The organism is Variovorax sp. FG153 (genome assembly GCF_057809595.1).
The window spans coordinates 55,208-112,040 of record NZ_JBMDKG010000001.1 but is presented as its reverse complement, the minus strand read 5'-3'; the positions used below and the strand labels follow the sequence as shown (position 1 = coordinate 112,040).

Here is a 56,833-nt window from a genome sequence, read left to right as displayed (position 1 = left end):
CGCGCCGGCGCGGCCGGCATCATCGGCGCCGAGGTCGCGGCGCGCAGTCCCGGCGACGGCTACACCCTCTTCATGACCGTCAACTCGATCATGGGGATCAACCCCAACGTCTACGCCAAGCTGCCCTACGACACCTTCCGCGACTTCGCGCCCGTGACGCAGGTCGCGCTCGTGCCCTACGTGCTGATCACCGGCCCGGGCCAGCCCGATGCCAGCCTGCGCGACCTGCTGGCGCGCGCCAAGGCGAAGCCGGGCTCGATCGACTACGGCTCGCTCGGCGTGGGCTCGGGCCCGCACGTGGTGATGGAGATGATGAACAACATGGCCGGCGTGCAGATGGTGCATGTGCCCTACAAGGGCAGCCCGCTGGCTGACGTGATGGCCGGCCAGATGCCGATCGCCTTCGAGCCCGCGACCACGGCGATCCCGCTGGTGCGCAGCGGCAAGCTCCGCGCGCTCGCGGTGACGAGCCCCAGGCGCAGCGCGCTGCTGCCCGAGGTGCCGGCCGTGGCCGAGCTGCTGCCCGGCTACGACGGCGACGGCTGGCAGGGCTTCTACGTGCCGGCCGCCACGCCCCAACCCATCGTCGCGCGCTACAACCAGGAGTTGGTGAAGATCCTGCGCAACCCCGAGGTGCAGCGCAAGCTCACCGAGCTGGGGCTGGTGCCGGTGGGCAATTCGGTCGAGCAGTTCGGCGCGATCTCGCGCAGCGAGTTCGAGAAGTGGGGGCGCATTGCGAAGGCGAACCGGATACGCATCGACGGTTAGCGTCCGCTGCGGCGCTCGCAATCCGAGTACGTCCGTGTTGTCAAGCCACCAACGAAGGAGTCTTTGGTCATGCCAGCGACTTCTTCTGGAAGTTCGTCAGTCGGTCGCAACACAGTGGCGCGAAGAACAGCGAACGCGGTCTTATGATCACTTCTCCATTAACGAGGAGGAGAGAGATCATGGGCCCAGTTTGGGAGGGGTTGTCGCGCCTGCGCGGCGCTGCGATCTGCACCGCAGTTGCGGTTGTCGTCACTGCATGTGGCGGTGGTGGGGGCGGAGGCGGTGGGGGCTTTCCGATAGGACCTGGGTCCGTGGCACCGCCGTCGCAACCGCCGGCGCCCGGTGGAACCGACACGCCAACCCCCACGTCGCCACTGAAGCTGGAGATCAAGATCAACGGGCAAGGGCCGAATGCCGTGACTCAGGGCCAGACCCTCGTCTTGACGGCCGGCGACGCGGTCGAAATCTCCGCGGACCAGGACGTGACATGGAGCGGCGTCAGCAATACGAGCCCCACCGTCGACACGACGGTGGGTACGGTGACTGTCGCCGATCTGCAGACTTCGCCGAGGAAGTGGTCGGGACAGATCGTCAGCGCCACCAACGACTCGGGCTCCTACACGATCACCGCGAAAGCGGCCGGTGCATCGGCGTCGAGCAAGATCGACCTCCAGCTGCGGATCACTCCGCAGGACCGCCGCAATGGCGACTACCAGGTGTTTGCGACCAACGGTGCGCAGCAGACGCTGAAGCTGGACTTCAACCGCAAGACCTACAAGATGACCGATGCGGCCGGGGTCGCGGAGTCAGGCGCGATCGGCGCGGACGCGACCTCGAGCGACACCTTCGTTTTCTCCAACGCTCGCACCGGCGGCTCGACCAACAACGCACGCTTCCGGGTGTCCTTGGTCTCCGACCACATCGTCGTGGGCGGGTATCCGTTCGCGATGCCGGGCGGAACGACCGCCGTGCGTCCTTTCGTCGCATCGCGCGCACCGATCAAGTCGGCCACGGATCTCGATGGCAGTTTCAACGGCTTCGGAACCAGCATGGCCGGAACGACCGCCGACTCTTCGATCAACAGCCTCAGGATTTCCAGCCAGGGCACCAAGCTCGAGGTCTGCACGGATGACGTGATCTACAGCGTGGACAGCTGCCCGCCCGCCTCCCTCAAGACCTACTCGGTGTCCAAGGGCGCGACCGACGGTGCGTGGCATGCCGTCAATAACGCCGATCCCGGAGACGCCCACAACTTCAGCGTGGTGAAGTTCGACAACGACAGGGCCTACCTGGAAGCCGAGAAGACGTCGGCCAACGCGTTCCGATTCCGCATCGGTCTCAACATCAGCAGCAGCCTGCCGACGTCCGTGATCACCTCCTACGGCGCGGCCACGGATGGTTCGTGGGGAAGCTCGGTGACGAAGCCGGTGAGCCGGGTGCTGATCGACTACACGCTCGCACGTCAGAGTTCGGCGGGCCCGGGCCTTCCCACCGGCGACGTGGTGCGTGGCTACGCCCGCAACGCCATCGGCCTCGACGGTGCAGCGTCGGAAACGACAGCCTTTGTCGGACAGTTCTACGCCCTCGCGCCAGTGCCGGTGCTTCCCTTCGCGCTGGGCCTCAACTACGCGCTGACCACGCCCACGAGCTACTTCATGGCGTACAGCCCGCAGCTCTTCGCCCGGGTCGGACCGCGCGTTCCGGGTGCCGCGGGTTATCTGGAAATCGGGTTGATCGAGCGCTGATCACTCGTACGAGGCAGGCCTTGCGGCAAGGCGATCGGCTCGCCGCAAGCGCCTCGTTACCCACAGGTACACCTCGCTGGCCAGCACCACGATCGTGACCAGATCGAGCGCCCCCAAGATCAGCTTCAACGGCAGCCCGCCGTAGTCCCCGAAGTGCAGCGACCTCGACACCTCGAGCGCGCGCAGACGCGAGACGAGCGTCGCCGGAACGAGGACGGGAGCCTCAAGCGCCGCACCACGCAAGGCGGCACGCCCCAGCAGCGCCGATAGGGCCGCAGGCTTCGCCCAGGCAAGCCGGATCCGCTTCGGCGATTGACGCCGCCAATCGCGCCATGTTTGTTACTCCCCCCACCGCGCGCACGGGGGTAACCTGAGGCCTCGTTGAACCCATCGAAGACGCACCATGACTTCCTGGCCCGATGCACTGCGCACCCACTACCGCTGGATCATCGTGGCCGCGGGCGGCGCCCTCGGCTGCGTGGCGATCGGCGGGCTGTTCTCGCTGCCGGTGTTCCTGCGGCCGATCGCGCAGGACACCGGCTGGTCGAGCACCGGCATCTCCACCGCGATGACGCTCGCCTTCGTGGCGCTGGCGCTCGGCAGCATCGCCTGGGGTTCCCTCAGCGACCGCGTGGGCCCGCGCCTCGTGGTGCTGGCGGGCACCGTGCTGCTCGCGCTCGGGCTCGCGCTGGCGAGCCTCGCGACGTCGCTGCTCGCCTTCCAGCTGCTGTTCGGCGTGGTCGTCGGCATCGGCGCGGCGGCGATCTTCGCGCCGATGATGGCCTGCGTGACCGGATGGTTCGACACGCATCGCAGCCTCGCGGTGTCGCTGGTGTCGGCCGGCATGGGCGTGGCGCCGATGACCATGTCGCCGCTGGCCGCATGGCTGGTCCAGACGCACGACTGGCGCGGCGCGCTGCAGCTCATCGCGGCGCTGGCGGCGGTCAGCATGATTCCGCTGGCCCTGCTGGTGCGTCGTCCGCCCGCCTTGCAGGCCACCCCCGCCGCGTCGCCAGAGGCAGCGCGCGAACCAACGCTGTCCGTCGCGCAGGCGCTGCGCTCGCCGCCCTTCCTGATCCTGGTGCTGACCAGCTTCCTGAGCTGCGCCACCCACTCGGGGCCGATCTTCCACACCGTGAGCTATGCGGTCACCTGCGGCATTCCGTTGATGGCGGCCGTGTCGATCTACAGCATGGAAGGGCTCGCGGGCCTGGGCGGGCGCCTCGTGTTCGGGCTGCTGGGCGATCGGTTCGGCGCCGCGCGCGTGCTGGTGCTGGCGCTGCTGGCCCAGGCGATCGTGGTGCTGGGCTACGTGTTCGCGCGGCAGCTGGGCAGCTTCTACACCGTGGCCGCGCTGTTCGGATTCACCTACGCGGGCGTGATGCCGCTGTTCGCGGTGATCGCGCGCGACAACTTCCCGCTGCGCATGATGGGAACGGTGATCGGGAGCACCACGATGGCCAGCAGCCTCGGCATGGCGCTGGGCCCCGTGCTGGGCGGGCTGATCTACGACACGTACTCGAGCTACGCGTGGCTCTTCATCGGCGCGTTCGCGCTGGGCATCGGGGCCTTCCTGGCCGCGTTCGCGTTCACTCGGCTGCCGCGGCAGCGCGCGATCGCCGCGGTTGCTTGAACGGCGTCAGGCCGGCCTCTCGAACCCCGATCGCGATCAGGCCGAGTGCGCCTCGGAGGCGAAAACATTGCGATCGCTTCATCGGCCATTGGATACATAGCATTAACAAATAGACCTCCGTCCCGGCGACTCAGGCGCAATTCGATTCCATTGCTCGACAATCGCAACACGGCATTACCGACGTTACTTGTTGACAGGTCCGGGTGCATGCCGTCCCTGAACTTCGACGTGAACGAGGGACTCGCTTGTTTCTCCGCGCCCGGCTTTCGAAGCCCCTTTGCACCGATCGCCCCAGTGGCAATGGCCCCCGCAAGAGCGGCGGAGTGACGCTCATCGAATTGATGACGGTTCTTGTCGTGCTGGGGATCCTGGCGTCGATGGCGGCGCCATCGTTTCTCGACATGTTGCAGCGCAATCGCGTGGCGACACGAATCAATGCATTTGTCGGCGATCTGCAATTCGCCCGCTCCGAAGCAATTCGACAAGGCATTCCAGTGACGGTCTGTGCGTCGTCCGACGGCAGGTCGTGCATCGGCCGCGCCACCTGGAACACGGGATGGATCATCTTCGCGGATCCGGACAGCAACGGGACACGGGACGAGGACGGAACCGCCGAGCAGGTACTGCGCGTGCAGGCTGCCTGGAAGGGCAGCGACAGCTTCACCGCGAGCACGGGCATTGGCGCCATCACGTATGGCAGGGATGGTCTGGCGATCGGATTGCCGGCCAGCGCGAGTGCGCTCCTCACGCTGCGCACCTCGCCGGTCAACGATTCCGCGACCCGCTGCGTGCAGATCAACTTCGCCGGGCACCAGAAGGTTCTCCGTGCGAACGAAGGCGGTTGCGCATGAGGGCCGTGGAAGCGGCCCGCGGCCGAGGCGCGCAGGCCGGCTTCACGCTGCTGGAGGTGCTGATCTCGATCCTCCTGGTGTCGATCGGAATCTTCGGATTCGCGAAGATGCAGGCACTGGCGCTGTCCGATACCCACGTCGCATCCTCGCGGTCGGTGGTGGCGCTGCAGGCGGCCAGCCTGGCCGGCACCTTGCAAGGCAACCGTGCCTACTGGGCGAGTGCCAGCGCCCCCGCGAGCGTGACGATCAAGGGAAGCTCGATCGCGAACGGCACCGGCACGGCCCCCGCCACGGCGACGAGTTGCGATGCGGACCGGGCACCGCCGGCGCCGCAGTGCACGGCAGCCCAGCTGGCCTTGTCCGATCTGCAGCAATGGGCCATCCACATGAACGACCTGTTGCCAAGCTACGAGGCCACGGTGGGTTGCAGCCCCGGCGGCGAGCCGGTGACCTGCACCATCACGGTGAAGTGGGTCGAGAAGTACGTGGCCTCGACGAAGGCTTCCGTCTCCGACAGCACCGCCACTGGCGGAACGCGTTCGTACACCCTCCACGTCAAGCCCTGATGAACCGTGCGTCCGCGACTCGCCGCACCTCTCCCGCTTCCCTGCCGACGCGGCAGACCGGCATCGGCCTCGTCGAGCTGATGGTCGCCATCGTGATCGCGTTGTTCCTGGTACTGGCCGTGGCGAGCATCTACCTGAACGTGCGGGCGACTTCCGCCGCCCAGGACAACCTGGCGCAACTGCAGGACAGCGAGCGGCTCGCACTGACCCTGGTCACGACCACCCTGCAGTCGGCCGGCTACTTCGTCGATCCCACCAAGGACACCGCCGCGACTGCCTTGCCGGCAACCACGGTCTCGCGCGAGGACGGCGGCAGCACCGCCTTCGAGGCCGGCCAGCCGGTGGTCGGTACCGGGGACGGAAAAGGACGGGGATCGAATGGCGACACCATCGCCGTGCAATACCAGACCGCCCGCAACGACGGCCTGATGAATTGCCTGGGCGGCACCAATACGACCCAGGAGACCGCCGTGTTCTCGAACTATTTCGCCGTCAATGCGAACAGCGAATTGACCTGCACCGTGGGCAACGGCAGCCCCCAGGTATTGAGCGGCAACATCGACAGGATGAGCGTGGCTTACGGAACGGACACCGACGGCGATGGTGCCCTGGATACCTATCTGCCCGCGTCGGCGGTCCAGGCCGCCGGCCTCTGGGGCGGCGTCCACACGGTCCGGGTGTCGGTCTGGTTCCTCGACACGATCAAGTCGTTGCCGGGCAAGCCCGTGCCGCTGGCCTTCCCGGTCGTGCAGACCATCGACCTGATGAACAGATCATGATCCGGCCACCCCGGTCCTCAACGACCCGCCCCCGAACCCGCGCCTCGCGCTCGCGGCGCCAGCACGCGGGCGTGGTGATGGTGACCTGCCTGTTCATCCTTCTCGTCATCACCCTGCTGGCTGTCGCGATGTACCGCAGCACGGGGCTCCACGAGAAGATCGCGGGCAACACCCTCGAGAAGGAGCGGTCGTTCCATGCGGCCGAAAGCGCCGTCCGGTACGGCGAATGGTGGCTCGCGCAGGATCTTCGGGGAGCCGGCGGTGCGTGCGAAGGCATCGTCGACGGCAACACCGCCAGCAACATGCGCGTCTGCACGGCCGCGCTCGCGACACCGGCCGCCGTCCCGTGGGCGAACCGGGTCAGCTATGCGCCGCCGAAGCTGGTCGTGAAACCCGGCGGCGGCCTGATCGCCGGCAGCGTGGGTGTCGCGGGCGACGTGAACTACGCCGGGGGTCCGGGCCTGTACATCCAGTACCTCGGCCTCGGGCCCGACCCCAGGCAATCGATCTACCGCGTGACCGGCGCCGCATATGGCGGCGTCGCCTCGACCATCAGCGTGGTGCAGAGCACCTATGCGATATCGGCCCGGACACTCGACCTGGGAGGGCTATGAAGACATTCCGGTTCACGTCCATCGAGCGCGCGGTCCGTCCGGCCATGCTGCTGGCGGGCGCCGCCTTCATCCACGCGGCACAGGCGCAACTCGTCATCAGCGACACGTTGAGCGGGACCTCTTCCTCGTACGACTGGATCAGCCTCAACGGTTCCTGTCTCACCGCGGGCAACCAGGATCCCGGCGGCGCCACGAAGATTCCCGGTTGCAAGAACCTCAAGGACAAGGGCGTCTACTACAAGAGCAACACGCTGGTCGGCGGCAAGGACGGCGCCATGCCGGACAGCACGGGCAACGGCGCGCTTCGCCTGACCAACGGCGACACGACCAGCGGCTCGAACGGCGACTACCAATCCGGCGCCGTCGTCTCCAACTTCACCTTTCCGGTCAGCCAGGGCCTGGACGTCACCTTCAAGACCGTGACGTACGGCGGCGACAACCTGAACAACCACGGTGCAGACGGCATCAGCTTCTTTCTGGCCGACGGCGCGCTTCCGCCCAGCATCGGCGGCCTGGGGGGCAGCCTGGGCTACAGCTGCTCCAACGGGAATCCGCAATACGACGGCGTGCGCGGCGGCTACATCGGGATCGGCATCGACGAGTACGGAAACTTCTCCAATTCGGGCGACAACACCAACACCGGGCCCGGCTTCGGCGCGGGGCGCATCACCGTTCGGGGCGCCGGCAGCACGAACTTCGCCGATCTCTCCACGAACGCCACGACCAAGGCCTCCTATCCCACCAGCCTCACCGCCAGCCAGCGGGAATCCGCCGTCAAGACGACCTGCCAGACTGGAACGATCCGGAACACGAGCACCAAGCTGACCTACAACTATCCGTACCTGACACACAAGGATGTCGGCGAGGTGATCGCCAACCAGCAAGCCACGAGCGTGCCCAAGCGCAGCAGCGCCAGGCCGATCACCTACTCCCTGCGAATCACGCAGGACGGCTTCCTCAGTTTCCTCTACAGCATCAACGGCGGCGTTTCGCAGACGGTTTTCGACAAGTACAAGATCACCGACAACAACGGTCCGCTTCCCGCCAGCTTCCGGTTCGGCTTCAGTGCGGGCACGGGACTGGGCAGCAATGTCCACGAGATCATGTGCTTCAAGGCGGCACAGATCGGGACGTCCGCCAGTTCGGTGGGATTGAATGCCCAGCAATCCGCCAAGGTGCAGGTCGGATCGCAGGTCTACCTGGCCTACTACAACCCGCAGAACTGGTGGGGCCAGCTCGCGGCCAGGAACCTGGTGCTCGATCCATCGACCGACATCGTGTCGATCAACCCCGTGGCCAACTGGGACGCCAGTTGCGTCCTCACGGGCGGTGCATGCGGTGCCACGAACAAGACCAGCGGCGATGCGCAGGCCTCGGCGAACCGCGGCCTGCTGAGCTGGAACGGCAGCACCGGTATCGCGCTGCAATGGGGCAACCTCTCCGCCACGCAGAAGTCCGCGCTGGATGCATCGGCGGCGAGCGCGACCAGTTCGACGCGACTGAACTATCTGCGCGGGGTGCGCAGCGACGAGGTCCAGACACCGACCACGGGCAAGTTCAGGAAACGCACCGGGGTGCTGGGCGACATCGTCAACGCGAGCCCGGCCTGGGTCGGACCGCCCAGTTCGCCCTACGAAGGCCGGTGGCAGGACAGGCTCTATCCGAGCGCGCAGCCGCCGGAAGGCACGAGCTACGCCGCGTTCTCGGCAGGAAATGCCGCGCGGACCAACGTGGTCTACGCCGGCGCCAACGACGGCTTCATGCACGCTTTCCGCGCCGGCGCCTACAAGGCGGATGGCTCCTTCGACAAGGATGCCGCCAACGACGGGCGCGAACTGCTCGCCTACATGCCGGCCCGGGTCGTCGAGACCATCTATTCGGCCGGCACGCCCGCGCTGGATTTCTCGTCGACACAGTACGCGCACAACGCCTATGTCGATGCCACACCGGGCACGGGCGACCTCTACTACCAGGGCGCATGGCATACGTGGCTGGTGGGCGGCCTGGGCGCGGGCGGCAACGCCGCCGGCGTGATCGGCGACAAGACGAGCATCGCCACCGGCACGCTCTTCGCGCTGGAGATCACCGATCCGGGCAACTTCGCCGAAGCCAACGCGGCCGGCATCGTGCTGGGCGAGTGGAACTCGGCCAACCTGAACTGCACCGGCGACTCGATCGCATCGATGTGCCGGGACAGCCTGGGCAGCATCTACGGAACGCCGATCATCCGTCGGTTGCACGACGGACACTGGGCCGTGATCTTCGGCAACGGCCTCAACAGCAAGTCCGGCAAGGCGGGCATCTACGTGATGACCGTCGACCAGAACACCGGCGGCAAGAGTTTCCGCTTCCTGCCCACCAGCGCGGGAGCGGCACTCGCAGGCACGGCCGTGACCATGCGAAACGGCATCGTGCAGCTGACCTCCGCCGACCTGGACGGCGATCACGTCACGGACTATGTCTATGCCGGCGACGCGCGAGGCAATCTCTGGCGCTTCGATCTGACGAGCAACGATCCGGCCCGCTGGGCGGCGGGAGATTCCGCGCTGTTCACCACCCCGTCGGGCCAACCCATCACCACGCGCCCCACGGTGATCGCCAGCTCGGACGGCAACGACCTCGATCGCATCGTCGTGAGTTTCGGCACGGGACAGATCCTTCCACAGACCTTGACCGCGGCGGCGGTTCCCGAACCCGCGGGCCAGTCGATCTACGGCGTCTGGGATTGGGACATGGGCACATGGAATGCCAAGTCCTCCCGGCGCTATGTCTCGCTCGCGCCGCCTCAACGATTCACCGACGCGGACCTGACGGCACAGACGATGTCCGATGTCGCCTACGCCAATGGCGACATCTTCGGCGCGCGCACCGTGACCCGGAACGCGGTGTGCTGGAAAGGCCGCCCGGCCTGCGGTTCCGGCACTGCCAGATTCGGATGGAAGCTCGCGCTCACGGGGGCGAAGGAACAGATCGTCTACAACCCCATCTTCGTCGACGGCCTGTTCGTCGTGAACACCACGATCCCGGCCACGACGCAGGTGCTGTCGTGCGAACAGCAACCCGCATCCGGCTACACCATGGCCATCTCGCCGGACACGGGCGGTGCACCGTCGAGCTCCTACTTCAAGAGCGCGACCACCGGTGCGAATGTCGCCGCCGACGCGGTGATCGCGGGCATCGGCCTGAGCGGCGTGGGTTCACCGGGGACCGTGACCGGCGAGAAGAAGAAGTTCCTGGTCACGCAGAACCGGGACGGCGATGGCTCGACGGTTCAGGTGGACCCCCAGGGCAATGTGAAGGGCAAGCGCCTGACCTGGATCAAGCTGCGCTGACCATGAAAGCCATGACTCGACAGGACCCATGCATGCCGCTCGTCCGCGGGCAACGCAGGCCGCGGGGCTTCACGCTGATCGAACTGATGATCATCGTCGCGATCGTCGCGATCCTGGCCGCCATCGCCTTTCCTTCCTACAGCGCCTATGTCCGGAAGGCGCGGCGCGTCGATGCCAAGAATGCCGTCCTCGACCTGGCCAGCCGCGAGGAGAAATTTTTCAGCATCAACAACAGATACACGGCCCAGGCCTCCGACCTGGGCTACGCCGCGCTGCCGTCGAGCGTGAATTCGGGTGGATCGAGCTACTACGACCTGAGCGTCAGCGTCGCGAGCGGCGCGACAGGCTTCGTCGCGCAGGCAACGCCCAAAGGCGCCCAGCGCGACGATACCGCCTGCTACAGCTTCAGGCTCGATCAACTCGGCGTTCAATCCAACGTGGGGAGCGATGGCACCACGGTGCTGGCCGATCCCGGTTGCTGGTAGGAGCAAAGGCCGCGCGGTCGCATCGGGCAAGGCCTGTGCAACGCCTCATCGACGGCCGCCTCCCAGGTCTCAGGGCGCACCCGCGCGCGATCTGTAGAGCCCGGCGTGCGCCATCGTGTATTCCGCCAGCGGCCCCAGCCTCGCCTGCGCCACGTCGAATTGCGCCGGCGGCTTGACGTAGGCGTGAACGATCCTTTGCGGCCCACCGGCATCGCCAACGCCTTCGACGACGATCGGGACACGCCGATAGCCATCCGCCTCGCCGACCCGCTCGAGCAGGTCCATGGCCGCCAGCGCCGCGTCGTCGACCTCGAACAGCTGGCCGACGATTCGCTCTCCTTCGCCGGGCAGGAAGACCAACCAGGGCGAGAAGCGCTCGCCCATCAGGTACAGCGGATAGCGTTCGAGCGTGACGAAGTCGCCGGGGATGCGGCGGCCGCGATTGGTGGCGAAATTGGGGTAGCCCTCTTTCAGGGTGCCGAAGACGAAGACGAGGTGTGGCGTGCGAGGTGCGAACCCGCCGCGCTTCATCTCCGCGATCGACTGCAGCAGATCTTTCTCGAACTGCTCCATCTCCGTGTCCCTGGTCCTTGGCATGGATGACCTCCTTCAGCCGAATGTAGGCCAAGCCGTCGCCGTCTTGTTCCCGTCGCCGGATGCGATCCGCCCAGCCAACGCCAGCAGATCCCGATCCCTCCCCCGCCCCCCGATCAACCCCAGCCCCACGGGCAGCCCGTCGACCGTCCCCAGCGGCAGGCTGACCTGCGGCAAGCCGCACAGCCCCGCGATGCAGGTATGGGCCAGCACGCGCATGCGGGTCTGCGCATCGGGCTGCGCCGAAGCGCCCAGCAGCGGCGCCACGTCGGGCGCGGTCGGCAGGCACAGCACGCCGTCGTGCGCGAGCAGGTCGTCGATCCTCGCGCGCAGCGCGTCGGCCTCGCGCCGCGCGGCATCGATCTCCCGGGCCGTGACCTGCGACGCGGCGCGCAGCCGCGCCGCGATCTCGGGCGCCATCGACGGCCGCGTGCGCTCGAACCATTCGCCATGCGTGCGCCAGACCTCGGCGCTCTGCAGCACGCGGTAGGCCTGTGCCGCAGCGGCCAGCGACAGGCCTTGCGCGGGCGCATCGAAGGCCAGGCCCAGCGATGCCAGACGGTCTAACGCAGGACGCAGCGCGGCGGCCACGCCCGGCGCGGCATCGTCGAAGGCATCGACCAACGGCACGATGCGCCGCAATGGTCGTATCTCGCCCGGCTGCAGCAGCACCGCGCCCACGCGCTCGAGCACCGCCGCGGTCACGGCGAACCAGCCCACCGTGTCGAAGGCCGGCGCCAGCGGCGTCACGCCGCGCGCATCGATCGCGCCATGCGTGGGCCGCAGGCCGTACAGGCCGCAGTAGCTGGCCGGGATGCGCACCGAGCCCGAGGTGTCGGTACCCAGCGCGAAGTCGACGCACCCGCCAGCGACGGCGGCGGCCGAGCCGCTGGACGAACCGCCGGGCACGCGGCCGGGTGCGCGCGGGTTCAGCGGCGTGCCGTAGTGCAGGTTCTCGCCGGCGAGCGAGAACGCGAGTTCGTCGCTGAGCGTTCGCCCCCGCAGCCGCGCGCCGGCCTCGAGCAGGCGCGCGACCGCGGGTGCGTCGGCCGTGGCCGGCGAATGCGTGCGCAGCCAGTCGGGATTGCCCGAGCGCGTGACATGGCCGGCGAGGTCGAGCACCTCCTTGGCGGCAAAGCTGAGGCCGCTCAACGGGCCATCACCGCTCGGATCGCGTGGATCGCGCACGAACGAAGGATCGAGTCCGAAGCGTTCCGGACTCTCGAAAGGAGCGCGGACCATCACTCGGCCGGATCGGAAGTGCCGCGATCGGGCGGCAAACCGTAGATCGCTTCCGCATGCACGATCGACTCGGCCATCGACGACACCGGCAACTGCTTGCGCATGGCCTCGCGCCGGATGATGGCGTAGGCCTCGTCCTCCGAGATGCCCTGGCGCGTGGCGAGAATCTTCATCGCGCGCTCGACGATGCGGCGCGTGCGCAGGGTCTCGTCGAGCTTGGCGATGCGGTTGAGCAGCCGCTCTTCGTAGCGGAACAGCATGCGCGCGACGTACAGCGTGGCGAGCACGCCGAAGGGACGGATCGGCTTGGGCAGCACGCCGTGCACGTTGGCGGCCGCGGCGGCCTCGAGCACGGCCGGGTTCTCGTAGGCCAGCAGCGCGATCAGCACCGCGTGCGAGGAACCGGCCAGCCAGGGATGCGCGGCGTCGCGCTCCGACTGGATGCTGAAGAACACGGCCTCGGTGCCCTCGGGCAGGTGGTTCGGCTCGGGCCACAGCGCGGTGACGCGGCAGCCGAAGCGGCGCAGCTGCTCGCACAGCACGCGGGCGTCCTCGTCGTCGGGATGGATGACGGCGACCCGGATGTCACGCAGGGAGCGCAGCTGGATCGGATCGGGCGTCATCAGAGGATCTTCCGTTCGTAGGCGACGAGGTAGGGATCGGGGCGGACGATGGACGCATCCTCCCACAGCAGGTCGAAACCGCCATCCTCGCGCGAGCGCCCGATACGGGCCTTGAGCGCGGTGTGGTTGGTGTCGGCGTCGATCTCGACCTCGCCCTGGGCCGAAGCATGGCGCGTGCCACCGAGGCTGCGCACGATGCGGTCAGGGTCGGGCGCGCCCTCGCGCGGCACCGCGCGCGCGAACAGGTGCACCTGCAGGTAGCCGGCCTCGGCATACATGTTGGGCCGGCGGCCGGCGCCGTAACGCTTCTCGTAGAGCGTGGTGAAGCGCGCGCTGGCCGGGCTCTCGATGCCCGCGAAATAGGGCGCGACCGTGAGATGCCCCGCGCGCGCGGCCGGGCTCAATGCCGCGATCTCGGCCTCGCTCGCGGTGAGGCTCGCGATCGGATGCTCGGCCGAGGTGGCGCCGATGGCATGGCAGGCGGCATAGAGCCGCGCGGTGTCGGCGCCCACCACGGTGCTGAGCACCACGTCGGGCCGCGCGGCGGCGATGCGCTCGGCCACCTCGGCGAAGGCGCTGTCGGGCGCGCCCATGGGCAGGTAGGTCTCGCCTGCCACGCTGCCCGCGCTCTCGAGCAGGAACTCCTTCGCGATGCGCGAGATCTCGCGCGCGAACACATACTCGGAACCGACCAGGAAGAAGCGCCGCCCGTGGTGCGCGAACAGGTACTTGATCAGCGGCACGATGGTCTGCGCGGGCGTGGGCCCGGTGTAGATCACGTTGGGCGAATACTCGAAGCCCTCGTACACCGAGGGATAGAACAGCACCGCGCCGTGGCGCTCGACCACCGGCAGCACGGCCTTGCGGCTGGCCGACGAGCAGCAGCCGAAGATCACCGGCACCTGATGGTGCAGCACCATGCGGCGCGCGATGTCGCGGTAGCTCGCGGGATCGGGGCCCGGGTCCTCGATGATCGGCACGATGGGCCGGCCCGCCACGCCGCCGCCCGAGTTGATCTCGTCGATGGCGACCAGCGTGCCGCTCAGCAGCGCCTGCTCGGTCACGGCCATGTTGCCGGTCTGGGCGAACAGCACGCCCACGCCGATCTCATCGGACATGCGCACCCTCCTCGCGGCCCGTCGCCGTCGCATGGCCGGGCCGCATGGCGTGCCAGGCGGTGTCGTCCTGGAACGCCGCGGCCAGCCCGAGCAGCGCGAACTCGCCGCCGGCATGGCCGATCAGCGTGAGGCCCACCGGCAGGCCCGTGTCGGCGAAGCCGCAAGGCAGGCTCACCGCCGGCAGGCCGGTGAAGTTGGCGAGGCAGGGCATGGCGGTCATGGCGTCCTGGACGGTGGTCGTGCGGCCGGCGAATTCGATGCGCGATTCTGCCAAGGGTGGCGCGGTCACGGGCAGCGTCGGCAGCACGAGCGCGTCGAGCCCCGCCAGGTCGCGCGCGAACGCGGCACAGAAGGCGCCGCGGAACTGCTGCGCCGCGAGATAGTCGACGGCCGACACGCTCTCGCCCGCATGCAGCAGCGCGCGCACGTCGGGTGCGTAGTGCTGTGCCCGGTCTCGCATCAGCGAGCGGTGGAAGGTGCTGGCCTCGGCGTACATGATGGCCTTCCAGGCCGCGAACACCGCCGCCATGCCGCGCACCGGCACGGGCACGAGATCGCTGCCGCGCTGGCCGAAGACCTCGAGCGCCGCCTCGAAGGCCCGGCCCACGTCGGGCGCGGTCTCGAAGCCCTCGCCCGCCAGCACGCCGATGCGCAGCCGGGCGCGGCCGCGTGCCTCGCGGAACTGCGCGGCATGGCGCGACGAATCGCCGGCCGAGCCTGGCAGCATCGCGTCGAGCCCCAGCCACAGGTCCTCGGCACTGCGCGCCATCGGCCCGGCGGCATCGAAGCTCCAGGCCAGCGGCAGCACGCCCTCGCCCTCGACGCGGCCGGTGCCCGGCTTGATGCCCGAGATGCCGCAGGCCGCGGCGGGAATGCGGATCGAGCCGCCGGTGTCGGTGCCGATGGCCAGCGGCAGCAGCCCGTCGGCCACGCAGGCGGCCGAGCCGCCGCTGGAGCCGCCGGTGATCGCACGCGGATCCCAGGGATTGCGCGTGGCGCCATGGTGCGATCCCTTGTTGGTCGCGCCGTAGGCCCACTCGTGCATGTTGGTCTTGGCCACCACGATGGCGCCGGCCCGGCGCAGCCGCGCGACCAGCGGTGCCTCGCCCTGCAGCGGCGCGTCGGCCAGCACGGCCGAGGCCGCGCTGCTGCCGAGGCCGGCGGTCAGCACGTTGTCCTTCACCGCGATCGGCACGCCATGCAGCGGCCCCACGGGCAGGCCGCGCGCCAGCGCACGGTCGGCCTCGCGCGCCTGGGCCAGCGCGCCTTCGCGGTCGACGGCCACGAAGGCGTTGGTACGCGCGGCGCGGCCTTCGATGTCGGCCAGCCGGCGTTCGGCCAGCTCGACCGCGCCGAGCTCGCCGCGGCGGATCAGCGCGGCCAATTGCGCCACGCCCGCGCCGTCGATGGTCTCAGCGATGGACATGACCGGTCTCCGTCGACGGTGGAACGAGCGCGAACCAGGCACGTCCGGGCATCTCGCGCAGGCCCGTGCGCAGGTCCTCGAGGATCGCCGCGACCTCGCCGCACAGCGCGGGGTCGAGCGCCACGAGACCCGCGGCGCGGCGATGCGCGGCCACGCTGTCGGCGTTCCAGGGTGCGGCGGCCTTGGTGGGAGCGGTTGCCATGGTCATGCCGCCAGCAGTTCGCGCAGCGCGTTGTCGATGAACGCGTTGTCGGGTTCGTGCAGGCCCTTGCCCGCCAGGTGGCCCCAGTCGGAAGGCAGCACGCGCAGCTCGGCGTTGGGCATGTGCGCGACCTCGAAGGCCGAATCCTCGGGCGGAAAGTAGAGATCGCTCGACGAGGGCATGACGATGGCGCGCGCCTTGATCGCCGACAGCGCCGCGACGAAGTCGCCCCGGTAGACCGGGTTGTCGGCGATGTCGCCGTGCTGCCCGGTCCACAGCGATGCAACCAGGTTGTTGGCATCCTTCGACAGCAGCCAGCCTTCCCAGAACTCGATCAGGAAGTCCTCGAGCGAGGCGAAGCCGAGCTGCTCGATGTCGAGCCGGTCGCGCAGGAACTTCTGCGAGAAGCCCCAGCCCGCGTACACCCGGCCGGCGGCGCGCAGGCCGCGCTCGGGCTGGCGTTCGTAGAAGCCCTCGCGCCATTCGGCGTCGGCCTGCAGCGCGGCCTTCACGCCCGCGAAGAAGACCTGGAAGTGGCGCGACGCGCGCGCCGCGCCCTGGAACGGCAGCAGCCGCTGCACCATGTCCGGGTACAGCGCGGCCCAGTGGAACGCATGCACCGCGCCCAGCGACCAGCCCGTGACCAGCCGCAGGGTGTCGATGCCCAGGTGCTCGGTCACCAGCCGGTGCTGCTGCACCACGTTGTCGTAGACGGTCACATTGGGGAAGCGGCCGCGGTCATTGGGCGCGGGCTGGTTGCTCGGCGAGCTCGAGACGCCGTTGCCGAAGGAGTTCGGCACGACGATGAAGTACTCCGACGGATCGAGCGCCTTGCCGGGCCCGATCAGCCATTCGTTGTCGGCGTGCGTGCTCGCGAACCAGGTCGGGTAGACGATGGCGTTGTCGCGCTTCGCATTGAGCTTGCCGTAGGTCTTGTAGGCCAGCTTCGCGTTGCGCAGCATGCGGCCCGATTGCAGGGCGATGTCGCCCGCCTCGAAAATCTCGTGGTCCATGGTGTTCGTTCCTCTCTTTGGATGTGTGCGTGGATGTGGGGGCTCAGACGCCGAGCAGTTCTTGCAACAGCGCGCGGTCGCCCTCGAGCTCGGCCTTGCGCGTCTCGCGCACGATGCGGCCCTGGTCCATGACGTAGGCGCGCTCGGCGATCGAGAGGCAGAAGTTCAGGTCCTGCTCGGCGACCAGCACCGACAGGCCGTCGCGGCGCAGCCGCAGCAGCACCTCGGCGATCTCGTCGACGATCGAGGGCTGCACGCCCTCGGTCGGCTCGTCGAGCAGCAGCAGCTTCGGCCGCGTGGCCAGCGCGCGCGCCATCGCGAGGATCTGCTGCTGGCCGCCGCTGAGCCGGCCCGCGAGGTCGTTGGCCTTGGGCACCAGCGCCGGGAAGTCGGCGAAGGCGCGCGCGATCGCTTCGGCGCGCGGATGGCCGCAGGCCACGGCCGCCAGTGCGATGTTCTCGCTGACCGACAGCCGCGGGAACACGAAGCGACCCTGCGGCACGTAGCCCAGGCCGCAGCGCGCGCGGTCGTCGGTACGCTCGGGCAGCGGCCGGCCGTCGAGCCGCGCGTTGCCGCCCATGGGCGTGGCCTGGCCGACCAGCAGGCGCATCAGCGTGGACTTGCCCACGCCGTTGCGGCCCAGCAGCGCGACGATCTCGCCGCGACCCACGCGCAGGCTGGCGCGCTCGACGATCGATGTCTTGCCGTAGCCGCCGCCGATCTCAATGGCTTCGAACATGCTGCTGTCTCCCGAGATAGATGTCCAGGATGCGTTCGTCCTGGCGCAGGGTGTCGAGGTCGCCCTGGGCGAAGACCTCGCCGCGGTGCAGGACGGTCACTTCGGCGTCGAGCGTGCGCACGAAGGCCATGTCGTGCTCGACCACCACCACGGCCGCCGTTTCGGCCAGCACGCGCACCAGCTGCGAGAGTTCGCGGCGCTCGTCGCCGGTCATGCCCGCGGCCGGCTCGTCGAGCAGCACCACCGAAGGCTGCAGGCACAGCACCATGCCGAGGTCCAGCCATTGCTGCTCGCCATGCGAGAGGTCGGCCGCGTCGCGCTCGGCCAGCGCCTCGAGGCCGAGCGCGCGCAGCGTGCGTTCGCTGAGCCGGTCGGCCACCGCGGCATCGCGGTCGCGGCTGTAGGCGGCGATCCAGAGGTTGGTGCGCACGCTCAGTTCGCCGAACACCTGTGCCACCTGCATCTTGATGCCCACGCCGGCCTGCACGCGGCGGTACGGCATCCAGCGCGTGACGGGTCGCCCGTCGAGCACGATCTCGCCCGCGTCGAGCAGGTGCGTGCCCGTGAGGCCGCGCAGCAGCGAGCTCTTGCCCGCGCCGTTCGGCCCGATCAGACAGCGCACGCGGCCCGGCGCGAAGCGCTGGGTGACGCGGTTGACGGGCACCACACCGCCGAAGCGCTTGACCCCGTCGCGGATCTCGAGCACCGGCGCCGGCACGGCCGCGCCCTCGCGCAGGCCGCGCACCAGGTCCACGTCCATCGCGGTCTTGGCCTGGCGCGCCTTGCCCTGCGCGCCGCCCGGCCCGCGCAGCGCCCGCAGCCGCCCGAGGCCGCCGAGCAGCCCGCCGCGCAGGAACAGCACGAGCAGGATCAGCGCCACGCCCATGATCAGCGTGGTCTGCCCGCCGACCACGCCGCCGCCCAGCCAGTACGACAGGCCGCCGACCGCCACCGCGCCCACGAAGGGGCCGGCCAGCGTGCCGAGCCCGCCGACCAGCACGTAGATCGGCACCAGCAGCGCCTGCTGCGCGCTGAACAGCGAGGGGTTGAGGTAGTTGGCCCAGGCACCGTAGAGCGCACCGGCCAGGCCCGCGATGCCGCCGGCCAGCGTGAACACCACGAGCTGGCAGCGCCGCACGTCGTAGCCCAGCAGCTCGGTCTTGGGGCCGTCGAGGCGCACGCAGTCGACCACGGTGCCGAAGGGCGAACGCAGCAGCGCGCGCACGCCCAGCAGCACCAGCGCCGAGACCGCCAGCACGCAGGCGAAGGTGCCCTGCGGCCCGAGCCCCTGCGCATCGGCCCCGAAGCCCAGCACGATGCCCGGGATGTTCGACAGGCCGTTGTCGCCGCCCACCACCGCGTCGCCGAAGCGCGCCGAGAACGAGATGCTGCCGGTCCACAGCAGCAGGGTGACGGTGTAGGTCAGGATGGTGGCCTGCAGCGCGCCGAGGCGGCCGTGGAACAGCAGCCAGCCGACCGCGCCGGCGGCCGCCGCGCCCACGATCGCGCCGACCGGCAGCGACCACACCAGCGTGTTGCCGGTGACGCTCGCGAGGTTGATCGCCGCCACGCTGCCCGCGTAGCCGCCGAGGCCGAAGAAGGCCGTCTGACCGAGGCTCAGCATGCCGCCGCGGCCCCACACCATGTCCAGGCTCAGGCCCAGCAGGCCGAAGATCAGCCAGGAGCTCGCGAGGTAGGCGAGGTACTCGTCGACGAAGAAGGCGCCGGCGCCCAGCACGACGGTGCCGGCGACGGTGACCAGCCACCAGGGTGCCGCACGGCGCGCGGCGGTGCGGGTTGCGGTCGCGGGCGCCGCCAGGGTTCTGCTCATGTTCATGCGTCGCCTCCGTTCAGAGCTTCAGGCGCCAGCGCTCGGAGATGCCCTGCGGCCAGGCGCGCAGGGCCACGAGCGTGATCACGAAGAACACCACGTCGCCCGCGACGGTGGACCAGACGCTGGCCACCGCGCTCGCGGCCGAGCCCAGGATGCCGCCCGCGGCGATGGTGCCCGCGAGCGTGACCGGGCCCGCGACCACCACCGCCAGGAAGGCCTTGATGCCGAAGGCGAAGCCCATGCTGGGCGTGGCCGGCACGGCCGGCACCAGGATCGCGCCGGCCAGGCCCGCGAGACCGCAGCCCAGGGCGAAGGTGAGGTTGTTGATGCGCACCGTGCGCACGCCCATCGCGGCCGCGGTGGCCGGGTCCTGGATCGCGGCGCGCGCCATCAGGCCGTAGTTCGTGCGCGTGAGCAGCGCATACACGGCCGCGATCAGCACCGCCGCCACCACGATCAGGAACAGCAGGTAGCTGGAGATCGTGTAGTCGCCGATGCGCACGTTCGACGCCGGCATGCCGATGCCGGGCGTGACCGTACCGAACAGCAGCACCGCGCTCTGGTAGAGCGCGAGGCTCAGGCCCCACATGGCCAGCAGCGTGTCGAAGGGCCGGCCGTGCAGGCGCCGCACGATCAGCCATTCGACCAGCGCGCCGAAGGCCGCGGCCGCGAGCGCGGCCAGCGCCACCGCGAGCGGAAACGGCACGCCGGCACGCACCGCGGTCAGCGCCGCATAGGCGCCGAACATGATGAATTCGCCGTGCGCGAGGTTCACCACGCCCATCAGCCCGAACACCACGGCCAGGCCGAGCGTCGCGATCAGCAGCACCGAGCCGCTGGCGACCGACGAGAGCACGCCGGTCAGCAATTGATCCCATGCCATCGGGGGCCTCGCTCAGTTCGACGCGCCGGGCGTGAAGTGCTGCGCCGTCTGCGGCCTGGCGACCAGGTCGCAGACCTGGTCCTCGAACTTCGGCGCCACCGAGGCGTAGGTCTCGACGATGTCGAAGCTCTGCGTCTTCGTGCCCACGCCGATGTAGATGTTCTGGCGCACGTGGTGCGACTTCGGCTGCATCGACACCGGGCCGGCCGGCGAGTCGAAGGCCACGCCCTCGCCCTCCTCGAAGGCCTGGATCACCTTCGCGGGCTCGGCCGACTTCGCCTTGTTCGCGGCCTTGGCCCACAGGTGCACCGCGTTGTAGACATCGACCGCGACCGCGGTCACCGGCTCCTTGTTGCCGTAAGCCTTCTCCCAGGAGGCCTTGAAGGCCTTGTTGCGCGGCGTGTCGAGCCAGGCGAAGTATTCGAGCGCGGCCACGATGCCCTCGCCGGCCTGCGGCGACACCACCACCTGCTGGTTGCCGCCGCCGTAGTTGGTCGACACCACGCCCACGCGGCTCTTCAGGCCCGCGGCCGCCATCTGCTCGAGGAAGCCGGTCTGGTTCGCGCCCACCGGCAGCGCGACCACGAAGTCGGGTTTGGCCTGCTGGATCTTGTTGATGGTGGGCGAGTAGTCGGTCAGCGTAAGCGGCAGGAAGTCGGCACCGACCACCTCGCCACCGAACTCCTTGGCGTAGAGCTTGACCCACTGCGCCGAGATGGTGCCGAAGTTGTAGTCGGGCGCCATGATGTAGACCTTGGGTCCGTACTTCTTGATCGCCCACTTCACGAGCACGCTGAGCTGCTGCGAGGCCGTGGCGCCGGTCACGAAGGTCTGCCGGTCGCAGGCGCCGCCCTCGTAGAGCGAGGAATAGAAGTAGGGGATCTTCGAGCGCCGCACGATCGGGCGGATCGCCTCGCGGCTCGAGCTCGTGAGGCCCGCGAACAGCGCCTGCACCTTGTCCTTGAGGATCAGCGTGGTCGTGTACTGCGTGTACTTGGCGTCCTCCGACTGCGCGTCGGCCTCGGCCACCTCGACCCTGGCGCCGGCCACGCCGCCCGCCGCGTTGATCTCGTCGACCGCGAGCCGCAGCGCGCGGCTCTGCTGGATGCCGTAGATGTTGAGGCCGCCGGTCTTGTCGAAGATGGCGCCGATGCGCACGGGCTCGCCGGCGGCGAAGGCGTGAGTGCCGAAGGCGGCGAGGCCCGCGGCGAGGAAGAGTCCGGCAAGCCGCGCGAAGGGACGCGAAGAAGGGGTGTGCATGGTGGCTGTCTCCTGGGGTGTCTGGATGATCGACGTGCCCGGGACGCCATGCCGATGCATGCGCCGGCACGCGCGCATGGCCAAGCCATGCGAAGCGCGCGCAGGCGCGTCGGCAATGCGGTGCGACCGCGGACACGAGGGGGACGGCAGAACTGCCGAGGGGAGAACCAGCGAAGCTGCCGGTTGCGCCGCGAGGGCGCCGAGGAAATCCGGCAAAGCTGCCGGAGAAGGGAACGGCGGCGAGGTTAACGCAGCGCGAACGCGGGTGTCAACGGGATGACACCCGATCTTGCGCTTCGGATCAGATCCGGCCCGCGGTCACGCCGCCGTCGACCGGCAGCACCGTGCCCGTGATCCAGGCCGCCTGGTCCGAAGCCAGGAACAGGATCGCCTGCGCCACGTCGGCCGGCTGGCCATTGCGGCCCAGCGGATGGAAGGCGTTGAAGCCCGGCAGCGTCTCGCGCACCTGCGCCTCGCTCATGAAGGTGTTGTAGACCGGCGTCTCGACCACCGCGGGCGCCACCGTGTTGATGCGGATCTTCAGCGGCGCCAGTTCGATCGCGAGGTTGCGCGTCAGCGCGTGCACGCCCGCATTGGCCGCCGAGTAGGCGGCCGACGGCGTGGCGCCGATGGCCTGGATCGCCCACAGCGAACCGGTCTGCACGATGGCGCCGCCGCCGCGTTCGCGCATCTCGCGTGCCGCGGCCTGCGCCATGAAGAACTTGCCCTTGAGGATGGTGTCGAGGAAGGCGTCGTACTCGGCGGCCTCGACCTCGAGGAAGGGCTTGGGGTTGAAGATGCCGGCGTTGTTGACCAGGATGTCGACGCCGCCGAAGGCGCGGGTGGCTTCGTCGACGAGGCGCTGCGCGGTGGCCGGGTCGGCGATGTCGCCGGCCACCGCGCGCACGCGCTCGCCGCCGGCATCGATCGCGGCCGCGGCATGCGCGAGCTTGTCGGCGTCGCGCCCGCCGATCACCACGCGCGCACCTTGTGCCACGAGCTGGCGCGCCACCTCCTGGCCGATGCCGGAGCCGCCGCCCGTGACGATGGCGACCTTGGAAGAAAAACTGTTCATGAAAGTCCTTGCTGGATGGATGGAATGAACGCAGTCTTCCTCGCCGATAGTCCGCGGGCAAATGAGAAGATCTGTCGCTGCGGCAAAGAAAAACTTTTCCGGAAGGACGACGGCATGAAGGCTCCCGCCTATCTCAACGCCCTCAAGGCCTTCGAGGCCGCGGCGCGCCACCAGGGCTTCTCGGCCGCGGCCGAGGAACTCAGCGTGACGCCGGCCGCGGTCGGCCAGCTGGTACGCAGCCTCGAGGCCTGGCTCGGCGTGCCGCTGTTCGTGCGCGCGAGCAGCGGCAGCGCGCGCCTCATGCCCACCGAGGCGGCGCGGCGCGCGTTGCCCGACATCCGCGAGGGCTTCGACCGCCTGGGCCTCGGTGTCGCAAGGCTCAAGGAGGCCACGCCGAATCCCGCCCTCACCGTGACGCTCAGCCCGGCTTTCGCGGCCAAGTGGCTGCTGCCGCGCATCGAGCGCTTCCAGGCCCGCCATCCGGGCACCGACCTGCTGCTCGACACCAACACGCGCACGGTGGACTTCCTCGCCGAGCACATCGACGTCGGCGTGCGCTATGGCGGTGGCGACTGGCCCGGGCTCGTCGCCACCAAGCTCATGGACGAGCAGGTCTTCCCGGTCTGCGCGCCCACGCTCAAGGGCTTGCGCCGGCCATCGGACCTCGCGCGCCGCACGCTCATCCACGACCTCTCGCTGCCCGCGCGCTCGGGTTTCCCGAGCTGGCGCAGCTGGTTCGACGGCATGTCGCTCGGCGCGCTGCCGGCCACGCGCGGGCTGCGCATCAACAACTCGGCCGCGGTGCTGCAGGCCGCGATCGATGGCCTGGGCGTGGCGCTGGGCCGCAGCGTGATGGTGCGCGACGACCTCGCCGCCGGGCGCCTGGTGCGCCCCTTCGGCGACAGGGGCAGCGTGCCCGCACTGGCGTACTACGTCGTGCACCGGCCCGAGGCCGGGGCGATGCCGCAGGTGGCGGCCTTTCGCGACTGGCTGCGCGAGGAGGCCGCGCGCGACGCGTGAGACACCGCGCCGGGCGGCCCCGGCCGGCCGAGGGTATGCACTAATGCAGGTAGATTAATCAACTTGCATTATCCGGCCATGCCCGCCGCCGCACGCCGCCATCCCAAGCCCGCCGAGCACCCGCCGCACACCGACGCGCCCGGCGACACCACGCATGCGCGGCTGCTCGCCGAGGCCATGAAGCTGATGGCGCGCGAAGGCATGAACGCGGTCTCGCTGCGCCGCATCGTGGTGGCGGCCGGTGCCAACAACGCCTCGGCGTTGCACTACCACTTCGGCAGCCGCGAGGGCCTGGTGGGCGAGATCACGGCGATGCTGCAGCACTGGCTGGAGCCGCGATCCTGCGCGGGCCTGGAGGCGCTGCGCGGGCGGCCGCACGGCGTGCGCGACATCATGGAGGCCGCCTTCGGCCCGATGATCGAGATGCTGCAGACGCCGGCCTTCGGCCGCGACGCGGTCTGCTTCATCGGCCGGCTCGGCTGGGACTTCGGCGAGGCCGGCCAGCGGCTGTCCGCGAAGCTGCACCGCAAGCTGCTGGGCCTCGCGGTCGAGCTGCTCGAGGCGCAGTTGCCGCACACCTCGCGCGAGACGATCCAGTACCGGCTCATCCTCAGCATGAACGTCGTGTACTACGGCATCTCCTACCGCAGCTACCTCAAGCGCTCGCCCTTCGGCGTGATGCCGATGTCGGAGCGCGGCAACGAGGCGCGCGAGCGCCAGGAGTTCATGGACTACCTGGAGGCCGGCGTGCGCAACGTGCCGGGCCCCGGCACCCCACGCCTCGACGCCGGCTGAGCCGCGCCTCGGGTGTACCCGGACCCGCCGGATGGACGGGTCGTCTTTCGAGAAAACCAAGACGGAGACATTCCCCATGCCCAGAAATTTCAGGCCACGCCTGCGCCCGGTCGCATCGCTGCTGGCACTCGGCCTCGTGCTCGCTTCGTGCGGAGGCGGCGGCAACGGCAATCCCGCGCTCTGGCTCGCACCGCCGCCCGCGGGTGCCGGCTCCCCGGACAGCGCCCCGCCGCCACCACCGCCGGCCGCGGTGGGCCAGGCGCTCTCGATCTCCACGCACGAGATCGCGAGCAAGGCCAAGGCCCTGCGCACGCCTGGCACGGCCGGCGTCAAGGTCGACGCCTCGAGCAAGCTCGCCACGCAGTTCGGCGGCACCGAGGTGGACCTGAACCGTGTGCGCTACACGCGCTACGGCCTCGAGGGCAACGCAGGCAAGCCGGTCGACGCGGTGCTGATCGCCGTGCCCGGTACGCTGGCCGCGTCGCACAGCTACCTAGTGCTGGCGGAGAACCTGGTCTGGCGCATGTGGAAGGACCACGGCAAGGTGGTCGAGCTCTGGGGCATCGACCGGCGTTCGGTGCTGCTGGAGGACACCAAGGGCCTGCAGATCGCCGAGCGCGAGCGCAAGGCCGAGATCGGCCTCGACTTCCTCTACGGCGCCGAGCTCGGCCTGTCGCTCGATCCCAGACTCGACCGGCGCGCAGTCTTCCACGACAGCACCGACGTGCCCTTCATCGCCGACTGGACGCCACAGGTGCATTCGATCGACATCGACGCAGTGGTCGACGTGGCGCTCACGGTCGCGCGCAACCGCAACGTCTTCCTCGGCGGCCACTCGGCCGGCACCGGCTTCGTCGCACGCTACGCGGCCACCGACTTCAACCTCTCGGGCAGCGGCCCCGCGCAGCCCGGCTACGCCAAGCTCAAGGGCCTGGTGCTGTTCGAGGGCGCGGGTGCCTCGCTGGCGGCGACGCCGCCCACCGATGCCCAGCTCGACGCGGTCATCGCCGCGGCGGAAGGCGGCCTGCACGACGCGGTCGCGACCGGCAAGGTGCAGGCCTTCGTCTCGGTACCGGGCCTGACGCCGCGCGTGAACGCCTCGACCGAGGTCACGGGCATGCAGATCGCGTTCGAGGGCACGATCAACGGCACGCAGGCGCTGCTGCAGACCGACCAGCGCGGCATCGCGGACAACAACGTCTACAGCGTCGTCACCGACTTCACCAAGCGCGCGTTCCCGGTCACGGCCGGCGCGGCGCTCGGCACCTTCATGGACGACGACAACCTCGCGCGCACCGTCTTCTATTCGATCTCGCTCGGAGCATTGGGCGATGCGCGCGCCGACGGCGTGCGCGTCTGGCTCGACAACGACACGGCGCTGCCGGCCGCGGCCTTCCGCGACTTCGGTCCCATGCCGGCCACCATCGCGGGCTCGCTGCCGGCCTGGGGCAAGGAGCTCGAGCCGACCAATCTCAAGCGCTTCTCGCGCGCGCTGTTCCTCGGCGACACCACCTACAGCGACTGGTACTACCCGAGCTCGGGCCTGCTGATCGGCAACTCCGCCGCCGGCGGCGGCGCCAACCTCGGACTGGACACCAGCGCCCTCTCGCTGCCCGTGAGCCAGGGCGGGCGCGGGCGTGCCGACATCGTCAACCAGACCCAGGCCCGCAGGATCGACATTCCGGTGATCGCCTTCGGCGGTTCGAACGGACTCTCGCCCGTGCCTGGCGTGTGGCGCGGCTTCGCCGAGGCGATCGCGCCCTGCGCGGCTCCGAGCTGCGTGGCCGGCACGCCGCGCACGCCGGCCGGGCAGGCGGCCAACCTCGCCGACCGCAAGTTCGGCGACGTGGCGGGCGGCTTCGAGGTGCACATCAGCGAGGGCTACACCCACGTCGACATCCTGACCGCCGACGATGGCGACAGCAACAAGGTGGTGCGGCCGCTGGCCGACTTCATCGAGCGCAACATCCTTTGACTGGAGCGCCCGGCCGCGGGCGATGGAGTTCCGAAGCGTGACGCATGCCATGAGCTTTTCCATGCCGGCCTTCGGCACCGCGGCATCGACCGCACCCGCGAAGGCCAGGCGCCCGGCCATGCCACGGCAGCTGGCATTGCAGCTGCGCGGCAGCTACGAGAGGCTGCGCGAATGCCGCTGCGCCTGGGCGCGCGGCGAGGCACTGATCTTCCATTGCCGGCAGCAGATCCTCGAATACGAAGCCGATCCGCGGCAGTTCGCGCGCACCTACTTCGCGGGCAGCGCGCCCGATGCGTTTGCGGTGCTCGCGAGCATGCGGCGCGCGCACGAAACCCTGGCGCGCTACCAGGGCGAGATCGCCGGCTTGCAGGCGGAACTCGCCGCGGCCGAGGCCGAATGCGCGCGCACCGAGCAGTCGGTCGAGGCACGGCTGGCCACGCTCGGCGCGCCGCGGCCGAACTGGTGCCGCTGGCCCGAGGCGCCGCATGCGCTCGAGAAGATGCGCAGGAGCCATCTGAGCCACTTCCGGCTGCGGCCGCAGCCCGCACCTTCATAGGCCAGGGTTCGGCGCGCTTCGATAATCCGAGGCTTTCCCCCGCACCGGATCCCATCGCCCCCATGAGCGCCGCCGACTTCCTCCTCTCCCCCTCCGTCCAGAAGCTCCTGCAGGTGCTCTACGGAAATCCCGAGGAACCCTTCACCACGAACGAACTGGCGCAGAAGACCAAGCTCGACGCAGCCGAGGTGGAGGGAACGCTCGCGCACCTCGTCGGCAGCGGCATGCTGTCGCGGCATGCCGCGAAGGAGGAACTGCCCGAAACCTTCACGCTCGATCGCGGCTTCGTGTTCCACCGCGAGCTGCGCCGCATCGCGCTGAAGTCCTTCGCGGCGGCCGAGCCGGTTCGCGCGATGCTGCGCACCAGGTTCAAGGATTCGGTGGTGCGTGCCTTCGTGCTCGGCGAAGACGCGAACGGCATCGTGGAAGTGCTTGTCGTGCATGGCGCGGCGACGCCCGACGAAACGGCGATGACCGCCGCCTGCCGCAAGCTGTCGAAGGCCATCCATCGCCACCTGCAGGTGCATGTGATCTCGAACGCGCGCTTCGAGGGCCTCGCGCCGCGTGATGCACTGGCCGCCAAGCTCGGGGCCGAGACGGCCTTCGAGATCATCGCGCCGGGCGACACCAAGGCGCGCCTGAAGCCCGAGCGCGCGGGCCTGTTGCACAGCGCGAAGAAGACGCTGGCGGCGCTGTCGAGGTCGGCGCGACGCGGCGAATGACCGGCGCGAATTAGAGCGTGCCTAATTAGCTCAAAAGTCCTCGCAATACTTTTCTATTCACCACGGAATTCCGTGGGAATTAGGCAGTTTTTATTCACGCAATGCGCTTTCCGGCATCTCCAACATATTTGTCATACCCCTGCTGCGCGCATTGAAGTTGTTGCGACGCAACAAACTTTTTCCTCCTGCTTCTCCCTCTGAAAGTAAGCCGAACCGCCTCGAAAATGAGGCTTTCTGGGTGCAGTGCGAAAAACCCCATGAAATCTTTCTTGCTCAATTGAGAGCGTGAAATATTGCCGCACTCGAAACTGCCATCGAAGTGACTGCAACCGCTTGTACATTTGGTTTTTAAATGTCAACGGAATGTCAATTCGACCCGCTGCGGACGTGCGAGAAGGCGGCTTCTGGCAATTCGCTTCGCGCCTGCAATGCCCCGTTGGCAACCCCATGTCCAACTTGGAGCAGCGCATGCAAGGCAGTGGTCCCCTGAGCAGTTCGGCGCCTCTCACCTCGGGTCAGATGGCGATGTGGCTGGGCGCGAAGTTCGCGTCGCCCGACACCAATTTCAACCTCGCGGAAGCCATCGATATCGACGGCCCGATCGACCCCGCAATCTTCCTCGCGGCCATGCGCCGCATCACCGAGGAGGTCGAGGCCACGCGGCTCAACTTCGTCGACGCAGGCCAGGGGCCGCGCCAGGTGGTGGCGAGCAGCTTCGAGGGCGAGATCCCCTACCTCGACCTCAGCGCCGAGGCCGATCCCGCGGCGCGGGCCGAGCGCTGGATGCGCGCGGACTTCGAACGCAACATCGACCTCGCGCACGGCCAGCTGTGGCTGTCGGCGCTGATCCGCCTCGCGCCCGGGCGCCACATCTGGTACCACCGCAGCCACCACATCGTGCTCGACGGCTTCGGCGGCGGGCTGATCGCGCGGCGCTTCGCCGACATCTACAGCGCGATGGCCGAAGGCGCCGCCGAGGTGCCCGAGGCCTCGCGCCTGGCACCGCTGTCGCAGCTGGCCGAGGAAGACCGCGCCTACCGCGAATCGGGCCGCTTCCCGCGCGACCGCCAGTACTGGACCGAGCGCTTCGCCGACGCGCCCGATCCGCTGAGCCTCGCCTCGCAGCGCTCGGTCAACATCGGCGGCCTGCTGCGCCAGACGGTGCACCTGCCCGCGGCCAGCGTGCAGGCGCTGCAGCAGATCGCGCAGGAGCTCGGCACCACGCTGCCGCAGATCCTGATCGCCACCACCGCGGCCTATCTCTACCGCGCCACCGGCATCGAGGACATGGCGATCGGCATCCCGGTCACCGCGCGCCACAACGATCGCATGCGGCGCGTGCCCGCGATGGTGGCCAATGCCGTCCCGCTGCGCCTCGCGATGCGCGCCGACCTGCCGATCCCCGAACTGATCCGCGAAGTGGGCCGCCAGATGCGGCAGGTGCTACGCCACCAGTCGTACCGCTACGAGCATCTGCGCAGCGACCTCAACATGCTGGTCAACAACCGCCAGCTGTTCACCACCGTGGTCAACGTCGAGCCCTTCGACTACGACTTCCGTTTCGCCGGCCATGCGGCGCGGCCGCGCAACCTCTCGAACGGTACGGCCGAGGACCTGGGCATCTTCCTCTACGAGCGCGGCAACGGACAGGACCTGCAGATCGACTTCGACGCCAATCCCGCGGTGCACACCGCGCAGGGGCTGGCCGATCACCAGCGCCGGCTGATCGCGTTCATCGATGCCGTGATCCGGCAACCGCAGCAGGCCGTCGGCCATGTCGACCTGCTCGGTGCCGAGGAGCGCCGACAACTGCTGTTCGGCTGGAACGACACCGAACACGCCGTGCCCGACACGCACCTGGTCGCACTGATCGAGGCCCAGCTCACCGCCCGGCCCGAGGCGATCGCACTGCGCTTCGAGGGCGAGGCGATGTCCAACGCCGAACTCAACCGCCGCGCCAACCGCCTCGCGCAATTGCTGCGCGCACGCGGCGCGGGCCCCGAGCGCACGGTGGCGCTCGCGGTCCCGCGTTCGATGGAACTGATGGTGGCGCTGCTCGCCACCTTGAAGACCGGCGCGGCCTACCTGCCGGTCGATCCCGATTTCCCGGCCGATCGCATCGCCTTCATGCTCGGCGACGCTGCGCCCGCGTGCCTGGTCACCACCGAGGCGCTCGCACAGGTGCTGCCCGCCGACGCCCCGCGCCTGTTGATCGATGGGGCGCAAACGATTGCCGATCTGGCGAATTGCGACGAAGCCGACTTCGCCGTCGCGATCGATCCCGCGCACCCCGCCTACATGATCTACACCTCGGGCTCGACCGGCCGGCCCAAGGGCGCGGTGGTGTCGCACCGTGCCATCGTCAACCGCCTGCTGTGGATGCAGGCGCGCTACGGCCTCGCGGCCGACGACCGCGTGCTGCAGAAGACGCCCTCGAGCTTCGACGTGTCGGTGTGGGAGTTCTTCTGGCCGCTGATCGACGGCGCCACGCTGGTGCTCGCCCGGCCCGGCGGCCACAAGGACGCGGCCTACCTCGCGGGCCTGATCGCCGACGAGGGCATCACGACGCTGCATTTCGTGCCCTCGATGCTCGAGGTCTTCCTGCGCGAGCCCGCGGCCGCCGGCTGCACCAGCCTGCGCCGCGTGATCTGCAGCGGCGAGGCGCTGTCGCCCGCGCTGCAGGCGCAATGCCACGAGCGCCTGGGCGCCGAGCTGCACAACCTCTACGGCCCGACCGAGGCCGCGGTCGACGTCACCGCGTGGGAATGCGAACGCTCGCAGGCCGCGCCGAAGAGCGTGCCGATCGGCCGGCCGATCTGGAACACGCAGATGTACGTGCTCGACAGCGGCCTGCAGCCGGTGCCGGCCGGCGTGGCGGGCGAGCTCTACATCGCGGGCACGGGCCTGGCGCGCGGCTACCTGGGCCGGCCGCTGCTCAGCGCCGAGCGCTTCGTCGCCAATCCGCATGGCGCGCCCGGCAGCCGCATGTACCGCACCGGCGACCTCGCGAGCTGGCGCGCCGACGGCAGCCTGGACTACCTGGGCCGCGCCGACCAGCAGGTGAAGATCCGCGGCCTGCGCATCGAGCCCGGCGAGATCGAGGCGGTGCTGCTCCAGCATCCGCAGATCGCACAGGCCGCGGTGGTGGCCCGCGAGGACGCTCCCGGCGAGAAGCGCCTGGTGGCCTACCTCGTGCCGGCCGAGGCCGCCGATCCACAGACGGCCGAGCTGCGCACGCACCTCGCGCAGGCGCTGCCCGACTACATGGTGCCCTCGGCCTTCGTGAGCCTGCCCGCGCTGCCGCTGGGCCCGAGCGGCAAGCTCGACCGCAAGGCGCTGCCGCCGCCCGAGGTGCAGGCCGCCACGCCCTATGCCGCGCCGCGCACGCCCACCGAGAAGATCCTGGCAGGCCTCTGGGCCGAGACGCTGCACCTGCAGCGCGTGGGCATCCACGACAACTTCTTCGAGCTCGGCGGCCACTCGCTGATGATCGTGCAGCTGGTCTCGATGATCCGCCAGCAGTTCATGATCGACCTGCCGCTGGACACGCTGTTCCAGGTCTCGACCATCGCCGGCCTCGCCGAGCTGCTCGACCAGGAATCGGTGGCGCGGCCCAGCCTGGTGCCGATGCCGCGCCCGGCGCGCATCCCGCTGTCCTTCGCGCAGCGCCGCCTGTGGCTGATGAACCAGCTCGAGGGCGCCAACCCGGCCTACAACATGCCGCTGGCGCTGCGCCTGTCGGGCACGCTCGACCGCGCAGCCCTGCATGCGGCGCTCCACGACCTGGTGCAGCGCCACGAGAGCCTGCGCACCATCTACCCGAACGAGGACGGGCTGCCGTGGCAGCAGGTGCTCGACGGCGCGCAGGCGCGGCCCGCCGTGCTCGAGGCCGACAGCAGCGAGGACGAGATCGCCGCGCAGCTGCACGCGGCCGCGGGCCATGCCTTCGACCTCGGCAGCACGGCGCCGCTGCGCGTCTCGCTGTTCAAACTGGCCGACGACGAGCACGTGCTGCTGCTGCTCACGCACCACATCGCCGGCGACGGCGCCTCGCTGCTGCCGCTGGCGCGCGACCTCAGCGTGGCCTACGCGGCGCGCTGCGAAGGCCGGGCACCGGGCTGGACGCCGCTGCCGCTGCAGTACGCCGACTACGCGCTGTGGCAGCAGGAACTGCTGGGCAGCGAGGACGATGCCGAGAGCATGGCCGGGCGCCAGCGCGCGTTCTGGCAGGCCACGCTGCAGGACCTGCCCGAGCAGCTCGCGCTGCCGGCCGACCATCCGCGCCCGCTGGCGCCGAGCTACCGCGGCGACGTGGTGCCGCTGCAGATCGCGCCGCGGGTGCACGAGCGCATCCTGCAACTGGCGCGCGACGGGCAGGCCAGCGTCTTCATGGTGCTGCAGGCCGCGCTCGCGGGCCTCTTGAGCCGGCTCGGCGCGGGCGACGACATCGTGATCGGCAGCCCGGTCGCGGGCCGCAGCGACCACGCGCTCGACGAGCTGATCGGCTGCTTCGTCAACACGCTGGTGCTGCGCACCGACACCTCGGGCCGGCCCAGCCTGCGCGAGCTGGTCTCGCGCGTGCGCGCCACCAACCTCGCGGCCTATGCGAACCAGGAGTTCCCGTACGACCGCCTGGTGGAGCTGCAGCGCAGCGGCGCGGGCCGCGCGCGCACCAACCAGCCGCTGTTCCAGGTGATGCTGGGCTTCCAGAACAGCAGCCGGCTGTCGTTCAGCCTGCCGGGCCTGTCGATCACGCCGCAGCCGGTGGAGATCGACACCGCGAAGTTCGACCTGTCCTTCATCCTCAGCGAGCAACGCGGCGCCGACGGCCTGCCGGGCGGCATCGGCGGCGGCATCCAGTACAGCAGCGACCTGTTCGAGCGCGCCACCGTCGAGGCCATGGCCGCGCGGCTGGCCCGGCTGCTCGAAGAGGCCTGCGACGCGCCCGACGCGCCGATCGCCGAGCTCGCGATCCTGAGCGCCGAGGAACAGCACCGGCTGCTGTCGCAATGGAGCGGCCAGCCGCGCGAACTCGCGCCGCGCTCGCTGGCCGCCATGGTGGCCGCGCATGCCGCAGAACGCCCGCAGGCACCCGCCGTGGTGCTCGACGACGCGACCGTGGGCTATGCCGAACTCGACGCGCGCGCCAACCGGCTCGCGCAGTTGCTGCGCGCACGCGGCATCGCGCCCGGCGCCGTCGTCGCGACGGTGCTGCCGCGCTCGCTCGACCTGGTCGTGGCCCACCTCGCGATCGTCAAGGCCGGCGCCACCTACCTGCCGATCGATCCGAACCACATGGCGGCGCGCAGCGCCTTCGTGTTCCAGGAGGCCGCGCCCGCGGCGGTGCTCGCGCACGAAGCGCTGCTGCCGCAGCTGGCCGACGTCGCCCATTGCATCGCGCTCGACGCTGCCGACACGCGCGAGGCGATCGCGGCCCAGTCCGAGGCCGCGCCATCGGCGCCGCCCGCCGATCCGCGCGAGGTCGCCTACGTCATCTACACCTCGGGCTCCACCGGCCTGCCCAAGGGCGTGGTCGTGCCGCATGCGGGCCTGGCCAGCCTCGGCGCCGCCATGCAGGAGCGGCTGGCGATCACGTCCGACTCGCGCGTGCTGCAGTTCTCCTCCTGCGGCTTCGATGCCTCGGTGATGGACCAGCTCATGGCCTTCCACGCGGGCGCCGCGCTGGTGGTGCCGGGCGCGCAGCAGCTGCTGGGCAGCGACCTCGCCGAGCTGCTCGAGGCCCGGGCCGTGAGCCACGCGCTGATTCCGCCGGCCGCGCTCTCGACCCTGCCGCCCGGCGAGTTCGCGACGCTGCGGACGCTGGTGGTCGGCGGCGATGCCTGCTCGGCCGAACTCGCCGCGCGCTGGGCGCCGGGGCGTCGCATGGTCAACGCCTACGGCCCGACCGAGATCACCATCTGCGCGAGCATGAGCGCGCCGATGGAAGCCGGCCGGCAGCCCTCGATCGGCCAGCCGATCTGGAACACGCGCATGTACGTGCTCGACGAGCTGCTGCAGCCGGTGCCGCCCGGCGTCGCGGGCGAGCTCTACATCGCGGGCGCCGGCGTGGCACGCGGCTACCTGAACCGCGCCGCGCTCAGCGCCGAGCGCTTCGTGGCCGATCCGCACGGCGCGCCCGGCAGCCGCATGTACCGCAGCGGCGACCTCGCGCGCTGGCGCACCGACGGCAGCCTCGATTTCCTCGGCCGTGCCGACCAGCAGGTGAAGATCCGCGGCTACCGCATCGAGCCCGGCGAGATCGAGTCGGCGCTGCTGCAGCATCCGCAGGTGACGCAGGCCGCGGTGATCGCGCGCGAGGACACGCCCGGCGACAAGCGCCTGGTGGCCTACTTCGTCGCCGCCGCCGATCCGCAGCCGACCGAGCTGCGCGCCCACATGGCGCGCGCCCTGCCCGACTACATGGTGCCCTCGGCCTTCGTGCACCTGCCCGCGCTGCCGCTCACACCAAGCGGCAAGCTCGACCGCAAGGCGCTGCCCGTGCCCGAGCAGCAGGCCGCGGTGCAGTACGTCGCGCCGCGCACACCCACCGAGGAACTGCTGGCCGGCCTGTGGCGCGAGACGCTGCGGCTGGAACGCGTGGGCATCCACGACAACTTCTTCGAGATCGGCGGCCATTCGCTGATGGCGATCCAGCTCGGCATGCGCATCCGCCAGCAGGTACGCGCGGACTTCCCGCATGCCGAGGTCTACAACCGGCCCTCGATCGCCGAGCTCGCCGCCTGGATCGACGACAACGCGGGCACGACCGAGGCGCTCGACCTGTCGCGCGAGGTGGTGCTGCCCGCGCATGTTCAGGCGCAGGCGATCGCGCCCACGCTGGCACCTCGACGCGTGTTCCTCACCGGCGCCAGCGGCTTCGTCGGCAGCCACCTGCTGGCCGCGCTGCTGCGCGACACCGAAGCCCGCGTGGTCTGCCACGTGCGCGCCGCCGACCCCGAAGCCGGCGCGCTGCGGCTGAAGCGCACGCTGGCCACGCGCCAGCTCGAATCGATCTGGGACGACGCGCGCATCGAGGTCGTCACGGGCGACCTCGGCAAGCCGCGCCTGGGCCTCGACGACGACGCGGTGCGGCTGGTGCGCGACGGCTGCGACGCGCTCTACCACTGCGCCGCGCAGGTCGACTTCCTGCATCCCTACGCCAGCCTCAAGCCGGCCAACGTCGACAGCGTGGTCACGCTGCTCGAATGGACCGCGCAGGGCTGCGCGAAGACGCTGCACTACGTCTCCACGCTGGCCGTGATCGACCAGGGCAACAACCAGGAGGGCACGGTCACCGAGCGCTCGGCGCTCAGCTCGTGGCGCGGCCTGGTCGACGGCTACAGCCAGAGCAAGTGGGTCGGCGACGCGATCGCGCGCGAGGCGCAGGCGCGCGGCATGCCGGTCGCGATCTACCGGCTGGGCGCGGTCACCGGCGACCACACGCATGCGATCTGCAACGCCGACGACCTGATCTGGCGCGTGGCCCATCTCTACGCCGACCTGGAAGCCATCCCCGACATGGACCTGCCGCTGAACCTCACGCCGGTGGACGACGTGGCGCGCGCCATCCTCGGCCTCGCGGCGCAGCGCGCCTCGTGGGGCCAGGTGTTCCACCTGATGGGCCAGGCGCCGCTGCGCGTGCGCGACATCCCGCCGGTGTTCGAGCGGCTGGGCATGCGCCTCGAGCCGGTAGGGCTCGACCCCTGGCTCGAGCGCGCGCATGCGCGGCTCGCAGTGGGGCAGGACCGCGACCTCGCGGCGGTGCTCGCCATCCTCGATCGCTACGACACCTCGGCCACGCCGCCGCAGGTGTGCGGCGCGGCCACGCAGGCGCAGCTCGAGGCGATCGGCACGCCGATCCGCCCGGTCGACCGCGAGCTGCTGCAGCGCTACTTCGTCGACCTCGGCATCCACACCAAGGCGCGCCGCGCCCTGGAAACCACCGCCTCCTGAGGAACATCCCATGGCACGCTATCTCATCGCGGCAACCGCCCTGCCCGGCCACGTCCTGCCGATGCTGGCCATCGCCCAGCACCTCACGGGCCTCGGCCACGAGGTGCGGGTGCACACCGCGAGCCAGTTCAGGGCGCAGGCCGAGGCGACCGGCGCGAGCTTCACGTCCTTCGCGCGCGCCATCGACGGCGACTACCGCGATCTCGACGAGCGCTTTCCCGAGCGCCGCCGGCTGAACTCGCCGCATGCCCAGCTGTGCTTCGGCCTCAAGCATTTCTTCGCCGACGCGATCGAGGCGCAACATGCGGGCCTGCGCGCGATCCTCGAGGACTTCGAGGCCGACGCCATCGTGGTCGACACCATGTTCTGCGGCACCTTCCCGCTGCTGCTGGGGCCGCGCGAAGAGCGGCCCGCGGTGGTCGCGATCGGCATCTCGGCGCTGCCGCTGTCGAGCTGCGACACCGCCTTCTTCGGCACCGCGCTGCCGCCGTCTTCCACGCCCGAGGGCCGCGCGCGCAACAAGGCGATGAACGCCAACCTGCAGCAGGCGATGTTCGGCGACGTGCAGCGCCACTTCGACGCCGTGCTGCGGCGCCTCGGCGCCGGCGCGCTGCCGGCCTTCTTCGTCGATGCGATGGTGCGCATGCCCGACCTCTACCTGCAGCTCACCGGCCCGTCCTTCGAATACCCGCGCAGCGACCTGCCGGCCTCGGTGCGCTTCGTCGGCCCGCTGCTCGCGCCGGCCAGCCGCGACTTCACGCCGCCCGAGTGGTGGGACGAACTCGACGACGGCCGCTCGGTCGTGCTGGTCACGCAGGGCACGCTGGCCAACCAGAATCCCGCGCAGCTGATCGGCCCCACGCTGCAGGCACTGGCCGGCGATCCGAACCTGCTCGTGATCGCCACCACCGGCGGCCCGGTGCCGCCGGCCCTGTCGGCCAACGTGCCGGCCAATGCGCGCGTGCTGCCCTTCCTGCCCTACGACCGCCTGCTGCCCAAGCTGCATGCGATGGTCACCAACGGCGGCTACGGCTCGGTCAACCATGCGCTGAGCCTCGGCGTGCCGCTGGTGGTGGCCGGCAGCTCGGAGGAGAAGCCCGAGATCGCCGCGCGCGTGGCCTGGTCGGGCGTGGGCATCAACCTCGGCACCGCGCAGCCGGCCGCGCGCCAAGTCGGCGATGCGGTGCGCAAGCTGCTCGCCACGCCCGGCTACCGCGAACGCGCGAACGCCCTGCGCGAGGAGTTCGCGCGCCACCGCGCGCTGCACGGCATAGCGCAGGCGCTCGAGGCCCTGCCGCGCGTCGAATCCCTCGAGGCGGCCTGAGCGCCGGCCCCTTCGCATCCCATCGAAAGAACCGCCATGACCAATCCCTTCGACGACAAGAACGCCAGCTTCCAGGTGCTGGTCAACGACGAGGGCCAGCACTCGCTGTGGCCCGCCTTCATCGCCGTGCCCGCCGGCTGGCGCGTGGCCCTGCCCACCACCGACCGCGCCGCGTGCAGCGCCTACATCGAGGCGAACTGGCAGGACATGCGGCCGCTCTCGCTGGCGGGACGTTGAGCGCGTCCATCGCATCGGGCCCCCGGCCATGATCTTTTTGTTCCTGCGCAGCCGCAGTGCCGCGGCGGTCCATGTGCGACGGCTGCGGGCACTCGGCGGTCCCGAGGCCGCGGGCCATCCGTCCTCCGACATCAAGCGCCGGGCCGAGGGGCCGGGCACCCGGAAGGCGGACGGCACGAAGAAGCCGCGCTCCAGATGACATTTTTGTAATCGAAATGTGCGATCCAGGTCGATGGCCTGGCGCCACAGTCCGCTCCAGAGCAGTGCCGGTCGTCACTGCATGACCCCGCGGCGCCGCAACCGGCGCCGCCAGAACCTGGAGCCTTCCATGCATCGCAGAACCCTCATGGGCCGCATCGCGGCCATCGCCCTCGCCGGTGTCTTCTCCGTGGCCGCCGCCAGTGCGCAGACCGCGCCCCCGGCGCCGGTTGCCGTCCACAACGTGGTGCTGGTGCACGGCCTCTATGCCGACGGCTCGAGCTGGGGCAAGGTGATTCCGCTGCTGCAGGCCCAGGGCCTGCACGTGACCTCGGTGCAGAACCCGCTGAGCGGCTTCCAGGACGACGTCGACGCGGTCAAACGCGTGCTGGCGCAGCAGGACGGCCCCACGCTGCTGGTCGGCCATTCGTACGCCGGCATGGTGATCAGCGAGGCGGGCACCGACCCGCACGTGGCGGGCCTGGTCTACATCGCGGCGCGCGCGCCCGATGCCGGCGAGGACTACCCGGCCCTGACGCGCAAGTTCGCGGCCGCGCCCGCCGGCGCCGGCCTGCAGTGGGACACCAACGGCTGGGGTTCGCTGAGCCAGCCGGCCTTCGTGAAGGACTTCGCGGGCGACCTGCCGCCGGCCGAGGCGCTGGCCTACTACGCGGTGCAGCAACCGTTCGCGCGCGCCATCACCACCGCCAGGACCACCGCGGCCGCCTGGCACGACAAGCCGACCTGGTACGCCGTCTCGCGCCAGGACCGCACCATCGACCCCGAGCTGCAGCGCTTCATGGCCCAGCGCATGAAGGCCAGCACCGTCGAGCTCGACGCCAGCCACGTGTCGCTGCTGTCGCAGCCCCGGGCCGTGGCCGATCTGATCGTGCAGGCGGCGCAGGGCCGGCGCTAGACTGCGGCACCGCGGCGACGCCCCCGCGGAAGGACACCCCATGCGCGTGCTCGTCGTCGAAGATCATCCCAAGCTGGCGGACTACCTGCGCAAGGGACTCACCGAGAACGGCTACGTCGTCGACGTCGCGGCCGACGGCATCGACGGCCGCCATCTCGCGGTGAACGGCGAGTACGACATCGTGGTGCTCGACGTGATGCTGCCCGGCCTCGACGGCTTCGCGGTGCTCAAGGCGATTCGCGCCACCAAGGACGTGGCGGTGCTCATGCTGACGGCGCGCGACCAGGTCGAGGACCGCGTGCGCGGCCTGCAGGACGGCGCCGACGACTACCTGGTCAAGCCCTTCGCATTCTCGGAGCTGCTGGCGCGCCTGACCGCGCTGCGCCGCCGCGGCGTGCGCTCGGGCGGCACCTCGGAACCCACCACGCTGACCCTGGGCGACCTGCAGCTGGACCTTGCGCGGCGCAAGGCCTCGCGCGGCGGCCAGGCGCTCGAACTCACCAACAAGGAATTCCTGATCCTGGCGCTGCTGATGCGGCGCCGCGGCGAGGTGCTGTCGCGCACCGTGATCGCCGAGCAGGTGTGGGACATGAACTTCGACAGCGACACCAACGTGGTCGAGGTGGCGGTGCGCCGCCTGCGCGCCAAGCTCGACGATCCCTTCGAGACCCCGATGCTGCGCACCGTGCGCGGCATGGGCTACGTGCTGGAGTCCGCGTGAAGGCTCCGCGGGTGCGCTTCGGCTCGATCTCGGCGCGCCTGGTGCTGATGCTGGCGGTGGTCGCGGTCGCGGTGTTCGCGGCCACCGGCTACCTGCTGCACAAGGCGCTCGAGCAGGTGCTGATCGCCGACGAGCGCTCGGACCTCAGCGGCAAGACCGAGGTGGTGCAGCACTTCATCGACGAGGTGCGCACGCCGGCCGACCTGCCGATGCTGCGGCGCCACCTCGCGGCCACCAGCGTGGGCCGCCGCTATCGCTGGAACGTGTGGCTGATCGCGCGCAACGGCGAGATGCTCTACGGCGCCGAGCCGATGCCGCCCACGCTGCGCGGCGAGGGCAACAAGGTCTGGCTGCAGCGGCAGGACGGCGTGGTGCTGCGCGGCGCGCACTACCGGCTCGACGAGCACGCCATCTTCCCCGGCGCGCAGGTGCTGATCGGCATGGACCCGCGGCCGCGCGCCGAGATGCTCGACCGCTACGACAACTACGGCCTGCTGGTCGGCGCGCTCGGCGTGCTGTGCACCGTGGCGCTCGGCGCCATCGCCACGCGGCGCGGCCTGCGCGCGCTCGCGGACCTGTCGCGCGAGGCCTCGGTGATACGCCCCGGCGGGCTGTCGCAGCGTCTGACCCTGCCGGCCGACAGCACCGAGCTGCTGCCACTGGCCCTGCGCTTCAACGAGGTGCTGGCGCGCATGGAGGATGCGTGGACCCAGCTCGAGGGCTTCAATGCCGACGTGGCGCACGAGCTGCGCACCCCGCTGGCCATCATGATCAACGGCGCCGAGCTCGCGCTCGCGCGCGACCGGCCCCGGGACGAGATGCGCGAGGTGCTCGAGTCGCACCTCGAGGAGCTGCGCACGCTGGGCTCGATGGTCAACGACATGCTGTTCCTCGCGCGCGCCGACCGCGGCGACGCGGCCGAGGACCTGCGCGAGCTCTCGCTGGGCGAGCAGGCGCGGCAGGTCGGCGAGTTCGTCGAGGTCTTCCTCGAGGAGAAGCGCCAGCGGCTCGAGATCGAGGGCGATGCCTCGGTGCCGGTCAACCGCGTGCTGCTGCGCCGCGCGCTCGTGAACCTGCTGACGAACGCATCGCGGCATGCGCCGCAGGAGGCCGTGATCGGGCTGCGGATCGAGGCGCTGCCGGAGGGCGCGCGCATCACCGTCTCCAACCCCGGCGATGCGATCGCGGAAGAAGTGCGGCAGCACATGTTCGAGCGCTTCTGGCGCGGCGACAGCTCGCGGCCCCGGACGGGCGAGCGCTTCGGGCTCGGGCTGGCGATCGTGCGGGCCATTGCGCGCATGCATGGGGGCGAGACCTTCGTGCGTCGCACGGCGGGCCGCAACGAGATCGGCTTCACATTGGGCCGCCGCGTCGCCGCATCGATGTCGATCGCGTAGGTCTCGCCCCACCCGCCCGGGCCTTTACTTGGTTTCGGGGATTCCCCGCATCGACCGGCCTGCCTACGCTTGCCGCGGTGTCCCGGCGAGTTCCTCGGCCACTCACCGGGACCGGCGCAATGCCGCGCTCCCTCACGAGAGAAAAGCGGGCCCGCGCTTCGCACCATCGCACTGGCCGATTGCAGAGCAGGAGGAGCAATTCCATGACCGACATGCATCTATCGCCCGACATCGTCGCCAACGCGGCCTTGGTCCCGAGCGCGGCCGTCGACAGCGGCGAGATCAAGATCACTTTCGTCAACTACTCGAAGTTCGAGCTGCGGCGCGACGTCACCGGCTACACCAAGGACTTCGCGTTCGGCAGCGTGACCTCCTCGCCGGGGCCGATCCTCAAGGCCCGTTCGGGCATGGAGACGCTCGACATCTGCCAGATCGCGTTCTCGTGGATCGCCGACGGCGCCAACAACGCCTACGTCACCTGGTACAGCCCCGAGATCCCGGTGCGCTTCGGCGTGCGGATCGTCGCGCCGGTGCAGGTCTTCGGCATGGGCAAGCGTCCGTACTGGGACGTGTGCTGGGACAACAACCCCGGCAGGGATCCGCAATGGGCGCGCTCGGGGTCGGATCCGTCGGACCCCAGGACCTTCTTCGCCGACGGGCACGTCGGCGGCCTCGCGGCCATCGGCCGCGCGCAGTCGTGGCACACGGCGCTCGACCTGACCGTGACCATCAGCGACTACACGGGAGGCAAGCCATGAACGACCTGCTGATTCTCGAGATCGGGCAAGGACGATGGGTCGCGCGGGTCGCGAACACCGACATCGAGTACGCCTTCAAGTACCTGGCGGAGGAACCCGACCTGAGCAGCCTCTGCGTCCAGTCGCTCGCCCTGGCCATGCAGTCGGGGCGCCAGCAGGTCATCGACAGCATCGCGGGCAACGGCATCTTCGATCTTCCCGCCGGCACGCAGGCCGATGCCGTGGTCGCCGAGCTGTTCGACGCGACCGCGGCCCTGCGCTTCGAGGAAGCCACGATCTTCGTGGCGCAAGTCGTCCTGGCCGACGAACTGGAAGGGGCCGGCGTCGCGCTGCTCGCCGCCGTGCCCTGAGTCTCAGTCCGCTCCCGGCAGGCGCAGCACGATCTTCCCGATGTGCGCGCCGGCCTCCATGCGCGCCTTGGCCGCCGGCAGCTCGGCGAACGCCACCACCTGATCGATGCGCGGCCGGATGCGGCCGGCCGCGAACAACGGCAGCACCTCGGCGACGAAACGCGGCACGCCCGAGGCGCGCTGGGCCTTGGTGCGCAGCTTGTTCGAGACGCCGAACAGCGTGAGCCTCCGCGCATGCAACGCCTCGAGGTCGAGCTCGGCATGCAGCACGCCGTCGACATGGCCCACGGTCGCGTGCCGCCCCTCGAAGGCCATCGCGCGCAGGTTCTCGGCGAACACCGAGCCGCCGACCGTGTTGACGACGAGGTTCGCGCCCTTGTCGCCGGTGGCCCGCAGCACGGCCGGCGCGAAATCGGCGGCGCGGGTGGGCAGCGCGACATCGAGCCCCAGCGGCGCGAGGGCCGCGAGCTTGTCGGCCGAGCCCGAGGTGCCGATGACGCGCGCGCCGAGCGCCTTGCCCAGTTGCAGCGACGCCACCCCGACGCCCGAGGACACGCCGTTGACCAGCAGCCATTCGCCGGGCTGCAGCCGGCCCTGCAGCACCAGCATGTCGAACGCGACCAGGAAGGCCAGCGGAATGCTCGCGGCCTCTTCCCACGACAGTGCCTGCGGCACGGCCATGGCCTCGGCCGCCTCCATCAGCGCGTACTCCGCGAAGGCGCCGGCGCAACGGCCCATCACGCGGTCTCCCACTTGAAATCCACTAACGGCATTTCCAACATCGACCACCCTGCCCGCACCCTCCCCGCCGGCCGGGCGCCAGGCACCCGAAGCGCCGTGGCCGGCCAGGAACTCGCCGCGGTTGAGCGATGCCGCGTGCAGGCGCACCAGCAACTGTCCCGGGCCCGCGGTGGGCACCGGCACCTCGCGTTGCTCGAGCACGCCGCCCGCCTCGCTCATCCGCATCCAGAAGGACTGCATGGTGGTCGTTTCGGTCATCGAGAGATTTCCCTTCAAGCACTCAGGTTGCGCAGCACGGCCTGCGTGAACGCCACCGTGTTGCCGCTGCCGCGGATGTCGCCGGTGCGCGCCGCGCGATCGGCGAGCGCGGCCGTGGTGGCGCGCGACATCGATGCGCCCATGCGCACCGCGCCCTCGTTGCCGCGGCTGTGACCCAGCCAGTCGAACATCATGCGCGTCGACTCGATCATCGCGTAGGGATTGGCGATGCCCTGCCCCGCGATGTCGGGCGCCGAGCCGTGCGTGGCCTGCGCCATCGCGATGTCGCCGTCGCCGATGCACAATCCCGGCGCCATGCCCAGGCCACCGACCAGGCCGGCCGCCTCGTCCGACAGGATGTCGCCGAACATGTTGGTCGTGACCACCACGTCGAAGCTCTGCGGATCGCGCACCAGCCGCATCGCGAAGGTGTCGACGATCACGTCGTCGACGCGCACGTCGGGGTACTCCTCGGCGAGCTTCCTGCACTCCTCGACGAACATGCCGCAGCCGAGCTTGAACACGGTGTCCTTGTGCACATAGGTCAGGTGCTTGCGGCGCTGGCGCGCGAGTTCGAAGGCCGCGCGCGCCACGCGCCGGCTGCCGGTGCGGGTGATCACGCGCACCGAGAGCGTGACCTCGTCGTTGGGCCGGAACTCGCCCGAGCCCGCGACCATGTTGCGGTCGGGCTGGAAGCCTTCGTTGTTCTCGCGCACGATCACCAGGTCGACACCGTCGTGCAGGCAGCCGATGTCCGGGTACGAGCGGGTGGGCCGCACGTTGGCGAACAGGTTGAAGGTCTTGCGCAGGATCGGATGCGGGTTGATCGCGTTCGGTCCCTTGGGATAGGCGCGGTGGCCGATGGGCCCGAGGAGCCAGCCGTCGAGCGTGCGCAGGGTCTCGAGCGTGCCCGGCGGCAGGGTGTGGCCGTGGGTCTGCAGTGCGCGCGCGCCGATCGGCAGCGGATGCCAGTCGATGGCCACGCCGTGCAGCTCGGCGGCCGCGCGCGCGATGTCGACCGAGGCGGGCACGATCTCGTGGCCGATGTCGTCGCCGTCGAGGATGCCGATGCGAAGCGATGGAATGCTCTGGTTCGTCATGCCTGCCTCCTGTTCAAGTCGAAGGCGCGGTCAACGCGGTCAGCGTGCGCAGGTCGGGCAGCGCGGCCAGCGTGCGGCACACCTCGGTGATCCGGCCCGAACGCTCCGCGCCGAGCAGCGGCACCGCGAGCGCGTCGAACTTGGCCTCGAGCTGCGCATCGGACAGCGGGTTGTGCATCGAGCCGATCGCGTGATCGACCCGCACCTCGACGCGCCGGCCGTCGCGCAGCAGCGCGCTCACGTGCACCGACTCCTCCGCGATGCCGTCGTCGACCACCGCCCGCACCCGGTTGCGCAGCGCGATCACGCGCGGGTCGTTGACCACCGCGTCCGAGAACTCCTCCTCGCCCGCGCGGCCGTGGATCAGGCCCACGGCGCAGCCGTGGTAGACGCTGAACTTGCCCTGCAGGCCGTCCTTCGGCTCCTTCTTGCCCGTGAGCTCGAGCACCAGCGAATGCACGCGCAGCTCGATGCGCTCCACGTCCTCGGGCGCGATGCCCTGCGCGCGCAGCCGCACGCAGGCGTCGATGCTCGGATGGATCACGATGCCGCAGGCGAAGGGCTTGTAGGTGTTGAAGGAGATCTCGAAGCGCTCGCCAAGCTCGTCGGTGACCTCGTGCCAGGCCCGCTTGTCGGAAGCCACCTGCACGAAGCCGCGCGGCGCCTCGAGCGCACGCTCGCTGGCGGTGAAACCCTGGCTCGCGAGCAGCGCCGACATCAGGCCCGCGCGCGCCGCGGCGCCCGGATGGAAGGGCTTGGTCATGGTGCCGAACTGCTCGCGCAGGCCCACGGGCTGCGAGGCCGCGATGCCGATCGCCATCGCCGTGCGGTGTTCATCGAGCCCCAGCAGCCGCGCGCAACCCGCGGCCGCGCCGAGCATGCCGGTCGAGCCCGTGATGTGCCAGCCGCGGTCGTAGTGGTCGGGGTACATGGTGTTGCCGATGCGGCAGGCCACGTCGATGCCGAGCACCAGCGCGTCGATCAGCTGGCGACCCGAGGCCCCGCGGTGCTCGCCGAGCGCCAGCAGCGCCGAGGCCACTGGTCCGGCCGGATGGATGATGGTCTTGAGGTGCGTGTCGTCGAAATCGAAGGTGTGCGAGGTGATGCCATTGACGAGCGCTGCGCTGGCCATGTCGACCTTGTCGGCGCGGCCCGGCACGCTGGCCTGCGGCGCCGGCTCGAGCAGGCGCACGGCGGCCATCGCGGCCTCGGCCGCCTCGTGGCGCGCGGCGCCGATGGCGCAGCCGAGCCAGTTGTAGAAGGTGCGGTGCGCCTCGCGCTCGACCGCGTCGCTCCAGCCGCGCGACGGATGCGTGGCGACGAAGCGGGCCAGGATGGCGGTGACGGGAGGGGCCGAGGTGTCGGCGGAAACGTGCGTGTTGCGGGCCACTGGAGTTCTTGCTGGTTGCGTTGAAAAAGAGAAAGGGGAAGCCGGCCGGACCTACTCGTCGAGCTGGATGTTCCGAGCCTTGGCGAGCGCAGTCCAGCGCGCGATCTCCGAGCCGATGTACTTGCCGAACTGGTCGGGCGTCATCGGCCAGGGCTCGACGGCCTCGCTGGCGAGCTTCTCGGCCAGGTCGGGCGCCTTGAGCACCGCGACCTGGGTCTCGTTGAGGCGGCGCACCACGTCGGCCGGCATGCCCGCGGGGCCGACCGAGCCGTACCACTGCATCGCGTCGAAGCCCTTGAAGCCGACCTCGTCCATGGTCGGCACGTCCTTGAGCTGCGCGCTGCGCTTGCTGCCGGTGACGGCCAGCGCGCGCATGCGGCCCGAGCGCAGATGCGGCAGCGCTGCCGCGAGCCCCGGGAACATGGCCTGGGTCTGGCCGCCGAGCACGTCGTTGATGGCCGGCGCGATGCCGCGGTACGGCACGTGCACCATGACCGCGCCGGTCTCCTGCTTGAACAGCTCCATCGTCATGTGCGTGAGCGAGCCCGCGCCGGCCGAGCCGTAGCTCACCTTGCCGGGGTTGCGCTTCACGTAGTCGACGAACTCGGCCACCGTCTTGGCGGGCACGTCGGCATTGATGGCCAGCACGTTGGGCGTGGCGCCGATCATGCCGATCGGCGTGAAGTCCTTGATCGCGCTGTAGCTCACGCGGCGCGTCGCGGGCGTGGTGCCGTGGGTCGCGACATAGCCCTGCATCAGCGTGTAGCCGTCGGCCGCGGCGCGCGCGGTGTTCTGGCAGGCCACCACGCCGCCGCCGCCGCTCTGGTTGTCGATCACGAAGGGCTGGCCCAGCGCGCGGCCCCAGCGTTCGGCGACCACGCGGGCGATCATGTCGTTGCCGCCGCCAGCGGCGACCGGCACGATGTAGCGGATCGGCTTGCTCGGAAAGTCCTGCGCGATCGCGAAGCGGGGCATCGCGAGGGTGGCCGAGGCCGCGGAAGCGGTCAGCAGCAGTTGGCGGCGTTGCATGTCGGTGTCTCCTTGTTCTGCCGCGCATCTTCTGCCTGGGCGTCATTGCAGTAAATTGCAAGTTTTTGGGGGTTTATTGCATGAACTGCATGAGTGATCCGAAATGCTGAAGCCCTCGCTGGCCGACCTGCGCGCCTTCGTCACCGTGGGCGAGCTGCAGAGCTTCGCCGCGGCGGCGCGCACCCTGCACCTGTCGCAGCCCGCGCTGTCGCGGCGCATCTCGCACCTGGAGGAGCTGCTGGGCGTGCGCCTGTTCGACCGCACCACGCGCAGCGTCGAGCTCACCCTGCTGGGCCGGCGCTTCCTCGGCCAGATCCGCGGCCTGGTCGACGACCTCGACCGCTCGGTGCTGAGCCTGCGCGACGCGGCCGAGCTCGAGGCCGGCGACGTCACCATCGGCTGCGTGCTGTCGACCGTGCACCACTTCATGCCACCGGTGATCCAGGCCTTCCGCGCGCGCCATCCGCACGTGCTGGTGCGCATCATCGAGGAGGGTGCCGACGAGGTGCTTGCCAGCGTGAAGCAGGGCGAGGCCGATTTCGCGCTCAACTACATCGGCATGCAGGACCCCGAGGTGGAGTTCACGCCGCTGCTCAAGGAGCCCTATGTGCTCGCCTGCCCCGCGGACCATCCGCTGGCGCGGCGCAAGTCCGTGGGCTGGGAGGAGCTCGCCCAGTACCCGCATGCGCGCGTCTCGCAGGCCAGCCGCAACCGCCTGTTCATCGACCAGGCCCTGGCCGAGCTGCCGCCGCTGCCGCGCCCGGTGTGCGAGGTGCGCCACGTCTCCACGCTGATCGGCATGGTCGAGAACGGCCTCGGCGTGGCCGTGGTGCCGCAGCTCACCTTGCCGCGCAAGCCGGCCGCGGTGGTCGGGGTGCGGCTGGAGCGGCCCGAGATCGGGCGCACCATCGGCGTGATCCGGCGTGCGGGGCGCAGCCTGTCGCCGGCGGCGGCGGCGTTTCTGGAGATGCTGGCGCTGGCGAGCCGGTCGAGCGTGAAGGGGAGTCAGCCGGCGAAGCGCCGAACACAGCGAAGCCAGCGATGGCCTTGAGAATCCGATCGGACCTCACGTGCCGCCGGCAATGAAGGCGCGACAGCCCGACACGCGGCGCCCCGCCGTTGACCGGCTCAGGACGAAGGCGCAACCGGGTGCGGGACGGCAGCGATCACTGCGCCTGGCCAAAAAGCGTATAGCCCGCGTGCTGACCCGCGGGAAGGCGAGCCAGGTTGACAGGAAACGCGGTCTGGAATTCGGTCCAGATGCGGCTGACCTGATGCTGGTTGCCTGTGACGAACGATCGGTGCCTCACCGCACCGCCATAGACGCGGCGGACAAGCGCGGCTGAAGAATCGCATTGAATCGTGGTTGCCACACCGCACTCTCGCTCGATGAACGTTCCGACCTTTCCCACGTCCTTCTGCGAAGCATGGTCCGCCCAATCGAGATCTCCGTCTTCGTCCGTGCGCACGCACAACGGGCCGTAGATCACATGTGCCTTGGTCGGCGCCAATGCGGCGATCCAGCTTCGCATGGCTGCGCGAACAGCCTTCTTCTGCATGTGTTCCGCATCCCTGATGTAGTCCCTCCTCGGTTGTCCTTCGACTTCGACGAGCCCGTAGCGTCGTTTGAGAGCGCCAGAGGGATAGTGAAAGGCGCCGACTCGCCCTGCGGTCTCATTGATGCCGGTAATAAAACAACAGGTGTACAGAGGCGATGTGCAGATCCCTACTTCAATCCCGGGCCCCACCACAATCCCCTGGCCCATCTCGATGAAATACTTTGGCATAGCGACGCTCCAGATTCTCACGAGTGATAAGACAATCGACCACCACCGCTTTCCGTTGTTCTCATCCCATCTCGAAATTGCGAGGGCAGACTGCGCACGACAGGCGGGACCCCACCTGCTGAAGTCATTCAATCACAAGACTCCGCGACTGCGCCATTCGAAGAAAGCGCTCGTTTTTACGGCCCGGGTTTCATGACGCACACCTCGCAGATCCGCATCATCGCCGCGACTTCATCGAAGATTGACGGAACATGATCTCCACGATCATCGTGGCCCTCTCCTGGACCGCTCTGGGCTGCGCGATGGCCTCCGGCCTCGCCGTCGTGCTCGCCGTGCTCTTCCACCTTTTCGCCCTTGCGAGCGGCCTGCTCTACGGTTTCCAGCACGACGCCACTCGGGATGAACGGCGTCATGCGACCCATCTGCTGGTCGGCGCCGGCATCTTCGCCCTGATCGCCGCCGCCGCCGGCGGCATCACGCTCCTCATCGCATCCTTCCAATGAAAAACGCCCGATGAGATCCATCGGGCGTCCATCGCCGGCTTCCACGGGCCGGCTCCGTGTCCTTCCCAGGCATCAGCCTCGGAAGGACGGATCAAGTTGAGCTTGGCAAGCGCTATCGCCCTTCAAGCCCCATGCGCCTCGCTCGCCGGCACCACCGCCGCCCCCGCGCGCCGCGCCTTCTGGATCGAGCGCACGAAGGCCACGAGCTGCCACACCACGAACACGCCGATCAGGCCCAGCAGCGTGGCGCTGATCGGGCGGTTCACGAACACGCCGAAGCTGCCGCGGCTGATCAGCATGGCGCGCCGGAAGTTCTCCTCCAGCATCGGCCCGAGGATGAAGCCCAGCATCAGCGGCGCGGCGTCCAGCTCCAATCGCATGAAGGCGTAGCCGAGGCAGCCGAACACGGCGGTGATGAAGATGTCGTCGAGGCTGTTGTTGACGCTGTAGGTGCCGATGCAGCAGAAGAACAGGATCGACGGGAACAGCACGGCGTACGGGATCTTGAACACCGACAGCCAGTAGCGCACCAGCGGCACGTTGAGCGCGAGCAGGAAGCAGTTTCCCACCCACATGCTGGCCACCAGGCCCCAGAACAGGTCGGGGTGGCTGGCGATCATGTTCGGACCGGGCTGGATGCCCTTGATCACGAACGCGGCCAGCATCAGCGCCATCACCGGGTTCTCGGGGATGCCGATGCTCATCAGCGGGATGAAGCTGGTGCGCGCGGCGGCTTCGTCGGCCGCGGCCTGGCCGGCCACGCCTTCGATGCAGCCGGTGCCGATCTCGTGCTTGTACTTGCTGACCTTCTTGTCGATGGCGTAGGCCGCGAACTGGGCGATCGAGGGACCGCCGCCGGGCAGGATGCCCAGGAAGGAACCGATGGCACCGCCGCGCAGCGCGCTCGGGATGATCCGCTTGAACTCGGCCCAGGTCGGGATCAGGTTGATCTTGCCGTTGAAGGGCGAGCGCTCCTCGCGCGCGTCGAGGTTCTTGGTGATCTCGGCGATGCCGAAGCAGCCCAGCGCGATGCTCACCAGGCCCACGCCGTCGGCGAGGAAGGGCAGGTCCATGGTGTAGCGCTGCATGCCGCTGTTGACGTCGGTGCCGATCTGGCCGAGCAGCACGCCGATGAAGCACATCGCGAGGCCGTTGAGCAGGCTGCCGGTGGTCACGAAGCTCACGCAGACGAAACCCACGAGCATCATCGAGCAGTAGTCGGCCGGGCCGAACAGGAAGGCCACCTCGCCGAGCATCGGGGCCATCCAGGCCAGCACGACGATCGCGATGGTGCCGCCCACGAAGCTCGAGAAGCCCGCCGTGAACAGCGCCAGGCCGGTCTGGCCCTTGAGCGTCATCGCGTACCCGTCGATACAGGCCACGATGCTGCTGGCATGCGGGATCTTCATCGTGATCGCGCTCACGCTGTCGCCGTACTGGGCGCCGTAGTAGATGCCGGCCAGCATGATCAGCGCGCCGCCGGTGGGGATCGAGTAGGTCAGCGGCAGCAGCAGGCTGATGGTGGCCAGCGGGCCCAGGCCCGGCAACAGGCCCACCAGGGTGCCCACGGTACAGCCGATGGCGCAGAACAGCAGGTTCTGCATCGTGAGCGCGTGCGAGAAACCGAACGCGAGATTGTTCAAGACTTCCATGGCGTCGTCCTCAGAGCAGGGGCAGGTTCAGGCCCAGCAGCTTCTGGAGCGCGAAAGCCATCGCGACCAGGCCGAGGGAAATCTTGACGTTGCGCACCCACGAGTACGAGAGGCCGGCAGCCGTCGAGGCGAACACCATGAACACGATGCCCGCGACCATGTTGATGTGCTCCGAGATCAGCGCGAAGCCGCAGAGGCTGCCGATCACGATGCCGATGTTGCGCAGGTTGAGCTCCATCGGCTGGCGCGCGACGAAGCGCGAGCGGATCACGGTCGCCACGCCGATCAGGCCGAGCAGGATGCTGACGATGAACGGGAACATGCCCGGGCCCGCGCGCGAGAAGTCGCCGATGGGGTAGTTGCGCGCGGCGGTGATGCCGAACAGGAGGGAAATGGCGATGAGGAAGAGCCCTCTGCCTAGGTTGCGGTCGTTCATGTCTGTCTCTGTGGGCGTGCCTGCGCAGCGCGCTTGCGGCCTGTTGTGATGGAGGCAGGGATGCTCGGCGTCGGCGGCTGACCGAAAACTGACACGCAGGCCTCGGGAACTACGTACGGCCGACTACGCCGCAGGTAATCGACGGCCCGCGCCGACGCGGCGAGGATGCGCGCCTTGCGCTTCTTCTACGCGTTTACCCGAATACCGGAGTCCGCTTGAATCCAACCCGAACCACCGCCCCGATCCGCCCCGCCTGGCTGCTGCTGGCCGGCGCGGTCCACGTTGCCGCCCTCGCGCAGACCGCGACCGTGACTGCACCGCCCTCTCCCCTGGCCGCGAGCGCGCCCGATGCCTGCCGGCTGATGCCGCGCGCCGACATCGAGGCGCTGTTCCCCGGGCGCCCGATCACCGACAAGGGCCCGACCTTGAGCCCCCTGAGCCGCGGCCCGCAGTACGCCGAGGGCTGCACCTACGTGGTGCGCCTGCCGAGCCCGACCTCGAAGACCGATGTTGCGCGTTTCGCGAACCTGACCGTGATCCGCTGGGGCGACTCGCCCGTGGTCGGCCGCGGCACGGCCCGGGACAGCTTCGCCTCGATCCGCACCACGCGCGAACGCGTGGCCGCCGATCCCAAGGTCAGCCTGCGCATCGAGTCGCTGGCCGATGTGGGCGAGGAGGCCTTCATCGAGACCAGCACGCACCGGGTCGCGGTCTATGCGCGCAAGGGCGACCTGATCGTTTCGGCCAGCCTCGATCCCTACTCGAGCCAGACGCCCGGCAACGCGGGCGCGCTCGCGCGCCAGGCGTTGTCGCGCTGGCAACCGGGCACCGGCATGGTGGCGGCCGCGGCGCCGATCGCCACCCAGGCGGCGGTGGCGGTACCGGCCGACACGCGCGTGTCGCAGACCGCGCCCGCCGACCAGTGGCCCGATGCCTGCGCGCTGATGACGACCGAGGACGTGAAGGCCGTGTTCCCCGACATGACGATCGCGGCGCCGGTGCAGTTCAAGGGAAAGATCACGCACGAGTCGCGCGAGAACCGCATCGAGGAGATCCCCAGGCCGATCGGCTGCCTCTACAACCTGCGCCGCACCGACATCGTCGACGGCAAGCGCGTGACCGTCTCGCACCAGGTACAGATGAGCGTGCGCAACCTCGCGTCGACGCCCGCGTTCTCGCAGCGCTACTTCGAGGTCTCGCGCAAGGTGGGCGAACCCAAGACGCCGGTGGCGGGCCTCGGCGACGAGGCCTTCATCGACATCCTCAACCGCCTCCAGATCCGCAAGGGCCTGCTGAGCGTGGAGGTGCGCGTGGGCGGCGGCGAACGCGACGCGGCGCTGCACGCGGTGGCGCGCGAACGCGTCCACGCGCTGGCCGCGCGCGTGGCGGCGAAGCTGCCCTGAGGCCGTGCCGGCATCACGCCCTCAGCAACAGGCCTCCGCTTCGGCATCGGCGTCGCTCATCACCTCGCGCGTGTGCGCATCGGCCGCGAACCACAGCTCGATGCGCAGCGACGAGGAGTTGATGTCCTGCGGAATGCCGAAGGCGCTCTGGAAGGTGGAGAAGCTCAGCACGCCCAGTTGCGTGTCGAAGCTGAGGTTGAGGCTCGGCGTGGCGAGCCCCAGCGAGGGCACCTCGGGCAGCCGGCCGTAGCGCCGGTGCAGCGACTCGGCCAGCCTATCGACACGCGGGCGCAGCGACGGGCGCAGCCAGCTCTCGGTCTGCAACTGCGCGAGCAGGCTGGCACCGACCTGCGCCGCGTTGCGCGAATGGCTCAGCAGGCCGTCGTCGTGCGCCACGCAGTCGATCATGTCCAGGCCCTCGAACCTGTGGCCGATGGCCTCGCAGTAGGCCGGCATCACGACCGTGCAGAGCCATTGGCCCGCGCAGTTGGTCGCGAGCATCTTCCAGTCGGGATCGAACACCAGGCCCGGCAGCGGGTTGTGCAGCTGCACCATGCGTTGCAGCGCGGCCTCGTTGGCGTCGGTCATGCCGATCCACGACGCGCCCTCCTCGCTGGCGACGGTGGTGAAGCCGCCGAGCGACAGCGCCGCGTTGCGCAGCGAGGTCGGCGCCTCGACCTCGTTCATCCAGGCCAGCAGCAGGTCGCGGCTCGGCGCGGCGCGGCCGGTCTCGAGGAAGCTGACGTGCCGCTGGGAGACGCCCAGGCGCAGCGACAGGTCGAGTTGGGAGATGTTCTTGCTCGCCCTCGTATGGCGCAGCAGCAGAGGCAGGCTCATGGGATCGGAATCCAGGGATCGAAAAGCCCGCCATTGGACCTGAACGAGGGGCGAAACGCTTCGTCGCGAACGCAACAAACATGCGTAATCCGGGTAACAGGCGGTAGCGCCCTTGCACATCGTGCACGGCCATTATCTGGAAGGTTATCGACGCCCTCCAGCCACGGCGGCAACATGCCCTTCGCACCGGTGCCAGAGGCCTCTCGCGCACGGGTCGCAGCGCCGGTCCGGCGTTCCCCGGGCCGCACGCTCGCCGCGCGACATGCGCGGCCTCCAGCCTCCTCGTCCACCGCATCGAACCTTGCCCGCCGCCCATGTCTTCCTGCCGTACCGACGCAGCGCGCGCTCATCCGAGCTGCCGCAGCCGAGCGCCGAAGCGCCACTGTCCGCCATGCCATCGGGAGGCCCGCCGGTGCGCTTCGTGACGGATGGTCCGATGCCGCACGCCATCGATGGCGGCGACGACGATCCGCTGCGGCGCATGCGACCGATGCTGCAGGCGCTGGGCTTCCAGTGGTTCGCCTACGGCACCGTGGCGCTGGCACAGGGCCGGTGGCGGCCCTCGAGCTTCTTCACCGGCCATGCCAATCCCCGCTGGACCGAACGCTATTTCTCGCAGCAATACCAGGAGGTCGACCCGCGCGTCGATGCCGCGCAGCGCAGCGCCGGCCCCTGGGTCTGGGACCGCGACAGCCTGGCGCGCCAACACCCGCCCGAGGACACCCGCTTCGCGCTGCACGAACGCTTTCTCGACGACCTGCGCGCCAGCGGCATCGGCAGCGGCGTGCTGTTCCGCCTGCCGGCGCCGCCGCTGTCGGTGCCGCTCGGCGAACACACGCTGGTGAGCCTGCAGTCGGAGCGCACGGACAGCGCATGGATCGGCGCCGGCATCGTCGCGCTGGCCCGCATGCTGGCCGAGGACTTCCACCGGCGCGTGCAGTCCTGCGGCCTTGCGTCGGCGCCGGCCGTGGACCGGCCCGGCGACATCGGCAGCGCTTCGAGGATGCTCAGCGCGATGCAGCTGCGCATCCTCGAGGAACTGCGGCAGGGCCGCGGCGACAAGGAGATCGCGCACCGGCTGCAGATGTCGGGCCATGCGGTCGACTACCACCTGCGGCAGCTGCGCGCGCGCTTCAAGGTGCGCAACCGCGTGCAGCTCGTGAACGCGGCCGCGCGCGCGATGCCGCCGGGCGCGCCGGCCGCTTGAGCGCGATGCGCGCGAGGCCTTTCGGCCTCACTCCTGCGGAAAGCTCGCCACCAGCAATCGCACCAGCTCGGCCTGCCGCTGCACGCCCAGCTTGGCGAAGATCTGCTTGAGGTACTGCCGCGCGGTGCCCGCCGACAATGCCATCTGCACGGCCGCGCCGGCCAGGTCCTCGCCCTTGCCGAGCAGCACGGCCAGTTCGGCCTCGCGCGCGGTGAGCCCGTAGGCCTCGACCAGCCGGGCCGCGGCGATGGTGCCGTCGGTGCCGGCGTTGTGCACCATCACCGCGACGCGCGCGCTGCCGAACTCGGCCTGCGCCGAGAGGCTGGCCGCCGGCACGATCGACAGGATCAGCGGCCGCAGCGGCAGCGCGCGCCGGATGGTGACCGGCAGGCCCTGCGCCGCCACCGCGCCATCGCTGAGCGCCGCGCGGCGCGACTCGGGCGCGAGTTCGGCCGCGAGCCGCACCGCCTGCTGCAGCCGGCGGTCCTCCGCGCCGTCGCGCGCGCGCAGGCCTTCGCGGTCGGCGCGCAAACCGCAACCGGGCTGCGCCAGCAGCGCGCTCGCGCTGCGGTTGAGGAACACCACGCGGCCCGCAGCATCGAGCAGCACCACCGCCTGCGGCGCCAGGTTCAGCATGTCGTGCGCCGCATCGACGCTGGCGCGCGTGCGCTGCCGCAGTTGCGCATGCATCTGCTCGATGGTCCGCAGGTGCGGCACCAGCGCCTGGATCGAGGCCAGCTCGTCCTCGCGGAAATCGTGGCCCGACTCGAGCGAGCGGCAATAGCTGAGGCCGCGCCAGCCGTCGTGCTCGCGCCAGTACGACACCGCGGCCAGGCCACCGTTGAGCGGCCGCAGCACCTCCTGGTAGAGCTCGGTGCTGGCCATCGCCCGCCGGCTCAGGAAGGTGGAGGTGCGCACCGGCAGGCCCGAGGCCGTGAGCCGGACCAGCGACTCGTGGTCGGCCATCGTGAGCCACTGGCCGAGCTCGCGTTCCTCGACCTGGCCGAACTGCGTGCAGGCGCGCCACTCGGTGTCGCCGTCGTGCATGCTCGTCATCACCACGTGCTCGGCGCCGATGCACTCGCGCAGCACGTTGAGGTCGATGCCGCCGGCACCCGGCGCCGCCACCTCGGCATACAGCCGCCGGACCGCGTCGGCCAGCGCCGTGGATTCCAGACCCATGTTCCCTCCTGTTCGGGAGTAGCGCGCGCGGGCGCGGATGCGCAGACTCCAAACCCTGCTGTCATTGGTTGGACGGCGGTCGCGCCTCGACGCGCCGCGGCACGTCGGAGCCCTGCCAGCGTTTTCGTGAATCCGCATGGCACCGTCTTTCCTCGACCCTTCGAATGCACCCCCGGGTGCCACTCGCCGCGACGCATTGCTGCGTGTCGCGCGCGGCAGCGCCGGCGTGCTCCTGTTGTCGGGCCCGCGTCTCGCGCCAGCCTCGGCGGCCTCGAGCGAGGCCTTCTCCCCTGTGTCTTCCGCCCGGTTGCGCTTCGCCCTGCCGCTGCTCGACGAGGCCCTGGCCTCGCGCGCCGCGTGGGAACCGCTGCTGCACCCGCTGTGCGCCGCCGTCGGCTGCGCGCTCGAGACGGCCACGCTGTCCAGCCTCGAATCGCTGGCACGGGCCGTCGCGCACGCCGAGGTCGACGCCGGCTTCCTGGCCCCCGAGGCCGCGCTGCAGGCGGTGGTCGAGGGGCGGATGCGGATTCTCGCCCAACCGAAGCGCCCGGCGGCGCAAGACCCCAATCGCGCGGTGCTGCTGGTGCGCCGCGCGGCCCCGCCCGATGCGCTCGACCGGCTGCTGGCCGAACCGCAGGACTGGCGCATCGCCTACGGCGAGCGGCGCTCCATCGCGGGCTACGTGCTGCCGCAGGCACGGCTGTTCCTGCCGCGCGGCATCGACATGGAGACCGCCTTCCGCACCGAGACCGTCGGCTCCATCTTCGCGAACAGCCTCGCGCTGGCCAACGGCGACGTCGACATCGCGACCGGCACGCTCGACGACCACCGCCTGTTCTGCCGGCGCTTTCCGCCCGAGGGCCGGCAGCTCAAGATCGTCTGGCAATCGGAGCCCCTGCCCGCTGAGCGCTTCGCCATCCGCGCCGACTGGCCGCGCGCCACGCGCCAGGAGGTCCGCCGCTTCCTGCTGCGCTATGGCGCCGCCGCCGGGCCGCGCAGCGCCCAGGAGCGCGCCGTGCTGCGCGCGCTGAACGCGCCGGCCGGCTACGAGGCGGCGCCCCACGCGACGCTGCTCCCGGTGGCGCAGTTGCAGCGCGACCTGGCGCTGCAGCGCGTGCGCGCCGCCCAGTGGACCAGCGACGCCGCGCGCGGACGCCGGCTGGCGCAGATCGCGGCCGAGTACGAGCGGCAGAAGGCGGTGCTGCTGCGCGACGAGGAGCGGGCGGCGGGCTGAGCGCGCCATGACCACCGGTTTCAGTGGCTCTTGTCGCTGGCCACCGCAGGCTTCGTGCGAGGATCGCGGCCCCCCATGCCCACGCCCTTCCCCTCGCCTCCCCTGAAACTCTGGCACGTCAGCGAACGGCCCGACATCACCGTCTTCGAGCCCCGGCCGCCGCCGAACCGCGACGCGGCCGTGGCCACGCCCGTGGTCTGGGCCGTGGACGACGCCTGCCTGCCGCACTACCTCGTGCCGCGCGATTGCCCGCGGGTCGCGTTCCGCGCGCTGCCTGCGACCACGCCGCACGATCTCGCGCACTTCTTCGGCGATGGCAGCAGCCGGCACGTGCTCGCGATCGAGCAGGACTGGCATGCGCGCGCGCAAT

At 70.0% G+C, this 56,833-nt stretch carries 50 protein-coding genes and 1 pseudogene (2 of these 51 cut by a window edge); 29 read left to right on the top strand and 22 right to left on the bottom strand.

What is annotated here, in order from left to right:
* Positions 1-768, top strand: partial view of a Bug family tripartite tricarboxylate transporter substrate binding protein gene (locus ACODT0_RS00525; RefSeq protein ID WP_489040213.1) — the 3' portion only. 219 nt of this gene lie to the left of the window's left edge; 768 of the gene's 987 nt are visible here — the last part of the coding sequence; its start codon lies beyond the left edge, outside the window; its stop codon occupies positions 766-768.
* Positions 769-1,079: 311 nt separating this feature from the next.
* Positions 1,080-2,513, top strand: coding sequence for a hypothetical protein (locus ACODT0_RS00520; protein WP_489040212.1), 1,434 nt, complete (start codon positions 1,080-1,082; stop codon positions 2,511-2,513).
* Here ACODT0_RS00520 and ACODT0_RS00515 read toward each other — a convergent pair.
* Positions 2,514-2,699: pseudogene (locus ACODT0_RS00515) on the bottom strand (PepSY domain-containing protein); the annotation flags it as partial.
* 217 nt (positions 2,700-2,916) lie between these two features.
* Here ACODT0_RS00515 and ACODT0_RS00510 point away from each other — a divergent pair.
* From ACODT0_RS00510 to ACODT0_RS00480, 7 genes are all read left to right on the top strand, one after another.
* A complete protein-coding gene (locus tag ACODT0_RS00510) occupies positions 2,917-4,146 on the top strand; it encodes an MFS transporter (protein WP_489040211.1) in 1,230 nt (409 codons plus the stop codon).
* A gap of 203 nt (positions 4,147-4,349) precedes the next feature.
* On the top strand, positions 4,350-4,997 hold the full coding sequence (locus ACODT0_RS00505; RefSeq protein WP_296731556.1) for a GspH/FimT family pseudopilin: 648 nt from the start codon (positions 4,350-4,352) through the stop codon (positions 4,995-4,997).
* On the top strand, positions 4,994-5,563 hold the full coding sequence (pilV, locus tag ACODT0_RS00500) for a type IV pilus modification protein PilV (protein WP_296731559.1): 570 nt from the start codon (positions 4,994-4,996) through the stop codon (positions 5,561-5,563). Before ACODT0_RS00505 ends, pilV begins: the two co-directional genes overlap by 4 nt.
* Complete coding sequence (locus tag ACODT0_RS00495) at positions 5,563-6,342, top strand: PilW family protein (protein ID WP_489040210.1); 780 nt, start codon at positions 5,563-5,565, stop codon at positions 6,340-6,342. The genes pilV and ACODT0_RS00495 overlap by 1 nt, the downstream gene beginning before the upstream one ends.
* The gene (locus ACODT0_RS00490) at positions 6,339-6,956 is read left to right on the top strand and encodes a pilus assembly PilX family protein (protein ID WP_489040209.1); all 618 of its coding nucleotides are present in this window, start codon (positions 6,339-6,341) and stop codon (positions 6,954-6,956) included. The genes ACODT0_RS00495 and ACODT0_RS00490 overlap by 4 nt, the downstream gene beginning before the upstream one ends.
* Positions 6,953-10,288, top strand: a complete 3,336-nt coding sequence (locus tag ACODT0_RS00485; protein WP_489040208.1) for a pilus assembly protein — start codon at positions 6,953-6,955, stop codon at positions 10,286-10,288. The genes ACODT0_RS00490 and ACODT0_RS00485 overlap by 4 nt, the downstream gene beginning before the upstream one ends.
* A 32-nt stretch (positions 10,289-10,320) precedes the next feature.
* Positions 10,321-10,773 (top strand): type IV pilin protein, encoded by a 453-nt coding sequence (locus ACODT0_RS00480; protein ID WP_489040207.1) that lies wholly within the window; start codon positions 10,321-10,323, stop codon positions 10,771-10,773.
* 69 nt (positions 10,774-10,842) lie between these two features.
* Here ACODT0_RS00480 and ACODT0_RS00475 read toward each other — a convergent pair whose 3' ends face one another.
* The 12 genes from ACODT0_RS00475 to ACODT0_RS00420 form a co-directional block, all read right to left on the bottom strand.
* Positions 10,843-11,346, bottom strand: a complete 504-nt coding sequence (locus tag ACODT0_RS00475; protein WP_489040206.1) for a gamma-glutamylcyclotransferase family protein — start codon at positions 11,344-11,346, stop codon at positions 10,843-10,845.
* Between the two features lie 36 nt (positions 11,347-11,382).
* Complete coding sequence (locus ACODT0_RS00470) at positions 11,383-12,609, bottom strand: amidase (protein ID WP_489040205.1); 1,227 nt, start codon at positions 12,607-12,609, stop codon at positions 11,383-11,385.
* Complete coding sequence (locus ACODT0_RS00465; RefSeq protein WP_057590999.1) at positions 12,609-13,232, bottom strand: ANTAR domain-containing response regulator; 624 nt, start codon at positions 13,230-13,232, stop codon at positions 12,609-12,611. The genes ACODT0_RS00470 and ACODT0_RS00465 overlap by 1 nt, the downstream gene beginning before the upstream one ends.
* Positions 13,232-14,350 (bottom strand): transporter substrate-binding domain-containing protein, encoded by a 1,119-nt coding sequence (locus tag ACODT0_RS00460; RefSeq protein WP_489040204.1) that lies wholly within the window; start codon positions 14,348-14,350, stop codon positions 13,232-13,234. The genes ACODT0_RS00465 and ACODT0_RS00460 overlap by 1 nt, the downstream gene beginning before the upstream one ends.
* On the bottom strand, positions 14,340-15,776 hold the full coding sequence (locus ACODT0_RS00455) for an amidase (protein WP_489040203.1): 1,437 nt from the start codon (positions 15,774-15,776) through the stop codon (positions 14,340-14,342). The genes ACODT0_RS00460 and ACODT0_RS00455 overlap by 11 nt, the downstream gene beginning before the upstream one ends.
* On the bottom strand, positions 15,763-15,978 hold the full coding sequence (locus tag ACODT0_RS00450) for a hypothetical protein (protein ID WP_489040202.1): 216 nt from the start codon (positions 15,976-15,978) through the stop codon (positions 15,763-15,765). The genes ACODT0_RS00455 and ACODT0_RS00450 overlap by 14 nt, the downstream gene beginning before the upstream one ends.
* A gap of 2 nt (positions 15,979-15,980) precedes the next feature.
* The gene (locus tag ACODT0_RS00445; RefSeq protein ID WP_489040201.1) at positions 15,981-16,991 is read right to left on the bottom strand and encodes an alpha/beta fold hydrolase; all 1,011 of its coding nucleotides are present in this window, start codon (positions 16,989-16,991) and stop codon (positions 15,981-15,983) included.
* 43 nt (positions 16,992-17,034) lie between these two features.
* Positions 17,035-17,730 (bottom strand): ABC transporter ATP-binding protein, encoded by a 696-nt coding sequence (locus ACODT0_RS00440; protein WP_489040200.1) that lies wholly within the window; start codon positions 17,728-17,730, stop codon positions 17,035-17,037.
* A complete protein-coding gene (locus tag ACODT0_RS00435; protein WP_489040199.1) occupies positions 17,714-19,567 on the bottom strand; it encodes an ABC transporter permease subunit in 1,854 nt (617 codons plus the stop codon). Before ACODT0_RS00435 ends, ACODT0_RS00440 begins: the two co-directional genes overlap by 17 nt.
* 13 nt (positions 19,568-19,580) lie before the next feature.
* Positions 19,581-20,447: a branched-chain amino acid ABC transporter permease gene (locus ACODT0_RS00430; protein ID WP_057591005.1), complete on the bottom strand. Its 867-nt coding sequence runs from the start codon at positions 20,445-20,447 to the stop codon at positions 19,581-19,583.
* Positions 20,448-20,459: 12 nt separating this feature from the next.
* Positions 20,460-21,707, bottom strand: a complete 1,248-nt coding sequence (locus ACODT0_RS00425) for an urea ABC transporter substrate-binding protein (protein ID WP_261206348.1) — start codon at positions 21,705-21,707, stop codon at positions 20,460-20,462.
* 301 nt (positions 21,708-22,008) lie between these two features.
* Entirely contained in the window at positions 22,009-22,782 is a 774-nt protein-coding gene (locus ACODT0_RS00420; protein ID WP_489040198.1) for an SDR family NAD(P)-dependent oxidoreductase, read from the bottom strand.
* A gap of 114 nt (positions 22,783-22,896) precedes the next feature.
* Here ACODT0_RS00420 and gcvA point away from each other — a divergent pair, with 114 nt between their 5' ends.
* The 14 genes from gcvA (at position 22,897) to ACODT0_RS00350 (ending at position 41,704) form a co-directional block, all read left to right on the top strand.
* Entirely contained in the window at positions 22,897-23,802 is a 906-nt protein-coding gene (gene gcvA / locus ACODT0_RS00415) for a transcriptional regulator GcvA (protein WP_489040197.1), read from the top strand.
* Positions 23,803-23,880: 78 nt separating this feature from the next.
* Positions 23,881-24,597: a TetR/AcrR family transcriptional regulator gene (locus ACODT0_RS00410; RefSeq protein ID WP_296731597.1), complete on the top strand. Its 717-nt coding sequence runs from the start codon at positions 23,881-23,883 to the stop codon at positions 24,595-24,597.
* Between the two features lie 76 nt (positions 24,598-24,673).
* Positions 24,674-26,572: a hypothetical protein gene (locus ACODT0_RS00405; protein WP_489040196.1), complete on the top strand. Its 1,899-nt coding sequence runs from the start codon at positions 24,674-24,676 to the stop codon at positions 26,570-26,572.
* A 49-nt stretch (positions 26,573-26,621) separates the two neighbouring features.
* Positions 26,622-27,128, top strand: a complete 507-nt coding sequence (locus ACODT0_RS00400) for a hypothetical protein (protein ID WP_489040195.1) — start codon at positions 26,622-26,624, stop codon at positions 27,126-27,128.
* Positions 27,129-27,190: 62 nt separating this feature from the next.
* Entirely contained in the window at positions 27,191-27,850 is a 660-nt protein-coding gene (locus ACODT0_RS00395) for a hypothetical protein (RefSeq protein WP_489040194.1), read from the top strand.
* Between the two features lie 447 nt (positions 27,851-28,297).
* Positions 28,298-35,803 carry a non-ribosomal peptide synthetase gene (locus ACODT0_RS00390; protein WP_489040193.1) on the top strand — a complete coding sequence of 2,502 codons (7,506 nt, stop codon included), beginning with the start codon at positions 28,298-28,300 and terminating at the stop codon, positions 35,801-35,803.
* 10 nt (positions 35,804-35,813) lie between these two features.
* Complete coding sequence (locus ACODT0_RS00385; protein WP_489040192.1) at positions 35,814-37,127, top strand: glycosyltransferase; 1,314 nt, start codon at positions 35,814-35,816, stop codon at positions 37,125-37,127.
* Between the two features lie 36 nt (positions 37,128-37,163).
* Entirely contained in the window at positions 37,164-37,364 is a 201-nt protein-coding gene (locus ACODT0_RS00380) for an MbtH family protein (protein ID WP_057591017.1), read from the top strand.
* Between the two features lie 28 nt (positions 37,365-37,392).
* Positions 37,393-37,563: a hypothetical protein gene (locus ACODT0_RS00375; RefSeq protein WP_489040191.1), complete on the top strand. Its 171-nt coding sequence runs from the start codon at positions 37,393-37,395 to the stop codon at positions 37,561-37,563.
* Between the two features lie 129 nt (positions 37,564-37,692).
* On the top strand, positions 37,693-38,478 hold the full coding sequence (locus ACODT0_RS00370) for an alpha/beta fold hydrolase (RefSeq protein WP_261206363.1): 786 nt from the start codon (positions 37,693-37,695) through the stop codon (positions 38,476-38,478).
* A gap of 40 nt (positions 38,479-38,518) precedes the next feature.
* On the top strand, positions 38,519-39,199 hold the full coding sequence (locus tag ACODT0_RS00365) for a heavy metal response regulator transcription factor (RefSeq protein WP_413764826.1): 681 nt from the start codon (positions 38,519-38,521) through the stop codon (positions 39,197-39,199).
* Positions 39,196-40,596 (top strand): heavy metal sensor histidine kinase, encoded by a 1,401-nt coding sequence (locus ACODT0_RS00360; protein ID WP_489040190.1) that lies wholly within the window; start codon positions 39,196-39,198, stop codon positions 40,594-40,596. Before ACODT0_RS00365 ends, ACODT0_RS00360 begins: the two co-directional genes overlap by 4 nt.
* Positions 40,597-40,799: 203 nt before the next feature.
* A complete protein-coding gene (locus tag ACODT0_RS00355) occupies positions 40,800-41,354 on the top strand; it encodes a hypothetical protein (RefSeq protein WP_489040189.1) in 555 nt (184 codons plus the stop codon).
* The gene (locus tag ACODT0_RS00350; RefSeq protein WP_057591022.1) at positions 41,351-41,704 is read left to right on the top strand and encodes a hypothetical protein; all 354 of its coding nucleotides are present in this window, start codon (positions 41,351-41,353) and stop codon (positions 41,702-41,704) included. The genes ACODT0_RS00355 and ACODT0_RS00350 overlap by 4 nt, the downstream gene beginning before the upstream one ends.
* A 3-nt stretch (positions 41,705-41,707) precedes the next feature.
* On the opposite strand, the gene ACODT0_RS00345 is transcribed toward ACODT0_RS00350, so the two are convergent.
* The 4 genes from ACODT0_RS00345 to ACODT0_RS00330 are packed head-to-tail and all read right to left on the bottom strand — an operon-like array spanning position 41,708 to position 46,222.
* On the bottom strand, positions 41,708-42,703 hold the full coding sequence (locus tag ACODT0_RS00345) for a quinone oxidoreductase family protein (RefSeq protein WP_261206376.1): 996 nt from the start codon (positions 42,701-42,703) through the stop codon (positions 41,708-41,710).
* A 14-nt stretch (positions 42,704-42,717) separates the two neighbouring features.
* The gene (locus tag ACODT0_RS00340; protein ID WP_489040188.1) at positions 42,718-43,803 is read right to left on the bottom strand and encodes an isocitrate/isopropylmalate dehydrogenase family protein; all 1,086 of its coding nucleotides are present in this window, start codon (positions 43,801-43,803) and stop codon (positions 42,718-42,720) included.
* Positions 43,804-43,816: 13 nt separating this feature from the next.
* Complete coding sequence (locus ACODT0_RS00335) at positions 43,817-45,193, bottom strand: MmgE/PrpD family protein (RefSeq protein WP_489040187.1); 1,377 nt, start codon at positions 45,191-45,193, stop codon at positions 43,817-43,819.
* A 51-nt stretch (positions 45,194-45,244) separates the two neighbouring features.
* Positions 45,245-46,222: a Bug family tripartite tricarboxylate transporter substrate binding protein gene (locus ACODT0_RS00330; protein WP_489040186.1), complete on the bottom strand. Its 978-nt coding sequence runs from the start codon at positions 46,220-46,222 to the stop codon at positions 45,245-45,247.
* 103 nt (positions 46,223-46,325) lie between these two features.
* On the opposite strand from ACODT0_RS00330, the gene ACODT0_RS00325 reads away from it, so the two are divergent.
* Positions 46,326-47,273 (top strand): LysR family transcriptional regulator, encoded by a 948-nt coding sequence (locus tag ACODT0_RS00325; RefSeq protein ID WP_489040185.1) that lies wholly within the window; start codon positions 46,326-46,328, stop codon positions 47,271-47,273.
* Positions 47,274-47,388: 115 nt separating this feature from the next.
* On the opposite strand, the gene ACODT0_RS00320 is transcribed toward ACODT0_RS00325, so the two are convergent.
* Positions 47,389-48,009, bottom strand: a complete 621-nt coding sequence (locus ACODT0_RS00320) for a hypothetical protein (protein WP_489040184.1) — start codon at positions 48,007-48,009, stop codon at positions 47,389-47,391.
* Positions 48,010-48,260: 251 nt separating this feature from the next.
* On the opposite strand from ACODT0_RS00320, the gene ACODT0_RS00315 reads away from it, so the two are divergent.
* On the top strand, positions 48,261-48,512 hold the full coding sequence (locus tag ACODT0_RS00315) for a hypothetical protein (protein ID WP_489040183.1): 252 nt from the start codon (positions 48,261-48,263) through the stop codon (positions 48,510-48,512).
* 122 nt (positions 48,513-48,634) lie between these two features.
* Here the strand turns inward: ACODT0_RS00315 and ACODT0_RS00310 are convergent, their stop codons facing one another.
* Complete coding sequence (locus tag ACODT0_RS00310) at positions 48,635-50,164, bottom strand: tripartite tricarboxylate transporter permease (protein WP_057591036.1); 1,530 nt, start codon at positions 50,162-50,164, stop codon at positions 48,635-48,637.
* A 10-nt stretch (positions 50,165-50,174) separates the two neighbouring features.
* The gene (locus tag ACODT0_RS00305) at positions 50,175-50,600 is read right to left on the bottom strand and encodes a tripartite tricarboxylate transporter TctB family protein (RefSeq protein ID WP_057591037.1); all 426 of its coding nucleotides are present in this window, start codon (positions 50,598-50,600) and stop codon (positions 50,175-50,177) included.
* Between the two features lie 215 nt (positions 50,601-50,815).
* On the opposite strand from ACODT0_RS00305, the gene ACODT0_RS00300 reads away from it, so the two are divergent.
* Complete coding sequence (locus ACODT0_RS00300; protein ID WP_489040182.1) at positions 50,816-52,003, top strand: hypothetical protein; 1,188 nt, start codon at positions 50,816-50,818, stop codon at positions 52,001-52,003.
* A 21-nt stretch (positions 52,004-52,024) separates the two neighbouring features.
* Here the strand turns inward: ACODT0_RS00300 and ACODT0_RS00295 are convergent, their stop codons facing one another.
* A complete protein-coding gene (locus ACODT0_RS00295) occupies positions 52,025-52,840 on the bottom strand; it encodes an MmyB family transcriptional regulator (RefSeq protein ID WP_296724545.1) in 816 nt (271 codons plus the stop codon).
* Between the two features lie 436 nt (positions 52,841-53,276).
* Here ACODT0_RS00295 and ACODT0_RS00290 point away from each other — a divergent pair, with 436 nt between their 5' ends.
* Positions 53,277-54,047: a helix-turn-helix transcriptional regulator gene (locus ACODT0_RS00290; protein ID WP_489040181.1), complete on the top strand. Its 771-nt coding sequence runs from the start codon at positions 53,277-53,279 to the stop codon at positions 54,045-54,047.
* Between the two features lie 27 nt (positions 54,048-54,074).
* Here ACODT0_RS00290 and ACODT0_RS00285 read toward each other — a convergent pair whose 3' ends face one another.
* On the bottom strand, positions 54,075-55,229 hold the full coding sequence (locus tag ACODT0_RS00285; RefSeq protein ID WP_489040180.1) for a helix-turn-helix transcriptional regulator: 1,155 nt from the start codon (positions 55,227-55,229) through the stop codon (positions 54,075-54,077).
* Between the two features lie 136 nt (positions 55,230-55,365).
* Here ACODT0_RS00285 and ACODT0_RS00280 point away from each other — a divergent pair, with 136 nt between their 5' ends.
* Complete coding sequence (locus ACODT0_RS00280; protein ID WP_489040179.1) at positions 55,366-56,463, top strand: phosphate/phosphite/phosphonate ABC transporter substrate-binding protein; 1,098 nt, start codon at positions 55,366-55,368, stop codon at positions 56,461-56,463.
* A 75-nt stretch (positions 56,464-56,538) separates the two neighbouring features.
* Positions 56,539-56,833: the 5' portion of a DUF6886 family protein gene (locus tag ACODT0_RS00275; protein ID WP_489040178.1), read on the top strand. 254 nt of this gene lie beyond the right edge of the window; only the first 295 of its 549 coding nucleotides appear in the window; its start codon is at positions 56,539-56,541; the stop codon falls past the right edge of the window.

Coding starts and splice junctions, on each gene's coding strand:
- ACODT0_RS00510 (WP_489040211.1), top strand. CDS start 2,917: ATGACTTCCTGGCCCGATGCACTGCGCACCCACTACCGCTGGATCATC.
- pilV (WP_296731559.1), top strand. CDS start 4,994: ATGAGGGCCGTGGAAGCGGCCCGCGGCCGAGGCGCGCAGGCCGGCTTC.
- ACODT0_RS00495 (WP_489040210.1), top strand. CDS start 5,563: ATGAACCGTGCGTCCGCGACTCGCCGCACCTCTCCCGCTTCCCTGCCG.
- ACODT0_RS00490 (WP_489040209.1), top strand. CDS start 6,339: ATGATCCGGCCACCCCGGTCCTCAACGACCCGCCCCCGAACCCGCGCC.
- ACODT0_RS00485 (WP_489040208.1), top strand. CDS start 6,953: ATGAAGACATTCCGGTTCACGTCCATCGAGCGCGCGGTCCGTCCGGCC.
- ACODT0_RS00480 (WP_489040207.1), top strand. CDS start 10,321: ATGCCGCTCGTCCGCGGGCAACGCAGGCCGCGGGGCTTCACGCTGATC.
- ACODT0_RS00475 (WP_489040206.1), bottom strand. CDS start 11,346: ATGGAGCAGTTCGAGAAAGATCTGCTGCAGTCGATCGCGGAGATGAAG.
- ACODT0_RS00470 (WP_489040205.1), bottom strand. CDS start 12,609: ATGGTCCGCGCTCCTTTCGAGAGTCCGGAACGCTTCGGACTCGATCCT.
- ACODT0_RS00465 (WP_057590999.1), bottom strand. CDS start 13,232: ATGACGCCCGATCCGATCCAGCTGCGCTCCCTGCGTGACATCCGGGTC.
- ACODT0_RS00460 (WP_489040204.1), bottom strand. CDS start 14,350: ATGTCCGATGAGATCGGCGTGGGCGTGCTGTTCGCCCAGACCGGCAAC.
- ACODT0_RS00455 (WP_489040203.1), bottom strand. CDS start 15,776: ATGTCCATCGCTGAGACCATCGACGGCGCGGGCGTGGCGCAATTGGCC.
- ACODT0_RS00450 (WP_489040202.1), bottom strand. CDS start 15,978: ATGGCAACCGCTCCCACCAAGGCCGCCGCACCCTGGAACGCCGACAGC.
- ACODT0_RS00445 (WP_489040201.1), bottom strand. CDS start 16,991: ATGGACCACGAGATTTTCGAGGCGGGCGACATCGCCCTGCAATCGGGC.
- ACODT0_RS00440 (WP_489040200.1), bottom strand. CDS start 17,730: ATGTTCGAAGCCATTGAGATCGGCGGCGGCTACGGCAAGACATCGATC.
- ACODT0_RS00435 (WP_489040199.1), bottom strand. CDS start 19,567: ATGAACATGAGCAGAACCCTGGCGGCGCCCGCGACCGCAACCCGCACC.
- ACODT0_RS00430 (WP_057591005.1), bottom strand. CDS start 20,447: ATGGCATGGGATCAATTGCTGACCGGCGTGCTCTCGTCGGTCGCCAGC.
- ACODT0_RS00425 (WP_261206348.1), bottom strand. CDS start 21,707: ATGCACACCCCTTCTTCGCGTCCCTTCGCGCGGCTTGCCGGACTCTTC.
- ACODT0_RS00420 (WP_489040198.1), bottom strand. CDS start 22,782: ATGAACAGTTTTTCTTCCAAGGTCGCCATCGTCACGGGCGGCGGCTCC.
- gcvA (WP_489040197.1), top strand. CDS start 22,897: ATGAAGGCTCCCGCCTATCTCAACGCCCTCAAGGCCTTCGAGGCCGCG.
- ACODT0_RS00410 (WP_296731597.1), top strand. CDS start 23,881: ATGCCCGCCGCCGCACGCCGCCATCCCAAGCCCGCCGAGCACCCGCCG.
- ACODT0_RS00405 (WP_489040196.1), top strand. CDS start 24,674: ATGCCCAGAAATTTCAGGCCACGCCTGCGCCCGGTCGCATCGCTGCTG.
- ACODT0_RS00400 (WP_489040195.1), top strand. CDS start 26,622: ATGAGCTTTTCCATGCCGGCCTTCGGCACCGCGGCATCGACCGCACCC.
- ACODT0_RS00395 (WP_489040194.1), top strand. CDS start 27,191: ATGAGCGCCGCCGACTTCCTCCTCTCCCCCTCCGTCCAGAAGCTCCTG.
- ACODT0_RS00390 (WP_489040193.1), top strand. CDS start 28,298: ATGTCCAACTTGGAGCAGCGCATGCAAGGCAGTGGTCCCCTGAGCAGT.
- ACODT0_RS00385 (WP_489040192.1), top strand. CDS start 35,814: ATGGCACGCTATCTCATCGCGGCAACCGCCCTGCCCGGCCACGTCCTG.
- ACODT0_RS00380 (WP_057591017.1), top strand. CDS start 37,164: ATGACCAATCCCTTCGACGACAAGAACGCCAGCTTCCAGGTGCTGGTC.
- ACODT0_RS00375 (WP_489040191.1), top strand. CDS start 37,393: ATGATCTTTTTGTTCCTGCGCAGCCGCAGTGCCGCGGCGGTCCATGTG.
- ACODT0_RS00370 (WP_261206363.1), top strand. CDS start 37,693: ATGCATCGCAGAACCCTCATGGGCCGCATCGCGGCCATCGCCCTCGCC.
- ACODT0_RS00365 (WP_413764826.1), top strand. CDS start 38,519: ATGCGCGTGCTCGTCGTCGAAGATCATCCCAAGCTGGCGGACTACCTG.
- ACODT0_RS00355 (WP_489040189.1), top strand. CDS start 40,800: ATGACCGACATGCATCTATCGCCCGACATCGTCGCCAACGCGGCCTTG.
- ACODT0_RS00350 (WP_057591022.1), top strand. CDS start 41,351: ATGAACGACCTGCTGATTCTCGAGATCGGGCAAGGACGATGGGTCGCG.
- ACODT0_RS00345 (WP_261206376.1), bottom strand. CDS start 42,703: ATGACCGAAACGACCACCATGCAGTCCTTCTGGATGCGGATGAGCGAG.
- ACODT0_RS00340 (WP_489040188.1), bottom strand. CDS start 43,803: ATGACGAACCAGAGCATTCCATCGCTTCGCATCGGCATCCTCGACGGC.
- ACODT0_RS00330 (WP_489040186.1), bottom strand. CDS start 46,222: ATGCAACGCCGCCAACTGCTGCTGACCGCTTCCGCGGCCTCGGCCACC.
- ACODT0_RS00325 (WP_489040185.1), top strand. CDS start 46,326: ATGCTGAAGCCCTCGCTGGCCGACCTGCGCGCCTTCGTCACCGTGGGC.
- ACODT0_RS00320 (WP_489040184.1), bottom strand. CDS start 48,009: ATGCCAAAGTATTTCATCGAGATGGGCCAGGGGATTGTGGTGGGGCCC.
- ACODT0_RS00315 (WP_489040183.1), top strand. CDS start 48,261: ATGATCTCCACGATCATCGTGGCCCTCTCCTGGACCGCTCTGGGCTGC.
- ACODT0_RS00310 (WP_057591036.1), bottom strand. CDS start 50,164: ATGGAAGTCTTGAACAATCTCGCGTTCGGTTTCTCGCACGCGCTCACG.
- ACODT0_RS00305 (WP_057591037.1), bottom strand. CDS start 50,600: ATGAACGACCGCAACCTAGGCAGAGGGCTCTTCCTCATCGCCATTTCC.
- ACODT0_RS00295 (WP_296724545.1), bottom strand. CDS start 52,840: ATGAGCCTGCCTCTGCTGCTGCGCCATACGAGGGCGAGCAAGAACATC.
- ACODT0_RS00290 (WP_489040181.1), top strand. CDS start 53,277: ATGCCGCACGCCATCGATGGCGGCGACGACGATCCGCTGCGGCGCATG.
- ACODT0_RS00285 (WP_489040180.1), bottom strand. CDS start 55,229: ATGGGTCTGGAATCCACGGCGCTGGCCGACGCGGTCCGGCGGCTGTAT.
- ACODT0_RS00280 (WP_489040179.1), top strand. CDS start 55,366: ATGGCACCGTCTTTCCTCGACCCTTCGAATGCACCCCCGGGTGCCACT.